The following is a 55932-nucleotide window of genomic DNA, read 5'->3' on the forward strand; positions in this document are numbered from 1 at the left end:
TTATAAATAATATCGTCGAAACCGATCACGGTGACGAAATCCATCAGGCCGACGACGACCCAAGGGATGTACTGCTTTTGCTTCGTATCTGGTTGCATGGTTGCCTCCAATGCTTGCTGTGGTGTCAGTCAGCGGCCGCATCGGCAGGCGCCTTGTTTCGCGCCATCGCTCAATCCTCCTGTGAAAAAAGTCCTTTGCCATTCTACCCGAGTTTGCAGGATGGCGAAAGCTATTTACAGAAAAAAGTTTGCAAGTTGCACGCTGCGCTCGGCAAGGGCGGAGCCTTTGCCCCCAGCGGCCCGGGCGCCGGCGCAAAAAAAACCCGGGAGCGCCCCGGGTCCAGTGCTAGCGATTCAGGATGGCCTCACCGATCGCGCGGTTGCGCGCGTGCTCCGAAGCCGGCACCAGCATCCCGCCGGTGGCCCAGACGATGTGCGTCGCGTGCGCCAGCGGGAACTGGCGGCCAAGCGCCGGCTGGGCCGCCCTAAGCGCCGCGAAGCCGGCGGTGGCGGAGGGCTCCAAGAACTGGTTTTCGGTGGCCATCATCTCGGCGGTGTAGGCCATGATCCGGTCGTCCGCGAAGGTTGCGATGCCCCACAGCAGCGTGTCGAGCACGCGCCCGGCCAGGCGCGACGGCCGGCCGACCGCCAGCCCGTCGGCCTCGGTCAGCCCGTCCAGGCCGATGTCCTCCACGGCGATACCGTCGTTCAGCCCGGTCGCCATGCCCAGCACCACCGAGGGCACGTGGGTCGGCTCGGCGAAAACGGCGTGGACGTGCGGCCCGAGAATCGTCTTGAGGCCAAACGTGGTGCCGCCCGGCGAGCCGCCGACGCCGGCCGGCAGGTAGACGAACAGCGGGTGGTCCGCGTCGACCGCGATGTGCTGGTCGCGCAGCTGCTTTTGCAGCCGGATGGCGGCGACGCCGTAGCCCAAAAACAGGTCTCGGGAGCCTTCGTCGTCGATGAAGAAGGTGGTCGGGTCCTTGGCGGCCAGCTCGCGGCCGGCGGTGATCGCCTTGGTGAAGCTGCCCGGGTACTCGACGACGGTGACGCCGGCCTGGCGCAGCCGGTCCTTTTTCCACTGCTTGGCGTCCTGGGACATGTGCACCGTGGTCTTGAAGCCGAGCTTGGCGGCGACGATGCCGATGGACAGGCCGAGGTTGCCGGTCGAGCCCACGGCGATGCCGTAGCGGCCGAACAGCGCGCGGAAGGCCGGGGCGGTCAGGCGCGCGTAGTCGTCGCCGTAGACCAGGTCGCCTTGAGTCATCGCGACGTGCTCGGCAATCTTGAGCACCTCGTAGATGCCGCCGCGCGACTTGATGGAGCCGGAGATCGGCAGCTCGTTGTCCGCCTTGAGGTACAGGGCGCCGGGCAGCTGGTAGCCCTCGCGCTGCGTGACGTGGTCTTGCATCGCCGCGATGCGCCGCAGCGGTGACTCCAGGATGCCGCCGGTTGCGGCGGTTTCGGGGAAGGCCGCGGCGAGGTACGGGGCGAAGCGGTGCAGCCGCGCCTCCGCGTCGAACAGGTCGGCCGCCGTCAGGTCGAGCGTGGTGGGCTTGCCGTAGTCGGGGTTGACCCACAGCGTCTCGCGCGCGGCGGCCAGGTCGGCCACCACCGGGGCCTTTGCAATCAGTTGGTCAAGGTTCATCGTGTTTCCTCCTGTTTCTTCCGGTAAAAAAAGTGGTGGTCGCATCGCTGCGGCCACCACTCGTCTGGCGGGGAACTTTATTTCTGTCTGCAATATCATAAAACTTTTGATTGCGGCAGGCAAGCCCAAGGTTCTAGGCGGCTAAGCCTGGAGCCCTTCGCGCCCGTGCTTGGTGACGCCGGCGACCAGGGCCAGGCCGGCGGCAATCAGCACCACGGTCAGTCCCCACTGGGCCAGGGCGCCTTGGTGCGGTAGCAGGCGGACGAAGACGCCGTAGCCGACGGCGGCGATCACGCCGACGGCAAGCGCCGCGGTGATCACCCACCACGCCGTCTGGCCGAAGGCGACGCCGTGGTTCTGCTGGCGCTTGGCCAGCCAGGGCATCGTGAAGCCCAGGATGATCATGCCGACCGGCACGGCGATGTTCAGAATCAGCATCAGCGTGAAGGTGCGGGCGTTGGCATCGGTCGGGAAGAACCCGAGCACCGCCAGCGCGAAGGTGACCAGAAACATCCAGAGGCCGACGACAAAGCCCAGCTTATCCGACTTGATGTAGGTGTAATCGGGCTTGGGGAAGCGCTCGGAGTGCCGCCGTGCGCCCATGAAGGCCCAGAACAAAAAGCAGGTGGCAAACGGGCTGACGATGCCGTTGAGGTCTAGGAGCCAGTTGAAAATGTCGTTGATGCGCGGCAGCAGCCCGCCCAGCGCCATGATGGTGCCGCAGATGGCGGTGGTCAGCCAGTACCCGTTGATCGGCAGGCCATCGGCGTTCATCTTGGTCAGCTGTTTCGGCAGGAACTTCTTGTTGGTATCAGATAGGAAGATGCGCGTCGAGGCGTCCAAAAGAATCGCCAGCTGCGCCAGGTCGTACATCAGCTGCGTGGCGGTGAAGATGTAGAGCAGCAGGTTGCCGACGCCGAACTGGTGGCCGATCAGCTGGAAGGCGTAATAGTTCCCGTTCATCTTCAGGTCGTGCGGCAGGTCGTTGGCGTTGAAGTAGACGCCCAACGAGAAGGTGCCGAACAGCGTCAGGAACATGGTCATGATCGCAATCATTTTCAACGCCTTGGGGAAGTCCTTGGCGGGGTTTTTCATGTTCTTGGTGTAAGGCGCGGCGAGCTCGGCGCCGTTCATCGCGAAGACGAACAGGCCGAACGTCGACAGGAAGGACAGGGAGAAAAAGTTCTTGGGCATGAACGCGTGCCAGTTGAACGGGTGCGTCGCGATCGGCCGGCCCTGGCTCAGGCCGACGAAGGTCATGATGACGAACAGCACCGTCATACCGAACATCGCGATGCCGCCGATGGTGGACATCACCTCCAGCGACTTGTTCTTGAACAGGTGCTCCAGCCAGATGAAGGCGACGAACACGACGGCCGACAGGATGCCGAACCAGGCGTTGCCGACGTGGCTTTGGATGTGGCCGTTGCCGAACAGCAGCCAGCCGGCACTGATGATGACGGAGTTGGCGACGTCGACGACGTAGGGCAGCTCGGTAATCCAGTAGAACCAGCCGGCGAAGTAGCCGACGGTGTCGCCGTTGGTCTGGCGCATCCAGGAGGTGATGCCGCCGCCCTCCTCGGCGAAGGTCGACCCGAGGTGGGCGACGATCAGGTTGTACGGAATGACGTAGAAGAAGGTCATCAGCACCCAGGTGAACAGGGCGACTAGCCCCTGGTTGCGGAAGTTATAAATAATGTCATCAAAGCCGATTACGGTGACGAAGTCCATCAAGCCGATGATGAACCACGGAATGTAGCGCGGTTGTTCTGTGTCTGTTTTCAATGTATCCCCCTATGAGCGGTGAGTGACAGCCGACGCCGCACCGCCCGGGGCCTTGTTTCGGAACATGGCGCGCCTCCAAGTGTAACGGTGATTATTCTATAAGAAAATTCGTGAAAACGAAAGCTGTTTGCAGAAACTTTTGGCCAAAACATGAAAATACATCGGACCAGGGGCTGAATTGCGGCGTGACAAAGGTGTAAGCCCGTTGTTCGCGCACGCGGCCCCGGTCTGGGGTAACATATAAGCACAGACAAAAAATGGAGGCAACAAACATGCAGACTCAACCAGTGGTTGCGGTGGACAACGTGACCAAGACTTACGGCAAGGCCAACGAGAAGCAGTACCAGGCGCTGAAAGGGGTGACGTTCGACGTGCAGCCCGGCGAGTTCGTCGGCATCATGGGCGCCAGCGGCTCGGGGAAGACCACGCTGCTCAACATCCTCTCGACGCTGGACCGGCCAACCTCCGGCCACGTCGCGATCAACGGCCAGGATGTGACCAAGCTGCGCGGCAACCGCCTGAGCGATTTTCGCGCCAAGCAGGTCGGCTTCATCTTCCAGGACTTCAACCTGCTGGAGAACCTGACCGCCCGCGAGAACATCGCGCTGCCGATGGCGCTGCAAAACGCCGGCGCCAAGGCGCAGCAGGCGGCCGTCGACAAGGTCGCCGCCACGCTTGGCATCGCCGGTGTCCTCGACCACTACCCGACGGAGCTGTCCGGCGGCCAAAAGCAACGCGTCGCCGCCGCCCGCGCGCTGATGCAGGAGCCCGCAATCCTGTTTGGCGACGAGCCGACCGGGGCGCTTGACTCCCAGTCCGCCCGCGACCTGCTGGACACGATGCAGCACCTGAACCAGGAGCAGGGGGTCTCGATTCTCTTGGTGACCCACGACCCGTTCTCCGCCAGCTACGCCAGCCGCATCCTGTTCATCAAGGACGGCCAGGTCGGCACCGAGCTGCGCCACGCCGGCAAGTCTCAGGAGGCCTTTTACCAGGAAATCCTGAACACGCTCGGCACGTTCCAGAAGTAGGAGGGGCCTATGTTACGCAAACTTGCACTGGGCGGCATTCGCGCCCGCTTCCGCGATTACGCGGTCCTGTTCTCCGGGCTGGTGATCGCAAGCGCCGTGTTCTACATGTTCATGACCATGGCGACCAACAAGGCCTTTTTGGCCAGCAACTCCCCGATCAGCGCCACACCGGTGATCTTCGGCTTCGGCACGGTGCTCCTAGTGATCATCACCACCGTCTACATCGTCTACGCCAACACCTTCCTGATGAGCATGCGCCAGCGCGACTACGCGATGTTCATGATGCTCGGCGCCAAGTCGGGCAAAATCGCGCAGCTGATCTTCCTTGAAACCGTTGCGGTCGGCCTGGGCGCCGCCGCGGTCGGCGTGGTGGTCGGCACGGGGCTGACCGCCGTGGCCGGCTCGATTTTCCTGGGGATGCTGCACGCGCCGGCGACGCACTTCGCCGTCCTCTGGCTGCCGGCGGTCATCGCCACCTTCGCCTTTTTCCTGGCGATGTTCGTGATCGCGGCTTTCGTCAACGCCGCGCGCCTGCTGAAGACGCCGGTGTTGAACCTGCTGCACGCGACGACCTTGCCCAACCGCATCCAGCAAAAGCGCTGGGTGCTGGCGCTTCAGGCGGTGCTCGCCGTGGTGCTTTTGGCAATCGGCTACTGGATCATGGGCAAGCTGATGAACTTCGGCGTGCCGGCCATCGGGATTGCCCTGGTCACCATCGTCTTGGGGACCTACTTCCTGTTTAACGCGCTGTTGGTCTGGGCCATCGGGCTGTTGCGGCGCAACCGCCGCTTCGCCGCCCGCGGCCTGCACACCTTCACGCTGGGGCAGCTGAGCTTCCGCCTCCGCGATTACACCAAGATTCTCGCGGTCGTCGCAATGCTGTTCGCCCTGGCGCTCGGCGCGATCACCGTCGGCCTGGGCTTCAAGGACGCGATTCCCGAGATGGCCAAGCAGCAGGGTAAGTACGACCTAGTGCTGATGGCCCCGAACGCTTCAGCCAAGCAGTCGGCCGCCAAGCTGACGGGTGTGGCCAAGAAGGTCACGTACCGGGAGCGCGTGGTCGGCAAAACGGTGTACCTGAACGCGGCCGAGCTTGACGCCAAGCGGCTTGACCTGGTGCTGTACCGCGGCCCGGGCAAGGTGGTGGAACAAGCCGTGACCGGCCAGAACTTCGCCAAGTACCAGGACGAGGGTTACAGCCAGCTGCAGGCCTTCAAGCTGCCGGGCGAGGAATCCTTCAAGGTGGTGTCGGAGGCGGCCTTCGCCAAGCTTTCCGGTTCGACCCGCACGGCGGTGGCCTACCAGCTGAAGGACATCGGTGCCAACTACGACCGCATCGACGCGCTTTTGACGGCGCAAAACAAGCGCTACAAGATCGAAAGCGCGGATCAGTCCGGCCAGAAGTTCGTCACCTACGCGCTGATCAACAGCATGTTCGGCGGGCTGGCGTTCATGGGCTTCTTCCTCGGCCTGGCCTTCCTGGCGATGCTCGCGTCGACCTTGATGTTCAAGATCCTGAGCGGCGCGAGCTTCGACGCCGCCCGCTACCTGATGCTGCAAAAGATCGGCGTGCGGCAGGGCCTTTTGCGCAAGTCCGTGCGCCAGGAGATCGGCGCGCTGTTCGCCTTCCCGGCGGGGCTTGGGATGGTTCACGTACTGTTCGGCCTCCAGATGTTCAACGGCCTGCTCCAGCACCCGTACCAGGGGCTGCTGCTCCCCTTCGGCATCTTCCTGGTGCTCTACGCCGTCTACTACGGGCTGACCGTGTGGCTGTACGAGAGCATCGTGATCAAAAAGGATTTGGCTGCCTGATTCGAAACGCCGCTGCGGTTGCCCGCGGCGGCGTTTTTTGGCTTTGGCGGTTGCCAGCCGGCGCGGGCCGCGCGATAATAGGCCAAACACGAGGAGGTGAGCGGATGGGGATTGAAACAAGACAGCTGGGTCAGTTCTTCAAAGCCGCTCGAATCGGTCAGGGGCTGACCTTGGCTGAGGCGGCCGGCGACCGCTCGGCGGCGGCGCTGTCGCGATTTGAGCGCGGCGAAACCGACCTCGGCGTGGACGCGGCGTTCACCCTGATGCGGCGGCTGGGGATTGAAAGCGCGGACCTAGCCGCGCTGATGGCACAGGATCCGGGGCAGGTGCCGGCGCTGATGCCGCTGATTTTCACCGGCGACGCCGCGGCGATTGCCAAGGCCAAGGCCGCCTACCTGGCCGCGCACGCCGGTGAAGACGACGCGTCCGTCGGCCTGATTGCGGCCTACTGCGACGCGGCGGCGCGCTGGGAGGACCCGGGCTTTGCCCTGACGGCCGCCCAGGAGCAGCAGATTGCCGATCTGATGACGGCGCCGCGCACCTGGCACCAGTTCGAGTACACGCTGGCCAGCGCGTTGATCGGCCCGGCCAGTCCGGAGCTGATCGGCCTGCTGTGGCGGCGGGCGCAGGCGGTGCCGCAGACCGGCACGACCACCTTCCACCTGACGCGGGCCGCGCTGTTTTTCGCCGGCCTGGCCACCGGGGATGTCGCGCTGATCGCCGAGATGCGGCCGGCGGTTGCGGCCGCCGTTCGGGAGCCGCGCTTTGCCCGGGTGCTGTTCGGGCCGCTGCCGCGCTGGCGCTTCGGGTTGCTGCTCGCCGACTGGCGGCAGGGGACGGGCAGATCTGCCCTTGAGGCGCAGCTGGCCGCGCTGACGGCCATTCAGTCTGATGCGATGGCCGCCTACCTGCGCCGCGTGTGGCACCGGGTGGCCCGGGCCACACCGCACCACAACTCAGCGCTGAGCGCCACCCCGGTGCTTGACGTGCGGCCGACTGCCGCCGGGGCCTGGGCCGCGCTGCGGCGTCGCCAGCTGCACCTGACCGCGCAGGCGGTCAGCGTGGGCTGGGCGGCCTCGACCACGCGCCGCTTCGAGCGCGGGCAGACGCAGCTCGGGCTGTCCCGCGTGTTCACCCTGCTGGGCAAGCTGGCGCTGCTCAGCACCAACTTCAGCATGTGGTACCCGCGCCACCAGCCACTGGTCACCGCGGCCGGAGCCCTGGTCGCCGCCCGGGAAAAAGGGGCGCCGGATGCTGAGATTCGCCAAATCGTGGCGGACTTTGCCCGCGACTACAAGGAACAGCTGCCCTGGCCGCTGTGGCGCGCCCAGCTGTCGGCCCTGGTCGGCACCGCGGACACCGCCATCGCCGCAGACGACTCGCTTCAGCCGACGCAGGCCGACCTTGCGCAGCTCTTCACCCGGCTGAGTGACACGCCGACCTACCGCGCGAGCGAGCTGTGGCTGGTGTCGATGGCGAGCAACTGGTTTTCGGCCGGGCAGTGCGTGGCACTGGCCGCCCACCTCGGCGCGGCGCTGCCCCCGGACGCCGGCTACCTGTACCGTCAGCTGGGCATCGGGGCAATGATGAACCTGATGTTCCGGGTTGCCGAGGCCGACCGCGCCCAGCTGCCGGCCCTGATGGCGGCCGATCCGCACATTGCGCTGGCCGATCAGCTGGAGTACGCTGTCATCGATTACCATTTTAATCGCCGCGTGGTGGCGTGGCTGATCGCACCGACCGCAACGACGCAGGCGGCGGTGCAGGCGTTCGCCGCCAACATGGCGGTGGTTGGCGTGTCGGGCCTGTTGCCCGAGCTCAAGGCGACTTGGACCAGCAACGGGGTGGCACTGGACTGGCTGCGGCCAAAAGGAGAGCATGATGGCGAGTGAGGATGCGCGCTTTGTTGTGATAGAAAAGCAGACGGTCGGGTGGGCGCACGTGGTGGAGGTCCTGGTCGACCGTGACACGCGGGTGCAGTACTTGGCGATGAACGTCGGCTCCGGCGGTGGCCTGACCGTACTGGTCGACGCCGACGGCAAGCCGTTGCTGTACGACGAACCGCTGGATTAGAACCGGATTTACGAACGAAGACGCAGCACCATTCTGCAAGCTAGTTGCAGGGTGGCGCTGCGTTTTTGCGTGGTCGTATTTGCGTGCCACCCTCTAAACGGGCTCCACCGAGCAACGCGGGAGCGGCTAGCTACGCACTAGCGTCGAGGCCAAGCCCGCCTCAACGCCAGCGCTAGGCTACCCGTCCCGCTAAGGGCGCTCGGCTCCGCCCTCTAAACGGGCTCCGCCGAGCAACGCGGGAGCGGCTAGCTACGCACCAACGCTGGGGCACAGCCCGCCCCAACGATGGTGCTAGGCTACCCGTCCCGCTAAGGGCGCTCGGCTCCGCCCTCTCAATTTCTTCCCTTCCGCAACCGACTTTGGCCGCATTTTGTTCACAGTTTCACCATGGTTGCTCGGTAACTTGAAGATAGTCATTCGATGACGAGACTTGAAGGCGGCCGCGGTCGCCTTCGTATTGGAGGCGACACAATGAATTTTGCCAAACGCGCGTGGCTGAACCTGATCGCGAAGAAGGGCCGGACCGCACTGCTGATCCTTGTGACAAGTGCCATTATGTTATTCGTGATGGCCGGCCTGCTGATCAAAAGCGCCGCAAACCAGGCGACCGAAAACGCCAAGGACAGCATCGGCGCGACGCTGACCCTGAGCGCCAACCGTGAGGCGGCGTTCAAGAAGATGCGCGAAAACGCGGCGTCAAGCGACGGCCAGCCGAGCCAGCCCAGCGAGAAGCCGAGCCTGAGCATGTCCCCGGTCAAGCTGAGCACGGCGGAGAAGATTGCCAAGCTCGCCGGCGTTGAGAGCTACAGCGTGGCCGTTTCGACGTCGGCCAATGCCAAGAGCTTCGACGCCATCTCGACCAGCACCGGCCAGATGACCGGGCCGATGGGCAACCGTGGCGGTGAAAGCTCAGGCGACATCACCATCAGCGGGGTCTCAAGCACCGCCGCCAACGCCAACTTCAGCGACAAGACCTACGTCATCAAGAAGGGGCGGGGGCTGACGGCCAGCGACGAAGGCACCAACAACGTGGTGATCGAAAGCGAGCTGGCGACGGAAAACGACCTCAAAGTCGGCGACACCATCACCGTCAAGAACACCGCCAAGACCAAGACCTACAAGCTCAAGGTGGTCGGCATCTACAAGGCCAAGTCCACGGCCAGCACCACCATGGGCGGCGGAATGATGGGCGGCGGCGACCCGTCCAACACCATTTTCGCCAGCTACACCTTCGCCAACACGCTCAAGGGCACCAAGTACAAGGACACGGCGGACTCCGTGGTCTTCACCGTCTCCACGCCGAGCAAGGTGGCCGGGGTCAAGAAGGCCGCGAACAAGCTGATCTCCAGCAAGTTCAGCCTGACCGCCGACGACCAGTCCTACCAGATGGTCAAAGCCTCGATGAGCTCGGTGACCAGCTTCGCCGACAAGATCGTCTGGCTGGTCGCCATCGCCGGGACCATCATCCTGGCGCTGATTGTGGTGCTGATGATCCGCGAGCGGCGATTCGAGATCGGCATCCTGCTCAGCCTGGGTGAAAAACGTGCCAAGGTGATCGCCCAGTTCTTCGTCGAGCTGTTCGTGATCCTGCTGGTCGGCGTCGGCATCGCCAGCGCCGGCGGCCAGTTCGTCGGCGACAAGCTGGCGGCCCAGGTCGTCTCAAGCGCCCAGACCACCACGACCTCGAGCACCAACCAGCCCGGTGGGATGCCGGGCGGCCAGGGTGGCCCCGGCGGCACGCAGGGCGCAAGCCGGACCGGTGCGCCGAGCGGCATGCCAGGTCAGGCCAGCCAGAAGGCCCAGACCAAGCAGGCGAAGCTCGCCACGCAGGTCACCTTCAAGAGCGTGGCCATCCTGTTTGGCCTCGGGCTCGCCATCATCCTGATTGCGATTCTGGCCGGCGCCGGTGGCATCCTGCGCCTGAACCCCAAGCGCATTCTGATCGGATAGGAGGACACTATGCTTACAACCGAAAACCTCACGTACTGGTACACCGAAAAGGACCAGTACCTGTTCAAGGACGTCAACCTCGCGTTTGAGGCCGGCCACAGCTACGCCATCGTCGGCCAGTCGGGCTCGGGCAAAACGACTATGGTGTCGCTTCTGGCGGGGCTCGACACGCCCAAGGCCGGGCGCATCCTGATCGACGGCCAGGACATCAAGAAGCACGGGCTGACCAACTACCGGCAAAGCAAGGTCGCCATCGTTTTTCAGGCCTACAACCTGTTCACCTACATGTCGGCGCTTGAGAACCTGATGACCGCCATGGCGATCACCAAGGCCAAGCACCGCGGCGACAAGACCTATGCCCGCGGGATGCTGACGAAGCTCGGCCTGACCGACGAGCAGATGACCAAAAACGTCCAGAAGCTCTCCGGCGGCCAGCAGCAGCGCGTCGCCATCGCCCGCACCATGGTCTGCGACGCCCCGCTGGTCGTGGCCGACGAGCCGACCGGCAACCTCGACGAGGACAACACGACGGACGTGATTGCGCTGTTCAACCAGATTGCCCACGACGCCGGCAAGTGCGTGATCATCGTCACCCACGAGGCGGCGGTGGCGGCGCAGTGCGACGGCGTGCTGCGCCTGGCGCACCGCACCTTCACCTGGGAGAAGCAGCCCCAAGCGGCCGTCACGGCGTGAAAAATTCGCCCGGGGAAAAATGCCGTCGAACCCGAACGGCGATAGTGGTACACTGAGACTACTAGGCCGCGTTCGGCGGCTGCTCGGAGGGAATCGTCATGATCAGTAAACTCATTTTGCTACTGGCCGTCCTGGTGCTGATCGGTGCCAGCTACTGGCTGTTCACCAAGCCCAACGCGCGCAAGGAGCTGTTCGCCCGCGACGTGTTCGTCCTGCTGGGGCTGCTTGCCATGGATCTCAGCCCCAACCCGCACAACTACAAGTGGTGGCTGGTGCTGGCGCTGAGCCTCGTCGCCCTCGGCCTGCTGGTCAAGGACTTGGTGCTGCGCAAGCAGGCGCCGCGCTTCGCCCGCTGACAATCGAACGCAAAAAAGGCTACCGCATTACCCCAATGCTTGGGGGATGCGGTAGCCTTTTGTCGTCTCTGGATTTGGGGGCGGGGTGATCGTCCGCCGCGCCGTGCGTCACGCGTTGAGAATCGTGATGTCGCCGTCGCCGCTGCGCACGGTCAGGGCCGCAGTCGGCTGCGCGCCGACCTGGCCATCCTTGTGGTGGTGCTTGTGGCGCGTGTTGGTCGCGCCGAGCGGCTGGTGGATGTGCCCGTCGCCCGTGGCCAGTTCGAAGGTGAAGCTGGCCGCTTGCGGCAGGCGAACGGTGACGTCGCCGGCGTTGGTGGTCGCGGTAAGGTCCTGCGTGAGGGCGCCGACACCGAGCGTCAGGTCGCCATCGGCGGTGGTGAAGGTGCCGCCGGTCACCCCGGTGGCGTGGATGTCGCCCGCGTTGCTCTGCGCCGTGAGGACTGGAGCCACGACGCCGGTCAAGTGGACGTCGCCGTCCGCCGTTTTGGCGCTCAGGTCGGCGGTGGTCAGCGCGTTCAGGCTCAGGTCGCCCGCGCCGCTTTGCACGCTGGCGCGCTGTGCGATGGCGGCGTCTTGAACCGTGACGTCGCCGTCGCCGCTGTGAAGGCGCAGCAGGTCGGCGCGAAGCGTCTGCAGCGACAGGTCACCGGCGGCGGTGGTGAAGGCCGCGGTGCCGGCCACGGTGACCGTGCTTGCGGTGACGTCGCCGTCGGCCGTGGTCAGGTGCAGCTGCTGCGCCATCACGCTGTGCAGGGCCAGGTCGCCGGCCGCCGACCGCGCGGTGATTCTGCCCGTTTTGACCTGAGTCAGGGCGACGTCGCCGTCGCTGGTGACGATCTCAAGCGTCGGCACGTTCAGGTCCGAGGCGCTGACGTCACCTGCGGCGGTGTTCAGCGCGAGGCTCGCCCCCTGCAGGCCCGCGACCTCGATGCCGGCGGCGCTGGCCACCTGCAGGGTGCCGGTGAAGGCGGTCGGCACGGCAACGGTGATCTGCGACCAGAAGCCGAGGCGCTGGCCGTTGATCATCATGCGAAAAAGGTGGCGCGGCCGCTTGCCGTGGCGCAGGGTCCAGACGCCGTCCTGAAGGCTGCCGCGGCCGTCGAGGGTCGGGTCGTCCTTGCTGAATTCCTCGGTGATGACCAGCTCGTAGCCGTCGGTGGGGCGAACGATGATTGGATCATCGGTGTAGTGGAGCGCGACGGTGGCGATGTCGCCCAGCGGCACACGAATCGTGTTGGTGCGGGCGGGTGCGTTGCCGTCGTGCCACGTCGTGTTCTTGGCCTCACGCGCCGCGGCCTTGGCCTGGGCCTTGATGCGGTCCGCATCCCGCCTGGCCTCGCGTGCACCCGCTTGAGCCTGTTCCTTGGCCCGGGCGGCGGCGTCCTTGGCGGCCTGTTTAATGGCGGCGATTTCCGGCCCTTGCGCGAGCTTGGCCGCCTGACTGGCGCGAACGGCGGCCGCGTGCGCCGCCTGCCGGATCGCCTCGATGTCGACGTCCGGGGCCTTGGGGGCTTGCGGGGCCGCGGGGGCGTCGGGGATATCCGGAATAACCGGGATTTCCGGAATGTCCGGGATAGCTGGAATCTCAGGAACATCGGGGAGCTCGGGGATGGCGGTGATCACCACGTCGGCCGCGTCGTCCGGCCGGGTCAGCTTACGGACGCCGAGCTCCGCCAGCAGGTCCTCAATCGACCCAAAGTCCGCGTAGGCCTGGGCCACTGCCGCCGCCTCGTCGGTGCCGCTCGCCATCAGGTCGGCGGTCGCATCGCTCAGGTTGCTGGCGATTTCCTCGCGCAGCTCGCGGCTTTCGGCCGCCACCTCGTATTGTCCAAAGACCCGCTCGAGCAGGTCGTCAATTCGTTCACGCTTCGTGGTCATCGATGAGTCCTCCATTGATCAGGGCGTCCAGCGTGGCGCGCGCCAGCTGCCAGTTCGCCCGTTCCGTTGCCAGCTGCTCCAGTCCCGCCGCCGTGATGGCGTAATACTTGCGGCGGCCGCCCTGGCTTTCATCGCCCCAGTGGCTGGCAATCGCGCCGGCTTTTTCCAACCGCTTGAAAACGGTGTAAAGCGTCGCCTCGTTAATCGTGTAGGCGCCGCCGCTCAGGGCGCGCACGTCCTTGGTGACCTGGTAGCCGTAGCTTTCGCCCTGCACCAGGACATTCAAGACGATCGCGCTGAGGTAGCCGCGCACCATGTCCTTGGATAGTTCCACACTGCACCTCCCCCGGCCGAGACCGGTTGTTGCAGGTCCCACGACCTGATGGCCTTAATATAGCACAACTACTTTCTAGAGAGTAGTACTTAATTCAAAAACTTTTCATCGCGGAACGGAACCGCCGCGCGCCGTCCCGCAGAGCAAAAAAACGCCCTCGCAGAATCTGCGAAGGCGGCGAGACGGTTCGAATCAGTTGATCTGCCAGTCGCTCGGCACGGTGAAGGTGACCGTGCGGTGCAGGCGGTAGTTGTTCTGGCCGCTCCAGGCGAACAGAAAGGCGTACCAGGTGTTGCGGTAGCGCAGGACGCGGTCGGTGGTGGTGACCGCGGCCTTGGCGCCGCGCTTGACGGCGACCGTGGCGGTCATGCCGCTGGCGGCGGTCAACACCTTGTGCTGCAGCGGGTTGGTGCGGTAGCGCACCACCGGCGCCCCGTTGAGCGTCTTGGTCTCCAGGGCCTCGGCGCTCTTGGTGCCGACCAACGGCGCCTTCTTCACGACGGTGACCTCGTGCAGGCCGAAACGCACGCTGTCGTTGGCCGCAATGCCCGCGGCGGAGAGGATCAGGAGCGCGCCGAGCACGAGCATGCCGACGCGGCGCCGCGGACTCGGCTTGGCGAGCACGGCGACGAAGAAGTAGGCGATGGCGGACATGGCCATAATGACGAGAATCATGCGCGGTCACCTCCATCCAGCGCGTCGTTTTTGAGGCGGAAGCTCAGGGCGAACCCGAGCACGGCGAAAATCAGCGAGACCACGAAGGCCGCACGGTAGCCGGCCACCGTCGCGTCGGCGGTCTGCGTCAGGTAGCGCAGCGGGGCGGTCAGGCGCAGAGCCGCGGCCGGGGCGTTGCTGCTGGTGACGGTCGAAAGCACCGAGACCAGGATCGCGGTCCCAATCGACGCGGCGACCTGGCGAATCGTGTTGTTCACCGCGGTGCCGTGGTTGATCAGGTTGGCGGGCAGGGCGTTCATGCCGGCCGTGGTGACGGGCATCGTGACCATCGTGATACCGAACATCCGCACCGTGTAGATCACGGTGACGAACAGGATCGGGGTGTCGGCGGTCAGCGTGATCAGCGGGAACGTGCCGACCAGCAGCAAGAACAGCCCGGTCTGGGCCAGGCGCTTGGCGCCGATGCGGTCAAAAATGTTCCCGGTGATCGGGCTCATGATGCCCATCATAATCGCTCCCGGCAGTAGGATCAGGCCGGAGTGGAAGGCGGACTCGCCGCGGATGGTCTGGATGTACATCGGCAGCACCATCTCGACGCCGACCATCGACATGAAGGCGACGGCGGTGAGAATCACGCTCAGCGTGAACTCGCGGCTGGTGAAGACGCGCAGCTCAAGCAAAGGTTTTTCCAGGTGCAGCTGCCGGTGCACGAACAGGGCGACGAACAGGATGCCCAGGGCAAGGGTGGCCAGCACGATCGGGTCGAACCAGCCGCGGTCCCCGACGGTCGAAAAGCCGTACAAGAGCGACCCGAAGCCAAGCGTCGACTCGACGACGCTGAGCGCGTCGATCTTGGGGTTGGTGGTCGGCAGCACCTTGCGCATCGAGTAGCAGGCGAGCAGCCAGACCAGCCCGGCGATCGGCAGGATGACGGAGAACAGGGCGCGCCAGGAGTGGTTCAGCAGCACCCAGCCGGACAGGGTCGGGCCGACCGCCGGTGCAAGGCCGATGACGATCCCGGCCAGCCCCATCGCGCTCCCGCGTTTTTCGGGCGGGAAGATCGAGTACATGACGGTCTGGAAGGTTGGTGCGGACATCCCGACGCCGACCGCCTGGGTCAGGCGCCCGGCCAAAAGCACGGGGAAGCTCGGGGCGAAGCGCGAGATCAGCGTGCCGAGAAAGAAGATGCCGATGGCGGTGAGGTAGAGGTGCTTGACGTTGAACTTGCTGAGCAGCCAGGCAGACACGGGAATCATGATCCCCATCACCAGCATGAAGCCGGTGGTCAGCCACTGCACGGCGCTGGCGTTGATGTGAAAATCGTGCATCAAAGTCGGGAAGGCGGTGGTCAGAATGGTCTGGGTCAGGAAGGTGGTGAACGTCCCGATGAGCAGCGTCGCCACCATCAGGCCGCGGTTGTAAGGCTTGCCGTTGACGTCGGTGGGTTGAGATTGTGACATGTTGAAGTAATCAGTCCTTTCATGCGGTAATCGGTGAAAAAATCCGGCGCAAGTGAGCATAAAAATTGGCCGCCAGAAGCGACCGGAGTTGTGGCATTGCGCCGCGGAATTGGTCTACAAATAACTATTGTAGTCGTTGCTTACAAAAAATGCACGCATTAAATGACGCGATGTCACATGGCTGAGGCCCGAACGCTTTCATGCCTAAGGGTTTGCGCGATGAAAATTCCAACGTCGGAATGGTTTTCTGAAAGGCCGCACGCAGCCGAATCATTGCCCGGGAAATACCGCGCGCGCAAGCGGCAGGCTGGCGAAGGCGTCGGAGTCGCCGTCGGGCAGGATGTGCTCGATCGCAATCGCGGTCACCCGCGTGGTCGCAACCAGGCCGGCCGCGTCAAGCCCCGCCGCGGTCGCCTCGGCGTGGGCAGGGGTGACCCGACCGAGGGTGATGTGCGGTTGGTAGGGGATGTCCGCGCGCAGGAAGGCGGCGAAGACCGGGTCCCGGTAGAGCCGGTCGTGCAGCTGGGTCAGCGTCCCCGCCCCGGTACCCGCGGCCAGCCAGAAGTAGCCGTTGGCCCAGTCGCCGCCGATCCGGTCGAAGGCGACCGCGAAGGCCGGCGTGGCCGCGGCGGCGCGGGCGACGGCGGCCACGATGGCGGCGTCAGGCGCCGGTGACTCGAAGGGAAACACCAGCGAGACGTGCGGGCGGATGTTGGCGGCCAGCGGGTCGTGGCGGCGTCGCACCGCCGTCACCGCGTCGATGGTGGTCAGGGTGGGAAAAATCAGGACGGAACGCTGCATGTCAGGACCTCCAGCTTCGAATTTGGCCCATTGTACGCCGCGCCGCGGGGGATTGCAATTGCCACCATCTGGTGTTATACCGTTCGTATAACAGTGATGGAGGTTCACGCAATGGAACTGACCGTGGATTTTGACAGTACGATTCCCATCTACACCCAGATTCGCAACGCGGTGATTGCGGCGATAGCCGACGGCCGGCTGGCACCGGGCGAGGCGCTGCCCTCAATTCGCGCGCTGAGCGGGGCGCTTGGCATCAACCTGCACACCGTCAACAAGGCCTACCGTCAGCTCGGTGACGAGGGCTTCGTCGAGATGCGCCGCGGGCTGGGCGCGGTGGTCGCCGCCACGATGCCCGGCGCCGACGCCCAGTACCGCCAGGCGACCCTGCCGCAGCTCACCGCCCTGATCCAGGAGGCGCGGGTGCGCCAGGTCGGGCGCGGTCAGCTGACGGCGCTGATCGATGCACTGTACGGCAAGGAGGAATCATGATGCGTGAGGCGTGGTGGGTCTTTCTCGTGATGGCCGTGATTCTGTGGGCCAGCGTGGTGTCGGCGCCCTGGCTCTCGCGGCCCAACACCCTGTTCGGCGTGGCGTTCGGCACCCGCGACCTGCGGCAGGACCCGGCGGCGCGGGCCATCCGCGGTCAGTTCGCGGTCGGGGCGACGGGGCTTGCGGTGGTCGTCTGGGGCGTGGCCGCGGCGGTGTGCGGGCTGCTGGGGACGCCGCTTGCCCTGACCTGGGCGCTGCTTGGCGGCTGCGTGGCGTACCTAGTTGCGGCCTTTGCGCTTTTGGTGCGCGGGTTCCGCCAGGCGCAGGCGCTGCGTGCCGCCGACCGCGCGCCCGAGGCCCAGCGACTGACCGTGGACCTGGCCACGCTGGCGCGCGTCCGCGTGCTGCCCTGGTGGGGGGTGTTGGCCCTGGTGCCGCTGGTCGTTGCACCATGGCTTTGGAGCCACTCGGCGGTCGCCGCGGCGGCCAACCTCGCCGTCGCGGTGGCCTGCGGGGCGAGCTACCTCGGCGCCCGCTTTGCCGGCGCCAGCGTCCGCCAGGGGCCGCACGGCACCGTGGCGGCGGCGCAGGCGCGCAACGCGCTGTTGGGCTTTTCCCTTGGCATCGGGCTGTTGACGCAGGCGTACGGCTGGGCGAGCGTGGCCCGGCCGGCGTGGGCGACGCCGCTTCTGATCGGGTACGCCGCACTGGCAGCGGCGATGCTGGCGGGGCTGATCTGGGTCTGGCTGCGCCGGGTCCAGGCGCCGGTGCAGGGCCCGGTGCGCGACGACAACGCGCACTGGGTGCTCGGGCTGTTCTACTACGCGCCGGAGGACTCGGCGGTGTTCGTGGAAAAACGGCTGGGGGTCGGCCTGACGCTGAACATGGCGCGGCCGGCGGCGTGGGCGTTTCTGCTCGGGACCCTGGCGCTCGTCGGGGTCATCGTCTGGGTGGCAACGTTAATGGAGGAATGAGCATGCGACAATTAAGAGTCTGGCTGTGGGGGAGCGCGGCGGCGTCCCTGGCGGTGACCGTGGTGCTGGCGGCGCTTGCGCCGGCCACGATTGTGATGCACTTCGGCGCGCACGGTCCGGACAGCTTTGGACCGCGCTGGGGCCTGCTTCTCGAGCCCGCGGTGGTGGCGGTGCTGGCCCTAATCTGCGACCGCGTGGCGCTGGTCTGGCGCCGGCGGGCCGGCCTTGAGGCGACTGGCATCATGCTGGTCGGGGAGTGGCGGCTGATCGCCCTGGTCGGCGGGGCCACCGTTGCGCTCGCCATCCTGCAGCTCAGCCAGTGCGGCTGGCTGTGAGGCCTGCGGGGACCAGTCAGGTGGGACGCGCCACCCATCCCACACCGTAAGCGGCGCAACGCCGCCCGGTACCGGTCGGTGCCCACACCCGCCCCGAACAGACAAAAAAATCGCAGCCCGCGGGCTGCGATTTTTTGGCGTTCATCAGTCTTGATTCTCGTCCTCGTCCGGGTCGCTTGCGACAACCTCCGGACAGACCGTGACCTCGAACCAGTTGGCGAAGCCACGGGCGAACTCGGTGACGGTGAAGGTGTAGCGGTCGATCTGGACCGAGTCGTGGAGCTTCAGGTCCGGGTAGTCCTCCATCAGGAACCCGGCGATGGTGACGATGTCGGATTCCTGGAAGGCCTTGAGGTTGGTGCGGAAGTAGCGCTCAAAGTCGTACAGCGTGGTCTTGCCGGACACCCGGAAGACGTCCGGCTGCGCGGTCTTGATGATGTACTCGTCGGACACGTCGTCGATCTCGTCCTTGACGGTTCCGAACAGCTCCTCGTAGATGTCCTTGTCGGTGACGATGCCGGAGGTGCCGCCGTACTCGTCGACGACCACCACGATCGGGGTCTGCTTTTGAATCATCTGCTGCAAAATGCTGTGGATCGGGGTGACCTCGGGCACGGTGACGATCGCGCGCAGCAGCTTGGACACGCGGATGCTCGAGTCGACCTGCGCCTGCTTAACCAGGTCGTAGATGTAGACGTAGCCCAGCACCTTGTCCTTGTCGCCGTCCGCGACCACCGGGAAGCGGGAGTAGCCCTCGGTCAGGTAGTCGCGCAGCACCTCCTTGACGGTGGCGGTGATGTCGACGACTTCGAGGCTGGTACGATCGACCATGATGTCGTGCGCGGTCTTGTCGTTCAGGTCAAAGGCGCGCTGCATATAGGTGACGTCGTTTTGGTCCATCTCACCGGTGGTGACGGCGGCCTTGCTCAGGTTCAGGATCTCGGCCTGGGTGAAGGCCTCGTTACCCTCGTCGGCCGGCTTCATGCCCATCAGGCGCACCAGACCGGTGGCGCTGTGGTTCAGCAGCCAGACGAAGGGGAAAAACAGGATGTGGAAGTAGTGCAGCGGCGTGACGACGAACATCATCGCCTTGATCGGGTAGTCGATCGCAATGTTTTTGGGCACGATCTCGGTCAGCACGACCTCAAGGTAGGTCAGGATCAAGACCCCGGCCACGGCCCCGAACACGTGCAGGCCGCCGCCCGGCAGCTGGACGTGGGTGATCTTGAGCAGGTCGACCAGCAGGAACTCGACGGTGGCCTCCCCGATCCAGCCCAGGATGATGCCGGCGACGGACACGCCGACCTGGGTGGTGGAGAGGTACTCGTTCAGGTTGTGCACCATGCGCAGGGCGCGCTTGACCTTCGCCCGGTTGCCGATGCCATTTTGGAGCATTTCCTCCAGGGCGCTCGGGCGGCTTTGCACCAGCGCGAACTCGCTGGCGACGAAGAAGGCGGCGAACAGGAAGGTGATCACCATCACCAGTAGATTAGAGGCGACTTGGCCACTAGCCATAACAGCAATTCCTCATTTCAAAAGTGTATTTGCATCAAGTATAGCACTCGGCGCGCCTTTGCGGTACGACGCCGGGTATAATGATGGTAAAGGAGATGGGATGATGGATCAAATCGAGATGCTGCGCCGCACGCTTGCGCGCTACGAGACGGACCCCGAGCGCCCGGTCAGCCGGCTGGTGAGCGCCGCGTTGCCGCAGACGCCGGCCATAGGCACCGAGCCTGCGACCTGGCGCGTGACTGGAAACGACGTGGTGGCGGCGATGGCCACGGCCTCGGGCCACATCGGGGTGATGAACTTCGCCAGCCCGACCACCCCGGGCGGCGGCGTGGAGTACGGCGCCCGCGCCCAGGAGGAAAGCATCGCCAAGTGCACCTACCTGCTGCCGGCGCTGCGCGAATTCGCCAGCACCTACTACGCCCCTAACCGGCGGGACGCCAATCGCGGCCTGTTCAGCTCGGCGTTGATCTACACGGCCCACTGCCGCCAGGCGTTCGGCCCGGCCGGGGAGGCGCTGGCCGACCACTTCGTCGACGTCGTCACCATCGCGGCGCCCAACCGCGCGCAGTACCCGCGGCTGACCGAGGCGGACACCGAGCCGGACCTGGCGTTCAAAATCCTGCAGACGCTGCGGGCCTTCAAGGCGGCGGGCGCCGATCACCTGATCCTCGGGGCGTTTGGCACCGGCGTGTTCGCCAACCCGCTGGCGCAGGTCGCCCGGCTGTTCGCGCAGGCGCTGCGTCGCCCGGAGTTCAACGGCGCGTTTGTCGACATCGAGTTTGCGGTTTACGACCCGGCCGGTGAGCGCCGCGCGGCCTTCGCCAAGGCGCTGGGCGATTAGCGGCCGCTTGGGGACAGCAAAGCCGGCACCTCTTCGGTTGGTAAGAGGTGCCGGCTTTGTCTGGTTCAGCCCTTGACGCGGCTGGTCAGAATCAGGTGGACGCCGGCGCTTGGCGTCAGGCGCGCGGAGCTGACCTGGTAGAGCTGCTCAATGGTCAGGCGGGTGCTGAACAGGTCCTTGATCGCCATGTCGGTCGCCCCGTTGTCCGGGCGGGTCGCGACGGCGGCAATCAGGTGGCCGCCCGGCCGCAGCAGCGCGGACAGCTGCTGGGTCATCAGGTGCAGGTCGTCTTTTTGCAGGTCGAAGGTGCCGACGATGACGTCGTAGGGGCCGGTCAGAAGGTCCAGGCGGTCGTCCGGCATGATCCGGTAGCGCAGGCGATCCGAGGCGGCCTCGGCCCGGGCGGCGCTGATCGCTTCGGCGTCGTGGTCGACGCCGAGCACCGCGATGGCGCCCTGGTTCACCGCGTAGCGGCAAAACCAGCCGTCGCCGGCGTGAATCGCCAGCACGCGCGCGCCGGCGAGCTTCGGCGCCTTTTGGCTCAGGGCCTGCCACAGCGGCTGGCGGACGCCGGTGCTGGTTGGCAGGGGGGCCTTCGCCTCCCGCATTTTCGGGTAGTTCGTATCCAATGCGTCACGACCTTTCGTGTTCATTATAGCGGAGCCGCGCGCCGGCGCCAAGTGTGGTAGACTGGCGATAACACGGGAGGCTGAGATGTTCACAATTACGCAAACCGCGGTGCTGACCGCGGATCAGATCAAGGCGGCCCAGACGCTGACTGAAGTCGTGCAGGCGCACGACCACCTCGCGCGGGCACCGTACCTGGATAACCAGTTCAACGTCGACCGCACCATGCCGGCCTTTTTCATGGCGTGGGCCGCAGGCGAGCTGATCGGCTACGCGACGCTGTACGCGGATGAGGCGCCGGGCGGCTGCGTCGACGTCGCCCTGTACATGCACCCGGCCTGGCGGCGGCGCGGGGTGGCCACGGCGCTGTGGCAGGCGGCCGGGGCGGTGCTTGCCGGTTACGGCTACGAGGATTACGAGTTTTTGTGCGAGCAGGCCTTCTTGGACCGCAATCCGGGCTTTCTGGCGGCGGCCGGCCTTGCGCCCAATGGCGACGCGGCCGAGTACCAGCTGTGCGCGCCGGCGGGCAGCGGCGCGCCGATGACCGGGGGCCTATCGGTGCGGCGCATGACCGCGGATGATGTGTTGGCAGTGCTACCGCTTTATGCGGCAGCGTTCCCAGAGGATGAGGCGAGCGCCGACCTGTACCTGACGCAGACGCTGGCCGGAGCCAACAGTCGCGCCTACCTGCTGCTGGACGGTGCGACGCCCCTGGGTTACGCGGCGGTCGACACCGGGGCCGGCTACCCGTACCTCTTCGGCGTGTTCATCGCGGCGGACCGGCGCGGGGCGGGCCTGGGCACCCGGTTCGTGCGCGCGCTGTTGGCGCGGCTCAGCGTTTCGGGCCCGGTGCGGCTGTCCGTCGAGGCCGACAACCCGGCGGCGTGTCGCGCCTATGCCAAGGCCGGGTTTGTGCGCGAGACCACGGTGTGGTACCTGGTGCCGACCGGTGCGGCGTGGCGGCTGCCGACCGCGGGCGCGTGAGCGCAGCGGGGCGGGCTATACCGCTACCCGAATGCGCAGGGTGAGGGGCGTCCAGGCGCTACAATCCGGCTGGACCAATCACTGTTTTCGTGCCTGTTGGTCGACGTGAGGCGAACGATTGTGATTTTTTTGTGAACACTGAATAAGAAGCTTAATAAAAACCGATTATTTGATTGCATTTTCACTCTGATACCGCTAAATTAGTAGATGAACCGGATTCCGGTTTGTGAATGACTATAATTGAATCGTGGTGAAAAGAATGACAGAAACCGTTGGTAGCTCCTTACGCCAGATCCGCAAGGGCCGTGGCGAATCGATCGTTGAAGTCGCAAAGGCAACCCACACTTCCCCGGCAAGCTTCACTAAGTGGGAGAATGATCAAACTGTTCCAAGTGAGCGTAGTATCCGCAAGCTTGCGGAATACTACCACACTGATCCTGTTAACATTCTCGCCTTGGCGTACCCGGATAAGTACGCCGAACAGCAGGCCAAGACCGTTGACTTGACCGATCACGACGTTATCCGCGTCGAGGATTTGCTGAGCGCCAAGACCGTGCTTACCTATAACGATGCCATCTTGGCAACAAGCAAAAAGGACCTCGTGGCAGCGTTCACGGCGGGCCTGATTATCGGTGGGACTGATTCTGAGGAATAGGTCCAAGCCAGTGCCGGCGCTGTCGGCACTTTTTTGATACCGTCGAGCCGCACCCAAGGAGGGACACATGACAGCAACCGAACTGAACCTCGCGCACGGCCCGAACTTCCGCGACCTGGGCGGCTACCGCACCGAAGACAACCGCGTGCTCCGCGCGCACAAGCTGATTCGAAGCGCCAGGCTCGACTGGCTGACGCCTAGCGACCTGGACGCCCTGGTCGCTTACGGGCTGCGGATTGACGTCGACTTCCGGTCCCCGGAGGAGCGCACCGCCGCCCCCGACCCGGTGCCGGCGGGTGTGACCTACGCCTTCCTGCCGGTGTTGCCCACCGACGAGACCCAGGCGTCTAAGGCGGCCGACCAGCTGCGCCGCAGCCGCTTTGCCACGGATCCACAGGGTGGCTTCAAGAACATGGTGCGGCTGTACCGCGAGATGCCGCGCCACCAAAGCGCGCAGAAGGCCTACCGCGACTTTTTCGACCTGATGCTGGCCAACGACCAGGCCGGGCAGGCGCTCCTGTTTCACTGCACCGCCGGCAAGGACCGCACCGGCATGGGCGCGGTGCTGGCGCTGACGGCGCTGGGGGTGCCGGCCGCCACGGTGCGCGCGGACTACCTGGCCTCCAACCGCTTTCTGGCGGGCAAAACGCGCGAGATGCTGGCGGCGGTGTCCGCCAAGGGCGGCACGTCGGCACTGCTGGCCTCGACCAAGGCCCTGGCTAGCGTCGATGAGGCCTACCTCGACGCGGCCATCGCCACCTTCAACGAGGACTTCGGCGGCCTCGACAACTACCTGACCAACACGCTGCACGTGACGCCGGCCCAGCGCCAAGACCTGCAGCGGCTGTACCTCGCATAGGCTGCCCGCCCAAGGGTGCGCGTATTTCCGTCTTCGCGTTAGGCAACGCCAGGCGCGCGGCGTATAATAGAAGTGATAGGCGGGTAACCGCCACTCAGACGAAGGAAGTGACTAGAATGAAACTCTATCAAGGATTGACTCAGGTTCAGGTGAACGAGCAGCTGGCCGATGACGTGCCGGGCTTCACCGTTCGCACCGATTTGGAGAAGCCGCTGAACTTTCCCACCACGCTTTTGTACCACTACATCGACGCGGTGCTGCGTCCGGGCAGTCGCCACGACGAGAACAACCTGCTCTACGTCACGGATGCCGCCTTCATCGGCGAGAACTTCGACTTCGCCAGTCTGACCGAGACGGCGGTTCTGACGGATTTCGAGTCCAAGATGAACTTCGCCCGCAAAATCGTGGCCGACTTGAACCGCCACGTCGCGGTCAACCTCGACACGACCAAGCACGAATTCCAGCTGTTATTTACCGATTAATCAGCGAGTATGAGTATTGGTATAACTTGTGTTTCGCACGGCGCGGTTGTACGCTTGAATTAGGCAGGCGCGGCGTGCGCGTGCCTCGGCAACCTTAAGGAGTGATCGTATGGATCAAGAATATAACAACCTGCTGGTGCCCATCGATGGGTCCGACGAGTCCGAGCTCGCCTTCAAGAAGGCGGTCAAGGTCGCGGTGGCCAACCACGCGCACCTCGACATTCTGAACGTGCTGGACACCAAGCAGTTCATCGGCGGCTACGGCGGCATGATTTCCGGCGACGCGATTTACCAGCTGACGCAGGATGCGGAGAAGTACCTGGAGAACCTGGCGGACCGCGCCAAGAAGGCGGGGCTTGAGGACGTCGCGATTCACGTGCGCTTCGGCAACCCCAAGACCGTCGTTGCCACGGACTTCCCGCACGACCACAAGACCGACCTGATCATCATCGGGGCCACCGGCCTCAATGCGGTCGAGCGCGTCCTGGTCGGCTCGGTGACCGAGTACGTCAACCGCACGGCGCCTTGCGACGTGCTGATTGTCAAGACCGAAGCCTGACTTGTGCCAAGAGGCTGGGCCATAAGTCGCACTTAGCCCAGAGTACAAGGCGGTCACCGTGTGTTTCCCGAACTTAGGAAACGCGCGGTGACCGCCTTGTGCGCGTGGGCGTTTACTTATGGCCCGCGACTGCGATGTCGCTTTCGGGTGTAATCCGGCCGGCCGACTTATGGCCGGCCCCTCTTTTTGCGGCCGGCCCGGCCGTGCTTGGCCAAAAGCGGGCGGTCGGCGTAATCTAGGTTGGAGGTGATCACATGACAGAACCGACTTGGTGGGGGGACCGCTCCCCGCTGTTGAAGGCCTACCACGACGATGAGTGGGGCGTGCCCAAGCACAACGACCGCGACCTGTTCGAAATTTTGTCGCTTGAGGGCCTGCAGATCGGCCTGAACTGGGAGCTGGTGCTCAAAAAGCGCGCGGCCTTCAACGCCGCGTTCCATGATTTTGACCCGCGGCAGGTGTCGCGGATGACCCAGGCGGACCTTGAGCCTCTGATGCAAGACGCCGGGCTGATCCGCAACCGGCGCAAGCTCGAGGCCATTGTGAACAACGCCGGCGTCGTGCTGGCGCTTGCCGGCAGGTACGGCAGCTTTGACCGCTACGTCTGGGGCTTCACCCAGGGCGTGCAGGTGATCCACCGGCCGAAGACCGCCGCCGACATTCCGACGCAAGACGCGCTGTCGCTTGCTGTGGCCAAGGACATGAAGAAACAAGGCATCAAGATGATCGGCCCGACCAGCGCCTACAGCTTCCTGCAGGGCGCCGGGGTGATCGACGACCACCTGGCGGGCTGGGTCCGCCTAGAATAAGGAGAATTATGCAGTCTAAACACCTGACCGGGATCCTGCTTGCGATCCTCGGGTCCTCGCTTTGGGGCGTGTCCGGCCCCGCCAGTTCCGTGCTGTTCGCCCAGGGCGTCGACGTCGCCTGGCTGATCAGCTCCAAAATGCTGATCGCCGGCGTCGTCACGCTGGGCTACGCCGCGCTCAAGGCGCCCAAGGCCCTGACGACGCCTTGGCGCACGGTCAAGGACACCGTGCAGATGATCGTGTTCATCCTGTTTGGGATGATCGCGATGCAGTTCGTGTACTTCAAGGCCGTCGCGGTGGCCAACGCGCCGACCGCCACCATCCTGCAGTACCTCTCGCCGATCGTGGTGCTGGTGGTGCTGGCGGTGCGCACGCTGATGCTGCCGCGGCGCAGCGACGTGGTGATCATCGGCTTTGCGATGCTCGGCACGCTTTTGATCGTGACCAAGGGCCGGCTGACCAGCCTGGCCATCACCCCGCAGGCGCTGTTTTGGGGGCTGTTGGCCGCGGTGGCGGCCGCGACCTACACGCTTTTGCCCGGCGAACTGCTGCAGCGCCACTCGCCGGTGGTGGTCACCGGCTGGGCACAGCTGCTCGGCGGCCTGATCATGACCGCGTGGGCGCCGGCCTGGCGCGACGTGCCGCACCTCAACGCACTTGGGTGGGGCTGCTACGCCTTCGTGGTGATCGGCGGCACCATCGTCGCCTACCTGGTCTACCTGGCGAGCCTGCAGTACATCACACCGACCGCGGCCAGCTTGCTGGACGCCTTCGAGCCGCTGGCCGCGACGGTGATCGCCGTCGCGTTCCTCGGCACCCGGCTGAGCCCGTGGGAGCTGGTCGGCGGCCTGATCATCATCGGCACGGTGGTGGCCATGGCGCTTCTGGCGCCCAAGGCCCCGGGCGAGTCCGCCGCACCGTGAGCGCACAAACAGCCCGCATTCCACTGATGGAATGCGGGCTGTTTGCATTGACGCGTTGTTGCAGGTTGAATCTGGTCATCGCAATCTGGTTGATCTCGTTTGTGTTTTAGCAATTCTGCCTAGCGGTGCCGCGGATCCGTGTGGGGGAAGTCCGCCAGCAGGTTCGGCAGCTTGGTCTGGTGCTGATCCTGGCGCAGGCCGAGGATGTAGCCGTTCTTGACGCGCAGCGTGTACGTGACCTTGGGCTGAAGCTTCAGGGGCCGACCTTGGGCGTCGACCAGGGGGTAGCCGTGTTTGATATCGGGCATTGTGACGCCTCCTTTGGTGCGTGGTGCCATTATTCGTCTACATCAATTATACACCCAAGACGCCGAGCCTGTTTTTTGGCCGTGATTGTTTACCAAAACATAGACACTGGGCCGCGGCGTCCTTCACGCTGGGCCTTGAAAATGCTACAATAGGGGCAATTACGACAATGGAGGGCCACACACATGGATCAATTTGGCGTCAGCGAGCTGGCCGACTGGCTTGAAAGCAACACCGAAGCGCTACTAACGAAGCAGGCCAAGATGCCGCTCACCCGCGTTTTTGACGCGGTCGATTACCTGGAGGTCCTGGCACACCCGGCCGCGACCTACCTGGACATGCCGCAGGGGACGTACTACCGCGAGGAGTCCGACCACAAGCTGAACCTGCTGGCGGACGACCAGCCGCTGGCTGCGCTGCAGGATCGCATCATGGTCAACCACGTCGACGGCTCCATCGTGCGCGACGAGCTGAACTTCACGTACAACCACGAACCGGTCTTCGAGCCGGACTACTCGGCCAAAAAGGACCTGAACCTGATCAAGTACGGCTTCGAGGTGATCGGCGCGGTTGCAACCTCCGGGCACAAGCAGACCGTGACCGACGCCTTGGCCAAGGACGCGGTGGTCACCCTGGTGGTGGCCGCGGCGCGCTTCGCCCAGTGGCAGGCCTAGCCGCCTAGTCCGCGGCCGGCACGAGCCAGTCAGTGTCGAACAGCTGGTGCAGCCTTGTCGACACCGGCACCCATAACTTAGCTTGCAAAATGGCGCTGATGACCGCCCAGAACTGGGGGTCGTCGCGCTGTTTTTGGTTGGTCTCGATCACCAGGGGCGCCCCGTTCTCGAGGTGGCCGGTGATGGTCGGGTAGCTGATGTGATCGAGCTGAACGGTGTAGACGTTGGTTTGCAGTTTCATCGTGGTCGTGTCCCTTCGCTGGCGGTGATCCGCCGATTCAATAAGGTCAGTGTACCCGCCGGGTGTGCGCGAATCGCGCCGGATGTGTGGGGATTGTGTGAAGGCTTTCTTAAAGAGAGGTAAAGGTGCGCAAAGCCGCGGGCTACGCTATACTGAAAGAAGCAGCGGCCGCGCGAAAACGCCCGGCCCGCGCCGCCCGCCCACGATTGCGGCGGGTGGTAACCAGATTCATGAGAGGAACGTGATACTAGTGACCGATGTTCGGCGCTTGACCGAAGAGGATGAGTCCAGCTTTTACGCGCTGGCCCGCTACGCCTTCCACAAGCCGCAAAGCGAGACGCGCGACCGCGCCTTCGCCAGCCTGTACGCCCACAGCGATGCCTGGGGCACCGGCAACCCGCTTAGCTCCGGGCTTTTGGGGACCCATTTTGTGGTCGACCTGGCCGGGGTGACCTACAAGATGAGCGGGGTCGGCTACGTGGCCAGCTACCCGGAGGCCAGCGGTCAGGGCGGCATCCGCACCATCATGGCCCAGGCCTTCGCCGACATGCGGGCCAACGGGGAGACGCTGTCCTACCTCGCGCCGTTTTCCGCCACGTTCTACCGGCGCTTCGGCTACGAGGGGGCGTTCGACCAGGTCACCCACGAGATGGCCGCCGCGGACCTGCCTAAGGTGCCGCGCCACTCCGGAGCCGTGACCGTGGTGCGGGTGCCGTTTCGCGCCGCGATCGACGCGATGGCGGCGGTGTACGGCCGCAGCAAGGAGACCACGCGCGGCGGGCTGCGCCGCGCCGACTGGTGGTGGCTGAACATGGCCGACCATTACCCGAACCGCGAGGCCGCCGTGGCGATGCTCGGCGACCACCCGACCGGCTACGTGATCTACGAGCGGGTGGGGGACCTGTTTTGGGTGCACGAGCTGTTTTACGACGACCTGGAAAGCCTGCTGGCGCTGACCCAGTTCTGCGCCGCGCACCGCACGGCCTTCGCGCGCTTTCGCTACACCACCGGCGATCCCGAGTCCCTGCACGACCTGCTGCCGGACCCAAGTGTTCTGACCTCGCAGGTGCGGCCGTACATGATGGCGCGCATCGTCGACGTTGAGGACTTCATGACCCGCTACCCGTACCAGGTCTCCGACCTGGCGCCGGTGGTGTTCGGCATCAAGGACGACAACATCCCGGAAAACGACGGGCGCTGGCGCCTGGCCATCAATGACGGGCAGGCCAGCTTCACGAGGGACACCAGCGGCGTGCCGGCGATCACGCTGACCATCCAGGAGCTGGTCAAGGTCTGCTTCGGCGTGCGGTCACTGCGGGATGCGTACAACTTCGGTCTGATCGACGGCGACCCGTTCACCGTCGCCAGCCTCGACGACGCCTTCCTGCAGCGGCAGACGCAGCTGTTCGATTACTTCTAACGAAGACGTCCCAATTGCGTTGACTCAACGGTCAACGCTTTTTTTGTCCCTACGCCCGCGCGGGGTTGCAGCGGGTCACCATTGACTCAATAATCGTTGACTCGCCAGTCAACGACCGACTATACTCACCTCGATAGCAATCCAGAAGAGGCAAGACCTCACGGGAGGAAGAAATCATGACCGAAGTAGTGGCAATCAATCATTTGCAAAAGCGGTTCGGGAAGTTCGAGGCCCTCAAGGACATCAGCCTGACCGTCAACGCGGGCGAGGTGTTCGGCTTCATTGGCCCCAACGGCGCGGGGAAGTCGACCACCATCCGCACGCTCCTAGGCATCCTGAAGGCCAGCGGCGGGTCCGCGACCATTTTTGGCCAGGACGTCTGGAAGGACGCCGTGGCGATTCACAAGCGCCTCGCGTACGTGCCTGGGGACGTCTACCTGTGGCCGAACCTGACCGGCGGCGAGGTGATCGACCTGTTCCTGAAGCTGAACGGGGAGCAACACAGCGCCCGCACCGACGAGTTGATCAAGCTGTTCGAGCTCGACGCGACCAAGAAGTGCCGGACGTACTCCAAGGGGAACCGCCAGAAGGTCGCGCTGATCGCCGCCTTCTCGAGCGACGCGGCGCTTTACGTGTTCGACGAGCCGACCTCCGGCCTTGACCCGCTGATGGAGGAGGTCTTCCAGACCCAGGTGCTGGCGCTGAAGCAGGCGGGCAAAAGCGTGCTGCTGTCCTCGCACATCCTGAGCGAGGTCGAGCGCATGTGCGACCGCATCGCGATCATCCGCGAGGGCCGCATCATCGAAACCGGCACCCTGGACGCGATGCGCCAGCTGTCGCGCAGCACCGTGCGCGTCACCACGACCGCGCCGCTCGCTATCATCGGCAAGCGTCCGGACGTGCACCAGTTCAAGGCGGAAGGCGACCACACCGCAACGTTTGCCGTCGACTCCGAGAACCTCGGGGCCGTGATGACCACGCTGACCGGGCTTGGCATCGTGGCGCTGCAGAGCACGCCGCCGACACTCGAGGACCTGTTCCTGCGCTACTACAACCAAGGCGGTGAGCACGATGGCCAATAAGTTCAAGTCCGTGGGCCTCGTGCTGGCGCTGAACCTGCGCCGCGACTGGCTAAAAATTGTGTTTTGGCTGCTCGGCCTGGGTGGGCTGATGACCGCCGCAGCCGCCAAGTTCGACGGCCTGTACTCGACCCAAAAGGCGATGGCCTCGATCTCCGAGACCCTGAGCACGCCGGCGATGGTCAGCATGTTCGGGCCCTTCACGCCCAAGCCGCCCTACACCGTGGCCGTGATCTACGGCGCGATGATGATGGTCTTCATGGGGCTGTTTTCGGCGATGATGAACGTGTACTTCGCCGTGCACGCCACCCGCGTCGAGGAGGACGCCGGGCGCACCGAGTTCGTCCTGGCCCACGCGGTCGGGCGCCAAAGCCCGCTGGCCGCGGCGATTCTGGAGCTGGCGGCGATCAACCTCGTCGCCGGCGTCCTGGAGGCGCTGGGGCTGCAGGCCGCCAACATGACCGGGGGCTCAGCGGAAGGCAACTGGCTGTTCGGGCTGGGACTGGCGGTCTTCGGCTTCATGTTCGGCTGCTTCTCGCTGTTGATCGCCCAGGTCGCAAGCTCCGGGCGCAGCGCGACGATCCTCAGCTACGTCCTGCTCGGCGGCCTGTACGTGGTGCGCATGGGCACCGACGTCCAGGACCCGGACCTCACGTGGTGGACGATTTTTGGCTGGATTGAAAAACTCGACCTGTACACCAAGAACACCTGGTGGCCGCTGCTTTTGATGCTCGGCCTGAGTGCGGTGGTGCTGGTCGTTGCGGTGGCGCTTTCCGCCGCGCGCGACACCGGCGCCGGGCTGATTCAGCCGCGGGCCGGGCGCGCCCGCGCCTCGCGCTTCCTGGCCGGGCCGCTGACCCTGCTGGCGCGGCTTGAGCGCACCAGCACCATCATCTGGCTGGTGTCCTTGTTCCTGCTCGGCGCCAGCTACGGCTCGATCTTCGGCACCATCGGCGACCTGGTCAAGACCAACCCGGCAATCGGGCAGCTGATGGGCAGCGGCGCGCTGCACGCGGCCGGGCGCACCATGGTGTTGACCTTTGCCAACAAGCTGAGCATCATTTTCGCCGTGGTCGCGACGATTCCGGCGGTGATCACGCTGCTGAAGCTCAACGGCGACGAGCGCGGCGGCTACCTCGAGCTGGTGCACGCCAAGCCCGTGTCGCGCCTGCGCCTGTACGTGAGCTTCCTGGTTCACGCGGTGCTGGCGGGGTCCGCGGCGCTTGTGCTGGGCATCCTCGGCATGGCGGTCGCCGGCTCGGCCAGCCTGACCACGACGCCGATCTCGATTGCCCGCTACCTGCGCGCGTTCGTCGGCTACTGGCCGGCCCTGCTGGTGACGCTCGGCGTCGTGGCGCTGGTGGTTGCGGTGCTGCCGCGGCTTCAGGCCTGGACTTGGGCGATTCCGATCTACGGCGTGATGTCCCTTTACCTCGGGAACATGATCGGGCTGCCGGAGTGGGCGACCAAGATCACCCCGTACGGCTGGGTCAACCACGTGCCGGCGTCGGCCATCGACTGGGGCACCTTCGCCTGGATGAACGTGCTTGGCCTCGCCTTGATGGTCGCAGGTTACGTCGGCTACAAGCGGCGCGACCTGCTGGCCAACTGAGGGCGCCGTGGGTGCGGCAAGAGACGCGGCCAAGGAAGCGCGCATCCTGACCGCGGCGATGCACGAGTTCGCGCAGGCGGGCTTTCGCGACGCCAAGACCGACGTGATCGCCAAGGAGGCGGGGGTCTCCAAGGGGCTGGTTTTCCACTACTTCCAGAGCAAGGCCAACCTGTACGTGGCGGCGGTGCGCTGGACGCTGCAGCGGATAAACGGCATCGCCGACTGGACCGTGTGGCAGGAGTCCCCGGACCTTCGAACCATGGTGCGGCGGGCGATGCGCTACAAGCTGAAGCTGCAAGTCGAGTACCCCGACGAGTTCACCCTCAGCTTGGCCGCCTACTCCGACGGCAGCCAGCTGCCCGAGGAACTGCGGCCGCAGCTGATGGCGCTTTGGCAAGACGAGATCCAAGGCGCCATCCCGCAGCTGACCGGGCCGGTGTTCGCCCGGATGAGGCTGCGGGAGGGGGTCAAGGTCGCCACGGTGCAGAACCTGGTGGTGATGATGAGCGACCTGATCTCGAACAAGGCCAAGGCGTTCATGCGCCAGCACCCGGACGCTACCGTGGCGGACCTGGAGTGGCTGGTGGACGACACGCTGGACATCCTCGATGTGCTGGAGCACGGCTTTCTGGCCGGCCCGGCCACCGAATGATAATCGAACTCTCAGGCAGTGGCCATCGGCCGCTGCCTTTTGTGTGTCGCGACACACAGAACTCTTACCGAAAAATAGCCGGCGCTTCACCGAGACGTCGGGCCCGGGCTGGTACCCTTGAGGCGTCTACCATTTGGAGACCGGAATATAGAGGGAAAGTTGGGGGTAAAATGTCTGAAGATAACAAGCAACTGCGCTGGTACAACGTCGCCTTGATCGCCTTCGTCGCGGTGTGGGGCCTGGGGAACGTGGTTAACAACTACGCGCTTCAGGGCCCGTCGGTGATCACCAGCTGGGTTTTGATCATGGCCCTGTACTTCGTGCCTTACGCGCTGATCGTGGGCCAGCTCGGGTCGGCCTTCAAGGACGAGGCCGGCGGGGTGGCCAGCTGGATCCGCAACACCAGCACCAAGCGGCTGGCCTACTACGCCGCCTGGACCTACTGGGTGGTGCACGTGCCATACCTGGCCCAAAAGCCCAGCGGCATCCTGGTGTCGTTGAGCTGGCTGTTTCAGGGCAACGGCAAGTTCGTCAACGAGGTCGACTCGCGCATCGTGTCGTTGATCGCGCTGGTGATTTTCCTAGTGTTCCTGTGGCTGGCGTCGCGTGGGTTGACCACGCTGAACCGCATCGGCTCGGTGGCCGGCACCGCGATGTTCGTGATGTCTTTGCTGTTCATCCTGCTGGCGGTGTCGGCGCCGTTCATGGCCCACGCGCCGGTTGCCACGGCGCGCCTGGACCGGCTGAAGACCTACCTGCCGAACTTCGACCTCGGCTACTTCGCCTCGATTTCGATGCTGGTCTTTGCCGTCGGCGGCGCGGAGAAGATCTCGCCGTACGTCAACCGCACCAAAAACGCGGCCAAGGAGTTCCCGCGCGGCATGCTGGTCCTGGCCCTGATGGTCGCCGTCTGCGCGCTGCTCGGCTCCTTCGCCATGGCGCTGTTGTTCGACGCAAATCACCTGCCCAAGGACCTGATGGCCAACGGCGCGTACATGGCCTTCGCCAAGCTTGGCGGCTACTACCACGTCGGCAACGTGTTCGTCGTGCTGTACGCGCTCGCCCAGGCGATGGCGCAGATCTCCGCTTTGGCCTTTTCCATCGACGCACCGCTGCGCATCCTGCTGGGTGACGCGGATCCGGAGTTCGTGCCGGCCGGGCTGGCCAAGCTCGACGGCCGCGGCACGCCGACGCGTGGCTACATGATGACCGGGATTCTGGTCGGGCTGTTAATCATGGTGCCGACGCTTGGCATCAAGAACATGAACGTGCTCTACAACTGGATGCTGAACCTGAACGCGGTGGTGATGCCGATGCGCTACCTCTGGGTGTTCCTGGCCTACATCCTGCTGAACCAGCAGCTGGCCAAGTTCCCGTCCGCCTACCGCTTCGTCAAAAGCAAGGTGCTGGGCATGGCGATCGGCGCGTGGTGCCTGCTGTTCACGGCCTTCGCCTGCATCCTGGGCATGGTGCCCAAGGTCGCCTACGCCAAGGACCCGAGCAGCTGGTGGTTCCAGCTGTCTTTGAACATCGTGACGCCGGTGATCCTGCTGGCGCTCGGCCTGATTTTGCCCGCCATCGCCCGTCGTCACCGCGGCGCGGCGAAGCAGGGGTAGGGGCCGGGCTCCGGCACGAGCAGGCCGCTACCTCCGGCTCCGGGCCGGGCGGCGGAACGCGTGGGGCTCCCCTGAGCCCAAAATGCGGTCTCAGGACCCGCCCTTGCAGTAAGCCGGCCCAACCCGCCGGCTAACTGCAATTTCACGCTGGCTCGCCCGGCCCTCCGCCTCCGGCAGTGGCCTGTTCGTGCCTCCGCCCTACACAGCGGCTGACCCGCTGTTCGAATAATTGCACGCATGTTCTGAGTGAATGCTGGGTAGAGTGTTTGCTGACGAAATGACTGATAGACGCAAGAACCCCGAGGCCAAGGTTGGCCTCGGGGTTCTTTGCGTTTGGTTGCGGTCGGTGGTCAGAGATAGGGCGCGTACTCGCGGGCCAGGCGCTCGCTCAGCGCGACGCGGTCGGCCTCAGGGGCGAACGCTGCGGCCGCCGCATTTTGGTTGAACGCCAGCAGGTCGCGGTAGGTGACGCCGAACAGCTGGCCGAACAGGTCGTACTCGCGCGTCAGCGTGGTGTCGGAGACGGTGCGGTTGTCGGTGTTGATGGTGATCTTGGCGTTGGCCTTGCGCAGCGTGCGGTAGGGGAACTCGCGCAGGCTGGTGGCGGCGCGCGTCTGCAGGTTCGACGTCAGGCACATCTCGGCGACCGCGCCGCTTTGGGCGAAGCGTAAGGCCAATTCGTCGTCGCCCGCCAGCGCCGTGGCGTGGCCGATGCGGCGGATGCCCAGATCCAGCGCGTAGGCGATGTTGGCGGCGCAGTGGCACTCCCCGGCGTGGAAGGTCAGCGGGATGCGGTGTTCCTGGGCGAAGCGAATCGAGTCTTCCACCACCGCGGGCGGGAAGTCCGCCTCGTTGCCGGCAAAGTCCGCACCGCCAACGCCGCGGCCGAGCAGCGGCGCGGTGGCCGCGAACACCTCCTGGGTGATGGCGGCCGGGCTCTGGCGCATGCCGCAGACCAGCGCCGTGGCCTGGATGTCGAACTCGGCGCAGGCATCCGCCAGCCCCGCGGTGACGGCCTCAATCGTCTCGGTGGCGGTCAGACCTTCGTCCATCGACAGCTCGGGGGCGAAGCGCACCTCGATGTAGCGCACGTTCTCCGCGGCGGCCTGGGCGACCACGTCGTGCGCGGCCAGCCGCAGCGCGGCTTCGGTCTGCAACAGCGGGCGAATCACGTCGAACGTCTTCAGGTAGTCCATCAGGTCGCGGGCGCTCGGCGGCGCGGTGACCAGGTTGCGCAGCGCGGCGTCGGTCGCCGGCAGCGGCACGTTCGCCCAGCCCGCAAGCCTGCGGATGACGGGTAGCGACAGGGAACCGTCGAGGTGGCAGTGCAGCTCGACCTTACCAAGCTGGTGCAGGATTGTTTTGTCCATGGCTTCCTCCTGAAACTCGGGTCTGAATACGCTATACTATAAGTATCTTAACACGTTAAGGGAGTGGGACAGCATGCGAATGGTTGACCTGATTACGAAAAAACGCAGCGGCGGCGAGCTGACCGAGGCGGAGCTCACCTGGATGATCCAGGCGTACCTGGACGGTGAGGTGCCGGACTACCAGATGAGCGCGTTTTTGATGGCGACGTACTTTCGCGGCATGACCGACCCCGAGCAGGCGGCCCTGGCCATGGCGATGCTGCACTCGGGCGACCGGCTGGACCTCAGCGAGATCCCGGGCGTCAAGGTGGACAAGCACTCGACCGGCGGGGTGGGGGACAAGATTTCGCTGCCGCTGGCGCCCCTGGTGGCCTGCCTCGGCGTGCCGGTGCCGATGATCTCCGGGCGCGGGCTCGGCCACACCGGCGGCACGCTGGACAAGCTCGAAAGCATCCCGGGCTTCAACGTTGCCGAGACCGAGTCTGAATTCAAGGCCCAGGTCGCAGCGATTCGCCAGGCCATCGTGGCCAGCTCCAAGGACCTCGCGCCGGCCGACCGGCGCCTGTACGCGCTGCGCGACGTCACCGGCACGGTCGAGTCGATTCCGCTGATTGCAAGCTCCATCATGAGCAAGAAGCTGGCCAGCGGCACCGATGCGCTGGTGTTCGACGTCAAGGTGGGCAACGGGGCCTTCATGAAAACGACAGCGGACGCGACCAAGCTCGCGCACGCGCTGGTGGCCATCAGCCACCAGGCCGGGGTTGACGCCGTCGCGCTTTTGACCGACATGAGCCAGCCTCTGGGTGTCACTATCGGCAACAGCCTGGAGGTCGCCGAGGCGATTGCGGTGCTGAAAAACCGCGGGCCCAAGGACGTGCGGACGCTGACCGTGACCCTGGCCGCCCACATGCTGGTGCTGGGCAAGCGGGCGGAGAGCCTCGAGGTCGCCACGGGAATGTGCGAGGACGCGCTCAAGGACGGCCGCGCGCTGCGGGCGTTCAAGCAGCTGATCCAAGCCCAGGGCGGCGACGCGGCCGTGGTCGACGACCCGCGGCGGCTGCCGCAGGCCAAGTACCGCGTGCCGGTTGTGGCTTCGACCGCCGGCGTCGTGACCGCCATCGACGCCAACGCGCTGGGCACCGCGGTGATGCAGCTCGGCGGCGGGCGCCAGACGCTCGACTCCAAGCTCGACCTCGCCGTCGGTCTGGTGCTGCACAAGAAGGTCGGCACGCCGGTGTCGGTCGGCGACACGCTGGCCACCATCCACGCCGACCAAAAAGACGTCGCCGCGGTGGCTGAAGCCGTGGCCGACGCCTACAGCATCGGTGACGCCGCGCCGGCCAAGGTGCCGCTGGTGCAGGCCGTGATCAAGGACTAGCGCGCCAAGTGCGGGCCGAGCCGCACGCGCCCGGTTGCGAGCCCGGTTGCGACGCCGAAATCAGACTTCCTGCCGATACATTTGGCCGCCAGTCGTGTATGATGGTGGCAAAAGCCACGAAGGAGTGAGCACATGCGACACCACGAGAACATCACCATCCGCCGTTTCGCCAAGCAGGACCTGACCCAGTTCGCCGACTGGGTGCGGCCGCGCATCACCGGCGCCAGCCTGAACCTGGCGGTGGTGACCGACACCCACGACCGCACCAAGCTGTCCCGCAGCTTCTACGGGCCCAACGGTTACTGGCACGTGCTGGAGCAGCACTGGCTGGCCGGGGAGCTGCCGATCGACTGGCGCGTCCACCTGGGCGATCTGGTCGACGGCTCCGAGCCGTCCTTTTTGACCCAGTGGCGCCTGCGCAATATCGTGAGCGACTACGAGGCGTCGCCGCTGCCGTACGTCATCACCAAGGGCAACCACGACGACAACGACAAGTACGCCGAGCGCAACCGGCGCTTCGCCGGCAGCCTCCATCCCTGGGTGTTCAACGAGTACGTGTTCCGCAAGATGAAGGCGCAGGTCGGCGCGCCGCTGGTCACGCGCCACGGCCTGTCCGTGTTCGACTGGGCCAACATCCGCGTGATCACGCTGAACACCTCGGACGTGCCGGTGCGCTGGGTCGGCGGCCGCAAGAACTACGACATGAAAAAGACCCTGGCGGTGACCGCCGCGCAGGTTCAGGAGCTGATCGATGCGCTGCAATCCGCGGGCTCGCGCGACGTCTTGATCATGAGCCACGCGCCGGTGATGACCCGAAGCGGCAAGCCGGGCCTGCGCTTCAACGGCCGGCAGGTCCACGAGGTGCTGCGGGCGTTCAACGATAAGCTGGCCGGCCAGGTCACCTTCGGCAGCCACCCCGACTTCGGCGGACAGGCGCAGTTCGACTTCACCGGCACGCAAGGCACCATCATCGCGAGCCTGTCGGGGCACTGGCACACCGAGGAGGATTTTGCGGTCAACGGCATTCACTACTGCCTGCTGAACACCGCGGCCTTGATGGGGCGCAACCACGGCCTGACCACGCGCTACAACCGCAAGTGGAACCGCACGATCAACACCCCGAGCGAGTACGCCGGCTACGTGGTGTCGATCGACGCCGTTCACCGGCGCCTGGGCGTGTACGGGTACGGCGCCGCAAGCGCGGCGCGCGTGTTCGGTTACTGATCAGCATAAGGAGACGCGCCGGTCTGGCGCGTCTTTTTGCATGCGGTTGGCGGCGTGTACCAATCTCTCCATGGTGGCGCAGGTCAACTAGAAAAAATAACGGAAAGCGCTTGCAAATATTCGAGGTGCATGCTATACTTTAGTCAAGGTCAGGGAAGGAAAACTCAGCCAGTCAACCAAGTTTTGCCGGCATCCACAGTTCCACAGAGTCGTTCAACACAGGATGACGCAACGAGCTCGGATACAAAGAAACACGGATCTACTGAGTGAACCACAACAAGCAACTGGAGGTGTGAGTCTAATAACAAGACTCAACGAACCAAGCGTGACCACTGCGAGTTAAAGGTGCACACGGGAAGTTAGCATAACACCAAACAACGCCAAGTAATTAGGCCGCACCATGCAATACCGCAGTCTAAGCGTACAAGTGAATACCAGGAACAGTATGAGGTGAACCATCGTCAAAGTTACAACCAATTGTCAGCCACAGGCTGAGAACCACCTGACCTAGGACGCTAGCGTGCAGTCACACGCTAGCGTCTATTTTTGTGTCCAGGGCGAAGTCGGGCGTACTTAGCGGACCGCACAGCGTAAGGATGGGCATTGGGCCGAACTTTGGCCCAGTGACCGTCCTTACGCTGTGCGAGGCCGCGTTGCCTGACGCAGCCCGACGATCCAGGGTGTAGAAGCGCGCACTTAGGCCACCGGCCACCGTAAGCCCACTGCTTGGGCCGCACTTTGGCCCGAGCAGTGGGTTTAGCTGGACGAGTGGCCGTTGCGCTTCGGAACCCGACGATACCCAGGGCGGAGTCAGGCGCACTTGGCGGACCGCACCGCCCGCCGAATCCAAGGTGAGGCAGGGCGACCGAACGCGTGCTGCCAGGGGCAATTGCCCGCAACCGGGAATGCAGGTACAATGGGCGTGATAGGGAATCGATGGAGGGAACACAATGAAATTCATTTCGTGGAACGTCAACGGCCTGCGCGCGGTGCTGAAAAAGGACTTTGAGGCGACCTTCGCGGCGCTTGATGCCGATTGGTTCTGCCTGCAGGAGACCAAGATGCAGGAAGGCCAGGTCGAGCTGGATCTGCCCGGCTACCACCAGTACTTCAACTACGCCGAGCGCAAGGGGTACTCGGGCACGGCCATCTTCACCAAGCACGAGCCGCTGGCCGTCACTTACGGCATCGGCGAGCCCGAGTTCGACACCGAGGGCCGCGTGATCACGCTGGAGTACCCGAACTTCTATTTAATCACGGTGTACACTCCAAACTCCGGCAGCGAGCTGAAGCGGCTGGACTTCCGCCAGGCCTGGGACAAGGCGTTTTTGGCCTACACCCAGGCCCTGGCGGCCAAAAAGCCGCTGGTGTACTGCGGCGACCTGAACGTCGCGCACCACGAGATCGACCTGAAAAACCCGAGCTCGAACCACCACAACGCCGGGTTCACGGACGAGGAGCGCACGGACTTCACCGCGCAGCTGGACGCCGGCTTCACCGACACCTTCCGCCACCTCTACCCGGACGCCACCGATGCGTTCTCCTGGTGGAGCTACCGCTTCAACGCCCGCAGCCGCAACGCGGGGTGGCGCATCGACTACTTCGTCGCCAGCTCGCAGTTCGTGCCGTTCGTCAAGGACGCCAGCATCCACACGGAGATTCTGGGCAGCGACCACTGCCCGGTCGAGCTTGTGACCGAAGACCTGTTATAGGAGGACCCATGGATTTTATCGCGATGGATTTTGAGACGGCGAACCGCCAGCGTGCCAGCGCCTGCTCGCTGGCGCTGGTGGTGGTGCGCAACAGCCGGATCACCGACAGCTTCTACACGCTGATCGACCCCGAGGCCGACTTCGAGCCGATGAACGTGCAGATTCACCACATCCGCCCGAGCGCGGTGGTGGGCCAGCCGAATTTTGCCGCGGTGTGGCCGCACATTCAGCAGTTTTTCACCCCCAATCAGCTGGTGGTGGCGCACAACGCGCCCTTCGACGTGTCGGTGATGCGCCGCAGCCTCGAGCGCTACGGCCTGGCCGTGCCGCGCTACCAGGTGATCGACACCGCGCAGACCTCACGCCGCCTGATGCCGAACCTGCCGGATCGCAAGCTGGACACGGTCAGCGCTGCCTTGAGCATTCCGCTGACCAATCACCACAACGCGCTGGCCGACAGTTACGCGTGCGCGCGCATTCTGCTGGCGCAGGCCGACCGCTTCGGGGCGCAGGCGCTCGCGCCGCTGTGCAAGCTGACGGCGGCCTGAGCATGACCAAGAGAGGACTTGATGAGTTGGACGCTGACATCCGCATTCTGAAAAACGAGCCGCTGAGCCGCTACACCTTCACCAAAACGGGCGGGCCGGCCGACCTGCTGGCGTTTCCGACCAGCGTGGCCCAGGTCCAGCAGCTGGTGGCGATGGCTAACGCACAGGCGCTGCCGCTGACCGTCATCGGCAACGCGTCGAACCTGATCGTGCAGGACGGCGGCATCCGCGGTCTCACCATCATTTTGACCGCGATGGCTGAGGTGACGGTGAGTGGCGAGGCCGTCACCGCGCAGGCCGGCGCCCGGCTGATCGACACCACCGAGGTGGCCTACCGCGCCGGGCTGACCGGCTTCGAGTTCGCCTGCGGGATTCCCGGTTCCATCGGCGGCGCCGTGTTCATGAACGCCGGGGCGTACGGCGGCGAGGTCGCAGACGTCCTGCAGGCGGTCACGGTGCTGACGCAAGCCGGCGAAATCGCCACGCGCACCAACGCGGACATGGCCTTCAGCTACCGCCACAGCCTGGTGCAGGAGAACGGCGACATCGTGCTCGGTGCGACCTTCGCCCTCAAAAAGGGTGACCCGGTGGCCATTCGCACGACGATGGACGAGCTGAACGCGCGCCGCGCCGCCAAGCAGCCGCTGGAGTACCCGTCTTGCGGCTCCGTGTTCAAGCGGCCGCCCGACCACTACGTCGGCCCGATGATCCAGCAGGCGGGCCTGCAGGGGCACATCATCGGCGGGGCGCAGATTTCCAAGAAGCACGCCGGCTTCATCGTCAACATCGACCACGCCACGGCCACGGACTACCTGAACATGATCCACTACGTTCAGGCCAACATCTTCGAGCAGTTCGGGCTGCACCTCGAGCCCGAGGTGCGCATCATCGGCGCGGCGCGGTAGGCTGCGTCGTACCAGTGATCGGCGGACACCGCGGATGGCCGAGCTGTTGACACAATCATCGGAATAGGTACGACCGGACGTCGGTTCCTGTGGGAGCCGGCGTCTTTTTTGCGCGTGTCGAGGTTGTTTTGCGCCCGGCCGCGCAGGTTGGGATTGGCGAACGCAGCCGCGGCAGGTGGGGTCAAACCGGCGATCGAGGTGCGCCCCGCTGTCTTGTCATTAAATTGTCATCATTTTTTTTGCGAATCGGCGTTGCTTTTTGGAGGTCAGTCGGTATAATGGGCTAGAATATTAAACTCAAAGTTTAGTTTTACCAAACAAGGAGGTGTCGCATGGACATCGGTCAGAGGATCCGCGACCTGCGAATCCAAAAGAACCTGACACAAGAGGAGCTGGGGGAGCGTACCGACCTGACGAAGGGGTACATCTCGCAGCTTGAGCACGATCAGGGCTCGCCTTCGATGGAGACATTCTTCGACATCCTGAACGTGCTGGGGCAGACACCGGCCGAGTTTTTCACCGAGAATCACGAGGACCAGCTGGTGTACACCGTAGAGGACCAAGTCGAGTACGAGGATGACGAGCGCGGGTTCAACCTGCGCTGGCTGGTGCCGGAGAGCAACGAGAACGAGATGGAGCCGGTGCGCATCAGCTTCGAACCGGGTGGCACCTTCAAGACCTTCGAGCCGTCGCCGGCCGAGACCTTCGTGTACGTGACCAAGGGGCGCGTCACGCTGGAGTTGGGCACCAGGCGCTACACCGCCAAGCGCGGCGAGACCATCTACTTTCACGCGACCAAGCAACACCGCATCGTCAACGCCGCCAAGACCGCCAGCGAAATCCTGCTGGTCGCCACGGCGTCGTACCTGTAAATCCAGTTAGAGGAGTGGGGAGATTGAGCAACAACACCATCATTGAACTCAAGCACGTCAACAAGACTTACGGCGACACCGTCGTGCTCAAGGACGTGAACATCGAAATCGAGCGCGGGAAGTTCTACACGCTGCTGGGGCCTTCCGGCAGCGGCAAGACCACCATTCTGCGCGCCATCAACGGCTTTTTGGACGTGACGTCCGGCGACGTCCTGTTCGAGGGCAAGCGCGTCAACGATATTCCGGCCAACGAGCGCCGCGTCAACACCGTGTTCCAGGACTACGCGCTGTTCCCGCACATGAACGTGTTCGAAAACGTCGCGTACGGCCTGCGCATCCAAAAGCTGCCCAAGGCCGAGATCAAGACCCGCGTGAAGGACGCGCTGCACATGGTGCGGCTGGACGACCTGGCCGACCGCGAGATCTCGGAGCTGTCCGGCGGGCAGCAGCAGCGCATCGCCATCGCCCGCGCCATCGTGCTCGAGCCCTCCGTGCTGCTGCTCGATGAGCCACTGTCGGCGCTTGACGCCAAGCTGCGAAAGGACATGCAGTACGAGCTGCGCGAGCTGCAGCAGCGCCTGGGCATCACCTTCCTGTTCGTCACCCACGACCAGGAGGAGGCGCTGGCGCTGTCCGACGAGATCTTCGTCATGAACGACGGTGAGGTGCAGCAAAGCGGCACCCCGGTGGACATCTACGACGAGCCGATCAACCACTTCGTCGCCGACTTCATCGGCGAAAGCAACATCGTGTCCGGCTACATGATTGAGGACTACCTGGTGGAGTTCAACGGCAAGCAGTTCGAGTGCGCCGACGCGGGGATGCGGCCGCACGAGCAGGTTGAGGTCGTGCTTCGGCCCGAAGACCTCGACTTGACCGCGGTGGACAAGGGCAAGGTCACCGTCACGGTTGACACCCAGCTGTTCCGCGGCGACTACTACGAAATCGTGGCCTACGACGGGGCGCAAAACGAGTGGCTGGTGCACTCCACCAACCCGGCCAAGGACGGCGAGACGGTGGGGCTGACCTTCGACCCCGAGGACATCCACGTCATGCGTCTGAACGAATCCGAGGAGGACTTCGACGCGCGGCTTGAAAGCTACGAAGGTGAATAGGGGGGAGTCAGTTGAAGAAAAGTACCACCAACGCGGCCTTTTACGTGCCGTACGGGTTGTGGCTGGCCCTGTTCGTCGTGGCGCCGGTCCTGCTCATCATCTACCAAAGCTTCTTTGACATCAGCGGGCACTTCACGCTGGGCAACTACGCGACGTACTTTCAGTCCGGGACCTACATCCTGATGACCATCAACTCGGTGGTGTACGCGTTCATCATCACGGCGGTGACGCTTCTGATTTCTTATCCGACCGCGTACCTGCTGCACTACGCCAAGCACAAGCAGCTGTGGCTGCTCTTGATCATCCTGCCCACTTGGATCAACCTGCTGCTCAAGGCCTACGCCTTCATCGGCATCTTCTCCCAGGATGGCGGGGTCAACGGGTTTCTCGGCATGTTCGGCATCGCGCCCAAGCAGTTTTTGTTCACCGACTTCTCGTTCATCCTGGTCGCAAGCTACATCGAGATTCCGTTCATGATCCTGCCGATTTTCAACGGCATCGAGGAGCTCGACCAGGGCTACGTGAACGCGTCCCGTGACCTCGGGGCCAAGGGCTGGCAGACCTTCACGCGGGTGATCCTGCCCCTGACCATGAACGGCGTGAAGGCCGGCGTCCAGGCAGTGTTCATCCCGAGCCTCAGCCTGTTCATGCTGACGCGCCTGATCGGCGGGAACCGCGTGATCACGCTGGGCACGGCGATTGAGGAGCACTTCCTGGTCACCATGAACTGGGGAATGGGCTCGACCATCGGCGTCGTGCTGATCATCGCGATGTTCCTGATCATGTTCCTGACCGGGGAACGCAAGCGGAAGGGAGGCCGGGCCTGATGAAAAAATGGAAGTGGTCCAACCTCTACCTGATCTTCGTCTTCATCCTGCTGTACGTGCCGATTTTCTACCTCGTCGGCTACTCCTTTTCCGCCGGCGACTCCATGAGTAACTTCCACGGCTTCACCTGGCAGCACTACCTCGACCTGTTCGCCGACACGCGGATGATCCAGATCGTGGTCGACACGCTGCTGCTCGCGCTGCTGTCCAGCCTGATCGCCACGATCATCGGCACGATGGGGGCGCTGGCGATCCACCGCACCAGCCGGCCGGTGATCAAAAACACCGTGCTGAGCATGAACAACATCCTGATGGTGTCGCCCGACGTCATCATCGGCGCGAGCTTCCTGATCTTTTTCACTGCGCTGAAGATTCCGTTGGGCTTCCTGTCCGTCTTAATGAGCCACATCGCGTTCTCGATTCCCATCGTGGTGCTGATGGTGCTGCCCAAGCTCAAGGAAATGCGCCAGTCGATGCTCGACGCGGCGCGCGATCTTGGCTCCACAACGACGCAGGTGCTGACGCACATCATCATGCCGTTCATCACGCCGGGCATCCTGTCCGGGTTCTTCATGGCCTTCACCTACTCGCTGGATGACTTCGCCGTCACGTTCTTCGTCACCGGCAACGGCTTCCAGACGCTGGCCGTCGAGATTTACGCCCGCGCGCGCCAGGGCATCAGCCTGGAGATCAACGCGCTGTCCGGCGTGATGTTCATCTTCGCGCTGCTTTTGGTGATCGGCTACTACTTCATCCAGCAGGGCGCCCAGACGCGCAAGGCTAAGCACAAGGGAGGCGAGACGCTGTGAAAAAACTCATGAGCATGATCGTGGCGATCCTCGCCGTTGTCGCCGGGCTGGCCCTGTGGTCGGCCAACCTGAAGAAGACGCAAGGCGCCACCGGTGAGAACACGCTGAACTTCGCCAACTGGGGCGATTACATCGACCCGGCCCTGATCAAGAAGTTCGAGAAGCAGACCGGCTACCACGTCAACCAGGAGACCTTTGACTCCAACGAGGCGATGTACACCAAGATCCAGCAGGGCGGCACGTCCTACGATCTGACCGTGCCGTCCGAGTACATGGTCGAGAAGATGATCAAGGCCAAGATGCTGATTCCGCTGGACAAAAGCAAGCTGACCGGCCTGAAGAACTTCGGCAGTCTGTACATGAACCGCTCCTTTGACCCAGGCAACAAGTACTCGCTGCCGTACTTCTGGGGGACGCTCGGCATCATCTACAACGACCAGTACGTCAAGCGCTCCGAGGTCGAGCACTGGGAGGACCTTTGGAACAAGAAGTGGCGCGGCGACATCATGCTGATCGACTCCGCGCGCGACATCCTCGGCTTCTCCCTCGTCTCGATGGGCAAGTCGATGAACACCACCAACCCGACGACGCTGCAGCTGGCCAAGACCAAGCTCGACGCGCTGTCGCCGAACGTCAAGGCGGTGGTTGCCGACGAGATCAAGATGTACATGGCCGAGGGCGAGGCGCCGCTGGCCGTCGACTGGTCCGGTGAGGCCGCCGACATGATGTGGGACAACTCGCACCTGCATTACGTGGTGCCGACCGAGGGCTCCAACCTCTGGTTCGATAACTTCGTGATCCCGAAGACCGCCAAGCACTTGAAGGCCGTCTACGCCTTCCTGAACTTCATGAACGACCCGAAGAACGCGGCCCAAAACGCGGATTACGTCGGCTACTCGACGCCCAACGACGCGGCGCTGCGCCGCCTGCCGAAGAAGGTCCAAAACGACAAGCAGTTCTACCCGGATCAGGACGTGATTCGCCGCTCCGAGGTCTACAAGGACCTGGCGCCGAAAACCGTGGGGCTGTACAATGACCTGTTCCTCGAGTTCAAGATGTTCAGAAAATAGCTGATGGGACGCCAAAGCGCCACCCACTGCCGGCAGTGTTGCCGGAGTGGGTGGCGCTTTTTGGCAATCTCGGCCCGGGATTTTATTCCCAACCGCAGAGGGTCAGTCCCTTTGCCTTTGCGTTGGCCTGGGTGGTATGCATGATGGTGCCGGCGCGGCTCAACCCGCGGCATCCATCCGAGTAGTGGTATTTCGTTCCCGTCGCCGTGTAGTACACCGTCGCGTTGGGGTTTGCGTGCGGATCGGTGTTGACGACCGCTGCCCTGGAACTTGAAGCAGCCCGGGAGCTTGAGGCGGCAATTGCCTTCTTGCGGCTCGCGGCACTGGCCGCTGCCGCGCGCTTGGCGGCGGCTACTTTGGTACTGGACGCTCGCGCCGCTGCTGCCTTGACGCTGGAGCTTTCGGCTGCCTTCTTAGCGGCGACGGCCTTCTTTGAGGTTTCGGCCGCCTTTTTAGCTTTGGCTGACTCCCTTGCCGCAACGGCTTTCTTTGAGGCTTCGGCTGCCTTTTTGGCCCTGGCCTTCTTGGCCGCGAGGGCTTTCTTTGAGGCTTTGGCTGCCTTTTTGGCCTTGGCCTTCTTGGCCGCGACGGCCTTCTTTGAGGCTTTGGCTGCCTTTTTGGCCTTGGCTTTCTTGGCCGCGACGGCCTTCTTTGAGGCTTCGGCTGCCTTTTTGGCCTTGGCCTTCTTGGCCGCGACAGCCTTCCTTGAGTCATTGGCAGCTTTTTTATCTTCGGCCGCCTTTTTGGCCTGAAGGGCTTCCCGCGCCTCTTCTGCCTTGAATTCAGGTGTGGTGCTCATCAAGCCGCCGCCGGTAAACATGATGATGAGGCCGGCGATCCAGACCCACTTGGTTCGCTTGCTCCCATTGTGTTTCCAGTGGCGCCTAAAGACTTGAACGACTCCTATAATGAATAGAATAAACCCAACGAGCATCAATGCAGTTGCAACGTTTGCCATGATTTTCTCCCCCAAAAACGATGATGGCGTGCCACAAAAATGTGTTCTTTTGCGGCCACTGCCTAGAGTATATCATGCGCTTCATGTGTTTATAGAAATATATTTATAGTTGATTAAGTTTATTATGTGAGACTTTTGAAGGCGCAAGCCGAGCGGTCACGTTGCCGTTTGGGCGGAAGAAATTCCAGGTCCCGGCGCAATGAAGCTGGGGGAGGTCGAATCTCCTTGCAAATCCCGGCGACAGCCGTATTCTGGGGTTAACGAAACGACGAGGTGGACAATATGGAAGCAAACAGCGGCTGGTGGCTCGTGGCCTTTGCGGGCGTGTTGGTGCTGGTGATGATTGCAAGTGGCGTGCGGGAGCGGCTCGCGCTGCGCGACCGGCTGCTCGGCAGCTGGGGGCGCCTACCTGAGGTGCAGCGCCGGGACAGCCCGGCCAGCCTCGAGGAGGCGTTCAAGTACGCGCGGCAGCTGCACCCGACGGACAGCGTGGTCGACGACCTGACGTGGCAGGACCTGAACATGCAGGCGGTCTTCAAGCAGCTTAACCTGACGGAGTCCAGCGTCGGCGCCGAGGCGCTGTACGCGCGGCTTCGCGCCTACGACTTCGGCCAGGCGAAAGACCTCGAGGACCTGATCGCCTTTTTCACTGACGACGCGGTGGCGCGGTTGCGCTGCCGCACCGCGTTCGCGCGGCTGGGCAAAAGCGACCACAACCAGACCCAGGCCTACCTGCTGGAGGGCGCCAAGCACGAGCTGCACCAGACCTGGCGTTACGTGGTGCTCGGCTGCCTGCCGCTGGTCGGCGTGGCGCTGGCCTTCGTGCTGCCCATGATCGGCGTGACGCTGGTGGTCGCCAGCCTGATCTTCAACCTGGTGTACTACCAGCTGCGGCGCGAGCGGCTGACCGTCGAGCTCAACGCGATGCGCTACCTGGTTCAGACGGTGGCGATGGCGCAGCGGGTGGTCAAAATCGCGACGCCGCGCCAGGCCGCCCTGCGTGCCGCACTCGCGCCGCTTGCGCCGATCACGCGGACGGCCTTCGTGTTTCGCATCAAGACCGGCACCGCGGGTGAGGTGATTGCCGATTACCTGAGCATCGCGTTCATGCTGCCGTTCATCTCCTACAACTTCGTGCTGGAGCGGCTGCACCGCGACCGCGACGCCGCGCAGACGCTCTGGACGCTTCTGGGGGACCTGGAGGTGGCCATCGCCATCGCCAACTTCCGGGTGGCCGCGCCGGTGTGCTGCACGCCGCGCTTTGAAGCCGGCGGGGTGGTCGCGCACGGCCTGGTCCACCCGCTTTTGGCCAAGGCGGTCGCCAACGACCTGGCCTGGGACCGCACGGCGCTGATCACCGGCAGCAATGCCTCGGGCAAGTCGACCTACGTCAAAAGCGTGGCGATCAACTGCCTTTTGGCTCAGACCATCAACACGGCGACGGCGACGGACTTCACGCTGGCGCCGGGCCACGTGATCACGGCGATGGCGATCCAAGACGACCTGAGCGCCGGCGACTCGTACTTCATCGCCGAGATCAAGGCCATCCAGCGGCTGCTCGCGCGGGTGGCCAAGGGCCAGCGCGTGTACGGCTTCGTCGACGAGATCCTGAAGGGCACCAACACGGTCGAGCGCATCGCCGCGTCCGCCAGCATCATCCGCTGGCTGGAGGCGACCAGCGCCCTTACCATGGTGGCGACGCACGACAGTGAGCTGACCGCCATCCTCGGGACCGGGGTTTTGAACTGGCACTTCCAGGAGGTGGTCGACGGCGGCGGGGTGCACTTCGACTACCGGCTGCACCAGGGCCCGGCGACGACGCACAACGCGATCGCCCTGCTGGTCCACCTGAAGTATCCGGCGGCGATCACGACCACGGCGCAGGATCTGGCCGGGCAGTTCGAGGCGACGCACCGCTGGCCGGCGCTTGCGGGGCAGGCCGCCAAGCAGGACTGACGGCCGCCAGCCGCGGCCGTTTTTAGGTAAAAGCCCGCGGGCATGGTATACTTGAGCCAGAGTACAATTAGGGGAGGGCGACGCGGTTGGCGGAAGGCTCGGCTTTTGCGGTGGTGCTGCTCGGCAGCGATGATAATGTTTACGGCGTGGCGCGCTCGTTCCACGAGCGCTACGGGGTGGTGTCGCAGGTGTATGCCCGCGAGCAGTTCGCGCCGACGCGCTACTCCAAGATTGTGGACGTCCACCTGGTGCCGGATCTGTACCAGGATGAGGTGTTCACCGCCACGATGGCGGCGATCGCCTGCCCGGTGCCGACCATCCTGCTGCCGTGCGGGGACGCCTACGCGAGCCTCGTCGCCACGCACCGCGACCAGCTGCGCGAGCAATTTCTGTGTCCCAGCATCGACGCGGCGCTTCTGGCCCAGCTGGCCGACAAGGAGCGCTTCTATGCGCTGTGCGAGGCTCACGGCATCGCGTTTCCGGCCACCAAGATCATCACCAAGGCGATGGCGGCTAGCGGCGTGGCCGTGAGCTCGCCCTATGATTTTCCCGTCATGCTCAAGCCGGCCGACAGCCTGACGTGGCACACGCTGTCCTTCGAGGGGCTCAAGAAGGCCTACCTGATCCACTCGCAGGTCGAGCTCAACGCGACGATTCAAAAGGCCTACGCCAACGGCTACGTCGGCAACCTGATCCTGCAGGACTTCATCCCCGGCGACGACTCGCAGACGCGCGTGCTGAACGCCTACGTCGACGGCGAGCACCGGGTGAAAATGATGTGCCTCGGCCATCCGCTGTTGGAGGACCCGACGCCCAACGTGATCGGCAGCTACGTGGCAATCCTGCCAGCGCACGACGACGCGCTTTACGCCCAGTTCGCCGCCTTCCTCGAGGCCATCGGCTACGAGGGGTTTGCCAACATCGACCTGAAGTACGACGTGCGCGACCGCCAGTTCAAGATTCTGGACCTCAACCTGCGGCCGGGCCGTTCCGCGTATTACGTCACGCTCAACGGCTACAACCTGGCGCAGTGGCCGGTCGCCGAGTTCATCACCCGCGACCTGGCGGGGCAGGCGCCGGTGTTCGCCAACCCCGAGGCGGCCGCGCGCAAGGTGTGGCTCGGGGCGCCGAAGAAGGTCCTGGCCACCTACGCCACCGACAACCCGGCCAAGGGCGAGGCCCTGCGCCTGATTGCCGCGGGGCAGGTCGGCAGCACCGTGTTTTACGACGCGGACATGACGGCGCGGCGGTGGTTGTTGATGACCTACATGTTCCACAATTATTACGGGCGCTTCCGCCAGTATTTTGCTGAAAATAAGGGCGGCGCGTAGTATCCTGTTACCAAGAGCAAAGGAGCGATAGCATGGCCACAGAAGAAGACTTCGAAGTTGAATCGATGCACTACAACCGCCTGCTTTTGGCGGTGGACGACGACGACGACGACTCATCGCGCAAGGCGTTCAACTACGCCTGCACCCTGGCGAAAATCTACAGCATCCCGCTGGGCATTGTGTCGATCCTCGAGACCGGCGACCTGAATATCTATCAGTCGCTGTCCCCGGACCTGCTCAGCCAGCGCCGCTCGGAGATCGCCGCCCACCTGAACACCTACGTGGAAAAAGCGACGGCGTTCGGCGCCCAAGACGTCCAGCCCCTGATTGGGGAGGGCAAGCCTGGCCGCGTGATCCTCGACGAGATTGTCCCGGCCTTCAAGCCGGACCTGATCATCCTGGGATCCCACAACCGGCGCGGCCACGTGCACATCGGCCACGTCGCCGGTGACATCGTGCGCGAGGCGGAGACTTCCGTCATCGTCGTGCGCTAATCAAGGCGGCGCGCTTGCGCCGCTTTTTTGCTGCAAGAGACCAGGGCGGAGCAAGGCGCACTTCGCGAGACACATAACGTGGGAGTGGCACTTGAAGCGTTCTTTGCTTCGAGTGCCGGTCCAAGTTATGTGCGCCCGCGTTGCCATGCGCAGCCCGACGAAAACCAAGGCGGAGCAAGGCGCACTTCGCCGGTCGGCTAGCGTAAGGCTAGCGGCTGGGGCGTACTTGGCCCCGAGCGCTGGTCTTAGCTGGACGAACCGGTGTTGCCATGCGCAGCCCGACGAGGACTAGGGCTAGGTTTGAGGAGATCAGAAAGTGGAGGAGTTACATGGATTACGGCAAGGTTGAAATCGGCACGGTGATCAAGCGGATCAGCCGCTTCACGGTGATCGTGGCGCTGAACGGGCAGGAGGTGGCCGCCCACCTGAGCAACACCGGGCGCAACAAGGAGCTGCTGGTGCCGGGCCACGCGATCAGCATTCGCAAGGCGGCCAACCCCGAGCGCAAGACCCCGTACGACATCATCGCCGTGCAGCGCGACAACCGCTGGATCAACATCGACAGCCTGGCGCCCAACCGGGTGGTGAACGCGGCGCTGCGCGACGGCACGCTGCACCTGCCCGGCTGCCCCGGGCCCTACGTCGTGCACCCGGAGACCACGTACCGCGACTCTAGGCTCGACTTCGCCGGCACGGACGCGGCGGGGCAGGACTGGTTCGCCGAGACCAAGGGCGTGACCCTGGCGAACGGCACACGCGCGGCCTTTCCCGACGCGCCGACCACCCGCGGCCTCAAGCATGTGCACACGCTGACGGCGGCCCAAGAAGCCGGTTACCGGGCCTACCTGGTGTTCGTGATTCAGTTGGACGGCATCAAAGACATGACCATCTACCGCGACCGCTTCCCCGAACTCGCGCCGGCGATTCAGGTCGCCCAGGCCGCCGGGGTGCAGGTGGTGGCGGTGACGTGCAAGAGCGGGCCGAACTTTTTGACCCTGGATACCGTGGTGCCGTTCGAATCGACGCTGCCGTTCACCGAGGTGCCCGTGGTATAATGACCGCAAACGTTGACGGGAGAAACCAATGACACCCTACCAAAAATTCATTGCGAACACTAAGCTGCGCCGCGCGGCCGTGATGGCCAGCATCATCGTCGTGCTGTGGCTGGCCCGAAGCATCATGAGCACCATTTTGCTCACCTTCATCTTCGCCTTCCTGGTGACGCGGGTGATCAACCTGGTGCGCCGCCGGCTGCACGTCCGCGCGGTCCTGGTGGTCGCCCCGCTGTACCTGATCGTGCTGGCGGGGATGATGTACGCCCTGATCCATTACGTGCCGGTGATTGCCAACCAGACCGTGCACCTGTACAACCAGGTCCAGACCTTCTATAACAGCAAGGCGTTCGCCAACAACCAGGCGATGCAGTGGGTGCTCAACGCAATCAACTCGATGAACCTCAAGACCCAGCTGCAGGCTGGCATCAACACGATCCTCGAGTACGCCGGCAGCATCACCGCCATGGGCGTCACGCTGCTTTTGTCTTTGATTCTCAGCTTCTTTTTCACCGTTGAGATCGACGAGCTCAAGGCGTTCGGCGCGCGCTTCGTGACGTCGCCGTTCGGCTGGTACTTCGCCGACCTGAAGTACTTCGCCGACAAGTTCATCAACACGTTCGGCGTGGTGATCGAGGCGCAGATCTTCATCGCCATCGTCAACACCGTGATCACGACCATCACCCTGATTGCGCTGAAAATGCCCAACGTGCCCAGCCTCGCGATCATGGTCTTCCTGCTGTCGATGATCCCGGTCGCCGGCGCCATCATCTCCGTGGTGCCGCTGGCCATCATCGCCTTCACCGTCGACGGGCTGCAGGGGGTCATCACCATCATCGTGATGATTCTGGTGATCCACATGCTCGAGGCCTACGTGCTCAACCCGAAGTTCATGTCCACGCGCACCAAGCTGCCCGTGTTCTTCACCTTCGTGGTGCTGCTGGTCGGCGAGCGGCTGTTCGGCACCTGGGGGCTGATCGTCGGCATCCCGATTTTCACCTTCATCCTGGACATCCTGGGCGTCAAGCGCATCCCTGAAGAGGCGGCGCCCAAGCCCCCGGCCAAGAAATAGACGTCAAAATGGCCCCACCGCGGCGATTGCTGCGGTGGGGCCATTAGTGTCTGGTGGGTCAGCCCTCGGCGACCTGCTCGCACACGGTGTCGAAGGCGGCGACCGCCTGGTGGTAGTCGGCCAGCCGGGTGCCGAAGCGGGCGGAGAACGCCTCGGGGCCGCCGGCGATGAACGGCCACTCGAAGGCCTGCACCTTCTCGTAGGCGGCGGTGAAGTCGGCGTAAAGCGCCGGCTGGCCCTCCAGCTGCAAGATCAGCTGCAGGACGCGAAAGTCGGTGTGGGCCAGCTCGTATTGCACCGCGATCTGGCGGGCGAACGGGTGGCCCTGGCGAATGTGGTCGAAGTGGTGCGCGACGGTCCACTGCTGGTTGTTGAGCGCGCTGGTGCGATCAAGTTTCATCGTGACGCCTTCTTTCCTAGGATAACGCTATCATAACGCGAATCCGAAGAAAAAGCCGCTGGGACGACTCGCGGCTAGCGGTGGAAAATTTTGTACACGCCGCGGGCGATCAGCGCGAAGCCGCCGCCCAGCAGCAGAATGTCCATCACCCCGTGCAGCCAGGAGAGGCCGGTGCTTTGGTTGACCGCGGTCTGCAGTGCGGCGCTGTTGACGTAGACCAAGAAGTAGACGATGCTTGCCGCCCAGAGACCGGCGATGGTGAGCCATAACTTTTTCATGCGATTGCTCCTTTGGCGGGTGGGTCCCGCAACTGTCGTAAGTGTAGCAAACTCGGCGGGGTTCGGCCAGCGCAATTGGGTAGCGCCGCTTTCTGAAATAGTGTATGATATAAGGGAATTACGCAGTCAGGAATGACAAAAATTAAAAGCGAGGTAATCTCTAGATGGCAAAATTAGTGCTTATCCGTCACGGTCAAAGTGAATGGAACCTGTCCAACCAGTTCACCGGCTGGGTCGACGTTAACTTAAGCGAAAAGGGTGTTGAGGAAGCGAAGACGGCTGGTCGCAAGATCAAGGAAGCCGGCCTCGAATTCGATCAGGCTTACACCTCTGTTTTGACCCGTGCGATCAAGACGCTGCACTTTGCACTGGAAGAATCCGGTCAGCTCTGGATTCCAGAAACCAAGACCTGGCGCCTGAACGAGCGTCACTACGGCGCGCTGCAGGGCCAAAACAAGGCCGAAGCCGCTGAAAAGTGGGGCGACGAACAGGTTCACATCTGGCGTCGTTCCTACGACGTGCTGCCTCCGCTTCTGAGCGCCGACGACGAAGGTTCCGCCGCTCAGGACCGTCGCTACGCCAACCTGGACCCTCGCATCGTGCCGGGTGGCGAGAACCTCAAGGTCACCCTTGAGCGTGTCATTCCGTTCTGGGAAGACCACATCGCACCGGATCTGTTGGCCGGCAAGAACGTGATCATCGCCGCACACGGTAACTCCCTGCGCGCCCTGACCAAGTACATCGAAAACATCTCCGATGAAGACATCATCAACTTGGAGATGGCCACCGGCGAACCTGTCGTTTACACCTTCAACGACAAGCTTGAAGTGACCGACAAGACCAAGCTGGGCAAGTAATTGCCCACCGCCCCCGTGCAGCGCAGCTGTGCGGGGGCGTTTTGTATTCCAGAGCGCAGCGTGGCGCAGTTTATCGGGGCGCTTGGGTCGGGCCTGGTTTGTCCGCTGCTTAAGATTGCCTTGCGCCGCCGCAAATTGCGGCGCGATGTAGTAGAATGTAGAGACAGAACAGGAGTGATGACGTGAAAAGCAAATGGGTCAAACTGGCCGTTGCCCTGATGGTGGCAACTATCGCGCTCGCCGGGTGCTTCGGCGGCAAGAAGGCGGCGGAGACGAAGCCAAGTGCGTACCAAACGGCGCTGAAGGCGGGCGTGAAGGCGGTACGGACCGACGAGTTCGAGCAGGCCGCAACGCACTTCAAGGACGCGGTGGCGGCCAAGGCCACCAAGGCGGCCAAGACGGATCTGGCGCAGACCAAGGCGTACCTGACGGCGCAAAAGCAGCAGCGGGCCGGTCGCCCGGTGCGCGCGCTCAAGACCGTCCAGAAGGCGCAAAAGCGCAAGCACGGCGCCGCGGTTTTGGCCAGCAAGCTCAAGGCGTTCGCCAAGCGGCTGACGCGCGAGGCCAAGAAGTACAAGCGGGCCGCCGCGCTGCTCAAGGAGGCCCAAGCCCAGGCCGACGCCGGCGAAACCGCGCAGGCCAAGGCAACTCTGGCCCCGCTTGCGCCGCTGGACTGGACCCAGACCTACCTCAAGCGGCTCAAGGCGCACTACGATGAGCTGACCCAGACGCTCGCCGCGGCCGCCGCAAGCGCCACGTCCGCCACCGCCGAATCGGAGACGTCAAGCTCGAGCAGCGCGGACACAGCCAGCAGTGCGGACAAGGCCAGCACGTCAAGCACCGCGCCGGATCCCACCGCGGCCGACCAGCCCAAGGTCAGCTGGAATCAGGCGGCCGGCACCAAGGACGACGGTGACAAGGCCACGGACGCCAGCGCGTCCAGCAGCAGCGACGACGCCAAGGCCACAACCGAAAGCGGCAACGACCTGAGCGCGGCCTCGGTGCGCAGCGTGATCCTGACGTACTTCGGCACCCAGCTGTCTGCGGATGCCGTCAATGCCGTGCCGGACGACGGCATCCTGCAGGCCTACAAGGACACGCTGGCGGTCGGCGGCGACGTCGGCTACACCGTGTCGCTGCTCGAGGAGCGCTACCCGGACGTGGTGCTGACCACCGCGAAGTCCACCACCACAGCCGACGACACCGCCGCAAGCGGGGACTAGCCCCAGCCGTGACGGGTTGGCAACAGACAAGCGCGCACCATCGCATTCAGCGGTGGTGCGCGCTTTTTCGTTGGGTCATTCAGTCCGTCGCCAGCCCCGCGCGCTTTTGAAGCCGGGCGATGGCCAGCGCCACGCCGGTCATCGCCACGGCGCAGGCACCGTAGACCAGCCAGGCGGCGGTGGGGGACACCACGTTGGCGATGCCGAGGAAAACGGCGGTGCCGGCTGGGGCGCCGAGCATCACCAGCGTCTGCAGGGCGCTTGAGACGGTGGCCAGGTGGGCGGCGTCGACGCGAGCCAGCACGATGGCGGACAGGCGCGGGTTGATTTT

The 55932-nt window shown here is 64.1% G+C and carries 58 protein-coding genes (2 of these 58 only partly in view); 41 read left to right on the forward strand and 17 right to left on the reverse strand.

What is annotated here, in order from left to right; translation table 11 throughout:
- The 3 genes from LE416_RS11500 to LE416_RS11510 all read right to left on the reverse strand — a co-directional run.
- Positions 1–98 carry the 5' end (the start) of an APC family permease gene (locus tag LE416_RS11500; protein WP_225048999.1) on the reverse strand. 1552 nt of this gene lie to the left of the window's left edge, so the window shows 98 of its 1650 coding nt (coding positions 1–98); the start codon lies at positions 96–98; its stop codon lies off the left edge, out of view.
- A 247-nt stretch (positions 99–345) separates the two neighbouring features.
- The gene (locus LE416_RS11505; protein ID WP_225049001.1) at positions 346–1647 is read right to left on the reverse strand and encodes a D-serine ammonia-lyase; all 1302 of its coding nucleotides are present in this window, start codon (positions 1645–1647) and stop codon (positions 346–348) included.
- 141 nt (positions 1648–1788) lie between these two features.
- Entirely contained in the window at positions 1789–3432 is a 1644-nt protein-coding gene (locus tag LE416_RS11510) for an APC family permease (RefSeq protein WP_225049004.1), read from the reverse strand.
- Positions 3433–3704: 272 nt separating this feature from the next.
- On the opposite strand from LE416_RS11510, the gene LE416_RS11515 reads away from it, so the two are divergent.
- The 7 genes from LE416_RS11515 (at position 3705) to LE416_RS11545 (ending at position 11347) form a co-directional block, all read left to right on the forward strand.
- Positions 3705–4463 (forward strand): ABC transporter ATP-binding protein, encoded by a 759-nt coding sequence (locus LE416_RS11515; RefSeq protein ID WP_225049006.1) that lies wholly within the window; start codon positions 3705–3707, stop codon positions 4461–4463.
- Positions 4464–4472: 9 nt separating this feature from the next.
- Positions 4473–6275: an FtsX-like permease family protein gene (locus LE416_RS11520; RefSeq protein ID WP_225049008.1), complete on the forward strand. Its 1803-nt coding sequence runs from the start codon at positions 4473–4475 to the stop codon at positions 6273–6275.
- 104 nt (positions 6276–6379) lie between these two features.
- Complete coding sequence (locus tag LE416_RS11525; RefSeq protein ID WP_225049015.1) at positions 6380–8167, forward strand: helix-turn-helix domain-containing protein; 1788 nt, start codon at positions 6380–6382, stop codon at positions 8165–8167.
- Positions 8154–8348: a DUF6440 family protein gene (locus LE416_RS11530; RefSeq protein WP_225049016.1), complete on the forward strand. Its 195-nt coding sequence runs from the start codon at positions 8154–8156 to the stop codon at positions 8346–8348. The genes LE416_RS11525 and LE416_RS11530 overlap by 14 nt, the downstream gene beginning before the upstream one ends.
- A gap of 471 nt (positions 8349–8819) precedes the next feature.
- On the forward strand, positions 8820–10298 hold the full coding sequence (locus LE416_RS11535; RefSeq protein WP_225049018.1) for an ABC transporter permease: 1479 nt from the start codon (positions 8820–8822) through the stop codon (positions 10296–10298).
- A 9-nt stretch (positions 10299–10307) separates the two neighbouring features.
- Positions 10308–10991, forward strand: a complete 684-nt coding sequence (locus LE416_RS11540; protein WP_225049019.1) for an ABC transporter ATP-binding protein — start codon at positions 10308–10310, stop codon at positions 10989–10991.
- Positions 10992–11089: 98 nt separating this feature from the next.
- Positions 11090–11347 carry a hypothetical protein gene (locus LE416_RS11545; RefSeq protein WP_225049020.1) on the forward strand — a complete coding sequence of 86 codons (258 nt, stop codon included), beginning with the start codon at positions 11090–11092 and terminating at the stop codon, positions 11345–11347.
- Positions 11348–11455: 108 nt separating this feature from the next.
- Here LE416_RS11545 and LE416_RS11550 read toward each other — a convergent pair whose 3' ends face one another.
- The 5 genes from LE416_RS11550 to LE416_RS11570 all read right to left on the reverse strand — a co-directional run bounded on the left by LE416_RS11550 (position 11456) and on the right by LE416_RS11570 (position 16498).
- Positions 11456–13228 (reverse strand): DUF4097 family beta strand repeat-containing protein, encoded by a 1773-nt coding sequence (locus LE416_RS11550; protein ID WP_225049024.1) that lies wholly within the window; start codon positions 13226–13228, stop codon positions 11456–11458.
- Complete coding sequence (locus LE416_RS11555; RefSeq protein WP_225049026.1) at positions 13212–13562, reverse strand: PadR family transcriptional regulator; 351 nt, start codon at positions 13560–13562, stop codon at positions 13212–13214. The genes LE416_RS11550 and LE416_RS11555 overlap by 17 nt, the downstream gene beginning before the upstream one ends.
- 192 nt (positions 13563–13754) lie before the next feature.
- On the reverse strand, positions 13755–14237 hold the full coding sequence (locus LE416_RS11560) for a DUF4811 domain-containing protein (RefSeq protein ID WP_225049028.1): 483 nt from the start codon (positions 14235–14237) through the stop codon (positions 13755–13757).
- Positions 14234–15697 (reverse strand): MDR family MFS transporter, encoded by a 1464-nt coding sequence (locus LE416_RS11565; RefSeq protein ID WP_225049030.1) that lies wholly within the window; start codon positions 15695–15697, stop codon positions 14234–14236. The genes LE416_RS11560 and LE416_RS11565 overlap by 4 nt, the downstream gene beginning before the upstream one ends.
- Before the next feature lie 270 nt (positions 15698–15967).
- A complete protein-coding gene (locus tag LE416_RS11570) occupies positions 15968–16498 on the reverse strand; it encodes a 2'-5' RNA ligase family protein (RefSeq protein ID WP_225049031.1) in 531 nt (176 codons plus the stop codon).
- A 111-nt stretch (positions 16499–16609) separates the two neighbouring features.
- Between LE416_RS11570 and LE416_RS11575 the strand changes: the two genes are divergently transcribed.
- From LE416_RS11575 to LE416_RS11585, 3 genes are read left to right on the forward strand one after another with little or no spacing between them, the layout of a single operon-like run.
- Positions 16610–16987, forward strand: coding sequence for a GntR family transcriptional regulator (locus tag LE416_RS11575; RefSeq protein WP_225049034.1), 378 nt, complete (start codon positions 16610–16612; stop codon positions 16985–16987).
- Positions 16984–17961 (forward strand): DUF5808 domain-containing protein, encoded by a 978-nt coding sequence (locus LE416_RS11580; RefSeq protein WP_225049036.1) that lies wholly within the window; start codon positions 16984–16986, stop codon positions 17959–17961. The genes LE416_RS11575 and LE416_RS11580 overlap by 4 nt, the downstream gene beginning before the upstream one ends.
- A 2-nt stretch (positions 17962–17963) precedes the next feature.
- Positions 17964–18296, forward strand: a complete 333-nt coding sequence (locus tag LE416_RS11585; protein WP_225049038.1) for a DUF1648 domain-containing protein — start codon at positions 17964–17966, stop codon at positions 18294–18296.
- A 144-nt stretch (positions 18297–18440) separates the two neighbouring features.
- Here LE416_RS11585 and LE416_RS11590 read toward each other — a convergent pair whose 3' ends face one another.
- The gene (locus LE416_RS11590; RefSeq protein ID WP_225049040.1) at positions 18441–19811 is read right to left on the reverse strand and encodes a hemolysin family protein; all 1371 of its coding nucleotides are present in this window, start codon (positions 19809–19811) and stop codon (positions 18441–18443) included.
- 103 nt (positions 19812–19914) lie between these two features.
- Here LE416_RS11590 and LE416_RS11595 point away from each other — a divergent pair, with 103 nt between their 5' ends.
- A complete protein-coding gene (locus LE416_RS11595) occupies positions 19915–20652 on the forward strand; it encodes a TIGR02452 family protein (protein ID WP_338034780.1) in 738 nt (245 codons plus the stop codon).
- A gap of 65 nt (positions 20653–20717) precedes the next feature.
- Here LE416_RS11595 and LE416_RS11600 read toward each other — a convergent pair whose 3' ends face one another.
- Positions 20718–21281, reverse strand: coding sequence for a class I SAM-dependent methyltransferase (locus LE416_RS11600; protein ID WP_225049048.1), 564 nt, complete (start codon positions 21279–21281; stop codon positions 20718–20720).
- An 85-nt stretch (positions 21282–21366) separates the two neighbouring features.
- Here LE416_RS11600 and LE416_RS11605 point away from each other — a divergent pair, with 85 nt between their 5' ends.
- The 7 genes from LE416_RS11605 (at position 21367) to LE416_RS11635 (ending at position 26550) form a co-directional block, all read left to right on the forward strand.
- Positions 21367–22263 carry a GNAT family N-acetyltransferase gene (locus LE416_RS11605; RefSeq protein WP_225049049.1) on the forward strand — a complete coding sequence of 299 codons (897 nt, stop codon included), beginning with the start codon at positions 21367–21369 and terminating at the stop codon, positions 22261–22263.
- 259 nt (positions 22264–22522) lie between these two features.
- Complete coding sequence (locus tag LE416_RS11610; RefSeq protein WP_225049050.1) at positions 22523–22918, forward strand: helix-turn-helix domain-containing protein; 396 nt, start codon at positions 22523–22525, stop codon at positions 22916–22918.
- 67 nt (positions 22919–22985) lie between these two features.
- Positions 22986–23777, forward strand: coding sequence for a tyrosine-protein phosphatase (locus LE416_RS11615; protein ID WP_225049051.1), 792 nt, complete (start codon positions 22986–22988; stop codon positions 23775–23777).
- A gap of 116 nt (positions 23778–23893) precedes the next feature.
- Positions 23894–24259, forward strand: a complete 366-nt coding sequence (locus LE416_RS11620) for a hypothetical protein (RefSeq protein WP_225049056.1) — start codon at positions 23894–23896, stop codon at positions 24257–24259.
- Positions 24260–24368: 109 nt separating this feature from the next.
- The gene (locus LE416_RS11625; RefSeq protein ID WP_225049059.1) at positions 24369–24818 is read left to right on the forward strand and encodes a universal stress protein; all 450 of its coding nucleotides are present in this window, start codon (positions 24369–24371) and stop codon (positions 24816–24818) included.
- Between the two features lie 254 nt (positions 24819–25072).
- Positions 25073–25627, forward strand: a complete 555-nt coding sequence (locus tag LE416_RS11630; RefSeq protein ID WP_225049064.1) for a DNA-3-methyladenine glycosylase I — start codon at positions 25073–25075, stop codon at positions 25625–25627.
- A gap of 8 nt (positions 25628–25635) precedes the next feature.
- On the forward strand, positions 25636–26550 hold the full coding sequence (locus LE416_RS11635; RefSeq protein WP_225049066.1) for a DMT family transporter: 915 nt from the start codon (positions 25636–25638) through the stop codon (positions 26548–26550).
- 119 nt (positions 26551–26669) lie between these two features.
- Here LE416_RS11635 and LE416_RS11640 read toward each other — a convergent pair whose 3' ends face one another.
- Positions 26670–26858 (reverse strand): hypothetical protein, encoded by a 189-nt coding sequence (locus tag LE416_RS11640; RefSeq protein ID WP_225049067.1) that lies wholly within the window; start codon positions 26856–26858, stop codon positions 26670–26672.
- Positions 26859–27041: 183 nt separating this feature from the next.
- Here LE416_RS11640 and LE416_RS11645 point away from each other — a divergent pair, with 183 nt between their 5' ends.
- A complete protein-coding gene (locus tag LE416_RS11645) occupies positions 27042–27530 on the forward strand; it encodes a hypothetical protein (protein ID WP_225049068.1) in 489 nt (162 codons plus the stop codon).
- A gap of 4 nt (positions 27531–27534) precedes the next feature.
- On the opposite strand, the gene LE416_RS11650 is transcribed toward LE416_RS11645, so the two are convergent.
- Positions 27535–27771 carry a hypothetical protein gene (locus tag LE416_RS11650; protein ID WP_225049071.1) on the reverse strand — a complete coding sequence of 79 codons (237 nt, stop codon included), beginning with the start codon at positions 27769–27771 and terminating at the stop codon, positions 27535–27537.
- Positions 27772–28012: 241 nt separating this feature from the next.
- Between LE416_RS11650 and LE416_RS11655 the strand changes: the two genes are divergently transcribed.
- The 5 genes from LE416_RS11655 to LE416_RS11675 all read left to right on the forward strand — a co-directional run bounded on the left by LE416_RS11655 (position 28013) and on the right by LE416_RS11675 (position 34150).
- Entirely contained in the window at positions 28013–29191 is a 1179-nt protein-coding gene (locus LE416_RS11655; protein ID WP_225049072.1) for a GNAT family N-acetyltransferase, read from the forward strand.
- Between the two features lie 176 nt (positions 29192–29367).
- Positions 29368–30273 (forward strand): ABC transporter ATP-binding protein, encoded by a 906-nt coding sequence (locus tag LE416_RS11660; protein ID WP_241865056.1) that lies wholly within the window; start codon positions 29368–29370, stop codon positions 30271–30273.
- Entirely contained in the window at positions 30263–31882 is a 1620-nt protein-coding gene (locus LE416_RS11665; RefSeq protein WP_225049073.1) for an ABC transporter permease, read from the forward strand. Before LE416_RS11660 ends, LE416_RS11665 begins: the two co-directional genes overlap by 11 nt.
- Positions 31883–31889: 7 nt before the next feature.
- Positions 31890–32534: a TetR/AcrR family transcriptional regulator gene (locus tag LE416_RS11670; RefSeq protein WP_225049075.1), complete on the forward strand. Its 645-nt coding sequence runs from the start codon at positions 31890–31892 to the stop codon at positions 32532–32534.
- A gap of 170 nt (positions 32535–32704) precedes the next feature.
- The gene (locus tag LE416_RS11675) at positions 32705–34150 is read left to right on the forward strand and encodes an APC family permease (protein ID WP_225049076.1); all 1446 of its coding nucleotides are present in this window, start codon (positions 32705–32707) and stop codon (positions 34148–34150) included.
- A gap of 350 nt (positions 34151–34500) precedes the next feature.
- On the opposite strand, the gene add is transcribed toward LE416_RS11675, so the two are convergent.
- A complete protein-coding gene (add, locus tag LE416_RS11680) occupies positions 34501–35520 on the reverse strand; it encodes an adenosine deaminase (RefSeq protein ID WP_225049077.1) in 1020 nt (339 codons plus the stop codon).
- A 73-nt stretch (positions 35521–35593) separates the two neighbouring features.
- Here add and LE416_RS11685 point away from each other — a divergent pair, with 73 nt between their 5' ends.
- The 10 genes from LE416_RS11685 to LE416_RS11730 all read left to right on the forward strand — a co-directional run bounded on the left by LE416_RS11685 (position 35594) and on the right by LE416_RS11730 (position 45980).
- Positions 35594–36898 carry a pyrimidine-nucleoside phosphorylase gene (locus LE416_RS11685; protein ID WP_225049078.1) on the forward strand — a complete coding sequence of 435 codons (1305 nt, stop codon included), beginning with the start codon at positions 35594–35596 and terminating at the stop codon, positions 36896–36898.
- A 132-nt stretch (positions 36899–37030) separates the two neighbouring features.
- On the forward strand, positions 37031–38122 hold the full coding sequence (locus LE416_RS11690; protein WP_225049082.1) for a metallophosphoesterase family protein: 1092 nt from the start codon (positions 37031–37033) through the stop codon (positions 38120–38122).
- Positions 38123–39072: 950 nt separating this feature from the next.
- A complete protein-coding gene (locus tag LE416_RS11695; RefSeq protein WP_225049084.1) occupies positions 39073–39834 on the forward strand; it encodes an exodeoxyribonuclease III in 762 nt (253 codons plus the stop codon).
- Positions 39835–39842: 8 nt separating this feature from the next.
- Entirely contained in the window at positions 39843–40382 is a 540-nt protein-coding gene (locus LE416_RS11700; RefSeq protein ID WP_225049087.1) for a 3'-5' exonuclease, read from the forward strand.
- A 2-nt stretch (positions 40383–40384) separates the two neighbouring features.
- Positions 40385–41287 carry a UDP-N-acetylmuramate dehydrogenase gene (murB, locus tag LE416_RS11705; RefSeq protein ID WP_241865057.1) on the forward strand — a complete coding sequence of 301 codons (903 nt, stop codon included), beginning with the start codon at positions 40385–40387 and terminating at the stop codon, positions 41285–41287.
- A 332-nt stretch (positions 41288–41619) separates the two neighbouring features.
- Entirely contained in the window at positions 41620–42159 is a 540-nt protein-coding gene (locus LE416_RS11710) for a helix-turn-helix domain-containing protein (RefSeq protein WP_225049090.1), read from the forward strand.
- Between the two features lie 23 nt (positions 42160–42182).
- Entirely contained in the window at positions 42183–43274 is a 1092-nt protein-coding gene (locus tag LE416_RS11715; RefSeq protein ID WP_225049093.1) for an ABC transporter ATP-binding protein, read from the forward strand.
- An 11-nt stretch (positions 43275–43285) separates the two neighbouring features.
- Entirely contained in the window at positions 43286–44101 is an 816-nt protein-coding gene (locus tag LE416_RS11720; protein WP_225049095.1) for an ABC transporter permease, read from the forward strand.
- Complete coding sequence (locus tag LE416_RS11725) at positions 44098–44910, forward strand: ABC transporter permease (RefSeq protein ID WP_225049201.1); 813 nt, start codon at positions 44098–44100, stop codon at positions 44908–44910. Before LE416_RS11720 ends, LE416_RS11725 begins: the two co-directional genes overlap by 4 nt.
- A complete protein-coding gene (locus LE416_RS11730; RefSeq protein ID WP_225049097.1) occupies positions 44907–45980 on the forward strand; it encodes an ABC transporter substrate-binding protein in 1074 nt (357 codons plus the stop codon). Before LE416_RS11725 ends, LE416_RS11730 begins: the two co-directional genes overlap by 4 nt.
- An 82-nt stretch (positions 45981–46062) precedes the next feature.
- Here LE416_RS11730 and LE416_RS11735 read toward each other — a convergent pair whose 3' ends face one another.
- Positions 46063–46938, reverse strand: a complete 876-nt coding sequence (locus LE416_RS11735) for a hypothetical protein (protein ID WP_225049099.1) — start codon at positions 46936–46938, stop codon at positions 46063–46065.
- A 282-nt stretch (positions 46939–47220) separates the two neighbouring features.
- On the opposite strand from LE416_RS11735, the gene LE416_RS11740 reads away from it, so the two are divergent.
- The 5 genes from LE416_RS11740 to LE416_RS11760 all read left to right on the forward strand — a co-directional run bounded on the left by LE416_RS11740 (position 47221) and on the right by LE416_RS11760 (position 52843).
- The gene (locus LE416_RS11740; RefSeq protein WP_225049102.1) at positions 47221–48894 is read left to right on the forward strand and encodes a MutS-related protein; all 1674 of its coding nucleotides are present in this window, start codon (positions 47221–47223) and stop codon (positions 48892–48894) included.
- A gap of 86 nt (positions 48895–48980) precedes the next feature.
- Positions 48981–50225, forward strand: coding sequence for a carboxylate--amine ligase (locus LE416_RS11745; protein ID WP_225049104.1), 1245 nt, complete (start codon positions 48981–48983; stop codon positions 50223–50225).
- Positions 50226–50257: 32 nt separating this feature from the next.
- Positions 50258–50719 (forward strand): universal stress protein, encoded by a 462-nt coding sequence (locus LE416_RS11750; RefSeq protein WP_225049105.1) that lies wholly within the window; start codon positions 50258–50260, stop codon positions 50717–50719.
- 329 nt (positions 50720–51048) lie between these two features.
- Positions 51049–51774: a DNA/RNA nuclease SfsA gene (sfsA, locus tag LE416_RS11755; RefSeq protein WP_225049106.1), complete on the forward strand. Its 726-nt coding sequence runs from the start codon at positions 51049–51051 to the stop codon at positions 51772–51774.
- 28 nt (positions 51775–51802) lie between these two features.
- Complete coding sequence (locus tag LE416_RS11760; protein WP_225049107.1) at positions 51803–52843, forward strand: AI-2E family transporter; 1041 nt, start codon at positions 51803–51805, stop codon at positions 52841–52843.
- A gap of 58 nt (positions 52844–52901) precedes the next feature.
- Here the strand turns inward: LE416_RS11760 and LE416_RS11765 are convergent, their stop codons facing one another.
- Both LE416_RS11765 and LE416_RS11770 read right to left on the reverse strand, forming a co-directional pair.
- Positions 52902–53243 (reverse strand): hypothetical protein, encoded by a 342-nt coding sequence (locus tag LE416_RS11765; RefSeq protein WP_225049109.1) that lies wholly within the window; start codon positions 53241–53243, stop codon positions 52902–52904.
- 74 nt (positions 53244–53317) lie between these two features.
- Positions 53318–53521: a hypothetical protein gene (locus LE416_RS11770; RefSeq protein WP_225049112.1), complete on the reverse strand. Its 204-nt coding sequence runs from the start codon at positions 53519–53521 to the stop codon at positions 53318–53320.
- 164 nt (positions 53522–53685) lie between these two features.
- Between LE416_RS11770 and LE416_RS11775 the strand changes: the two genes are divergently transcribed.
- Both LE416_RS11775 and LE416_RS11780 read left to right on the forward strand, forming a co-directional pair.
- Positions 53686–54378 carry a 2,3-diphosphoglycerate-dependent phosphoglycerate mutase gene (locus tag LE416_RS11775; RefSeq protein WP_225049114.1) on the forward strand — a complete coding sequence of 231 codons (693 nt, stop codon included), beginning with the start codon at positions 53686–53688 and terminating at the stop codon, positions 54376–54378.
- 182 nt (positions 54379–54560) lie between these two features.
- A complete protein-coding gene (locus tag LE416_RS11780) occupies positions 54561–55601 on the forward strand; it encodes a hypothetical protein (RefSeq protein ID WP_225049116.1) in 1041 nt (346 codons plus the stop codon).
- Between the two features lie 79 nt (positions 55602–55680).
- On the opposite strand, the gene LE416_RS11785 is transcribed toward LE416_RS11780, so the two are convergent.
- On the reverse strand, positions 55681–55932 hold the final stretch of the coding sequence (locus LE416_RS11785; RefSeq protein WP_225049118.1) for an MFS transporter. Its footprint extends 1026 nt past the window's final position; only the last 252 of its 1278 coding nucleotides appear in the window; the start codon falls outside the window, past its right edge — the gene reads right to left on this strand; its stop codon occupies positions 55681–55683.

This window comes from Lacticaseibacillus kribbianus, assembly GCF_020180945.1.
Taxonomy (GTDB): Bacteria; Bacillota; Bacilli; order Lactobacillales; family Lactobacillaceae; genus Lacticaseibacillus; species Lacticaseibacillus kribbianus.

Bases quoted from the DNA above. Each gene is read 5' to 3' on its own strand.
- LE416_RS11505 (WP_225049001.1), bottom strand. From the start codon at position 1,647: ATGAACCTTGACCAACTGATTGCAAAGGCCCCGGTGGTGGCCGACCTG.
- LE416_RS11515 (WP_225049006.1), top strand. From the start codon at position 3,705: ATGCAGACTCAACCAGTGGTTGCGGTGGACAACGTGACCAAGACTTAC.
- LE416_RS11520 (WP_225049008.1), top strand. From the start codon at position 4,473: ATGTTACGCAAACTTGCACTGGGCGGCATTCGCGCCCGCTTCCGCGAT.
- LE416_RS11525 (WP_225049015.1), top strand. From the start codon at position 6,380: ATGGGGATTGAAACAAGACAGCTGGGTCAGTTCTTCAAAGCCGCTCGA.
- LE416_RS11530 (WP_225049016.1), top strand. From the start codon at position 8,154: ATGATGGCGAGTGAGGATGCGCGCTTTGTTGTGATAGAAAAGCAGACG.
- LE416_RS11535 (WP_225049018.1), top strand. From the start codon at position 8,820: ATGAATTTTGCCAAACGCGCGTGGCTGAACCTGATCGCGAAGAAGGGC.
- LE416_RS11540 (WP_225049019.1), top strand. From the start codon at position 10,308: ATGCTTACAACCGAAAACCTCACGTACTGGTACACCGAAAAGGACCAG.
- LE416_RS11545 (WP_225049020.1), top strand. From the start codon at position 11,090: ATGATCAGTAAACTCATTTTGCTACTGGCCGTCCTGGTGCTGATCGGT.
- LE416_RS11550 (WP_225049024.1), bottom strand. From the start codon at position 13,228: ATGACCACGAAGCGTGAACGAATTGACGACCTGCTCGAGCGGGTCTTT.
- LE416_RS11560 (WP_225049028.1), bottom strand. From the start codon at position 14,237: ATGATTCTCGTCATTATGGCCATGTCCGCCATCGCCTACTTCTTCGTC.
- LE416_RS11565 (WP_225049030.1), bottom strand. From the start codon at position 15,697: ATGTCACAATCTCAACCCACCGACGTCAACGGCAAGCCTTACAACCGC.
- LE416_RS11570 (WP_225049031.1), bottom strand. From the start codon at position 16,498: ATGCAGCGTTCCGTCCTGATTTTTCCCACCCTGACCACCATCGACGCG.
- LE416_RS11575 (WP_225049034.1), top strand. From the start codon at position 16,610: ATGGAACTGACCGTGGATTTTGACAGTACGATTCCCATCTACACCCAG.
- LE416_RS11580 (WP_225049036.1), top strand. From the start codon at position 16,984: ATGATGCGTGAGGCGTGGTGGGTCTTTCTCGTGATGGCCGTGATTCTG.
- LE416_RS11585 (WP_225049038.1), top strand. From the start codon at position 17,964: ATGCGACAATTAAGAGTCTGGCTGTGGGGGAGCGCGGCGGCGTCCCTG.
- LE416_RS11590 (WP_225049040.1), bottom strand. From the start codon at position 19,811: ATGGCTAGTGGCCAAGTCGCCTCTAATCTACTGGTGATGGTGATCACC.
- LE416_RS11595 (WP_338034780.1), top strand. From the start codon at position 19,915: ATGGATCAAATCGAGATGCTGCGCCGCACGCTTGCGCGCTACGAGACG.
- LE416_RS11605 (WP_225049049.1), top strand. From the start codon at position 21,367: ATGTTCACAATTACGCAAACCGCGGTGCTGACCGCGGATCAGATCAAG.
- LE416_RS11610 (WP_225049050.1), top strand. From the start codon at position 22,523: ATGACAGAAACCGTTGGTAGCTCCTTACGCCAGATCCGCAAGGGCCGT.
- LE416_RS11615 (WP_225049051.1), top strand. From the start codon at position 22,986: ATGACAGCAACCGAACTGAACCTCGCGCACGGCCCGAACTTCCGCGAC.
- LE416_RS11620 (WP_225049056.1), top strand. From the start codon at position 23,894: ATGAAACTCTATCAAGGATTGACTCAGGTTCAGGTGAACGAGCAGCTG.
- LE416_RS11625 (WP_225049059.1), top strand. From the start codon at position 24,369: ATGGATCAAGAATATAACAACCTGCTGGTGCCCATCGATGGGTCCGAC.
- LE416_RS11630 (WP_225049064.1), top strand. From the start codon at position 25,073: ATGACAGAACCGACTTGGTGGGGGGACCGCTCCCCGCTGTTGAAGGCC.
- LE416_RS11635 (WP_225049066.1), top strand. From the start codon at position 25,636: ATGCAGTCTAAACACCTGACCGGGATCCTGCTTGCGATCCTCGGGTCC.
- LE416_RS11640 (WP_225049067.1), bottom strand. From the start codon at position 26,858: ATGCCCGATATCAAACACGGCTACCCCCTGGTCGACGCCCAAGGTCGG.
- LE416_RS11645 (WP_225049068.1), top strand. From the start codon at position 27,042: ATGGATCAATTTGGCGTCAGCGAGCTGGCCGACTGGCTTGAAAGCAAC.
- LE416_RS11650 (WP_225049071.1), bottom strand. From the start codon at position 27,771: ATGAAACTGCAAACCAACGTCTACACCGTTCAGCTCGATCACATCAGC.
- LE416_RS11660 (WP_241865056.1), top strand. From the start codon at position 29,368: ATGACCGAAGTAGTGGCAATCAATCATTTGCAAAAGCGGTTCGGGAAG.
- LE416_RS11665 (WP_225049073.1), top strand. From the start codon at position 30,263: ATGGCCAATAAGTTCAAGTCCGTGGGCCTCGTGCTGGCGCTGAACCTG.
- LE416_RS11675 (WP_225049076.1), top strand. From the start codon at position 32,705: ATGTCTGAAGATAACAAGCAACTGCGCTGGTACAACGTCGCCTTGATC.
- add (WP_225049077.1), bottom strand. From the start codon at position 35,520: ATGGACAAAACAATCCTGCACCAGCTTGGTAAGGTCGAGCTGCACTGC.
- LE416_RS11685 (WP_225049078.1), top strand. From the start codon at position 35,594: ATGCGAATGGTTGACCTGATTACGAAAAAACGCAGCGGCGGCGAGCTG.
- LE416_RS11690 (WP_225049082.1), top strand. From the start codon at position 37,031: ATGCGACACCACGAGAACATCACCATCCGCCGTTTCGCCAAGCAGGAC.
- LE416_RS11695 (WP_225049084.1), top strand. From the start codon at position 39,073: ATGAAATTCATTTCGTGGAACGTCAACGGCCTGCGCGCGGTGCTGAAA.
- LE416_RS11700 (WP_225049087.1), top strand. From the start codon at position 39,843: ATGGATTTTATCGCGATGGATTTTGAGACGGCGAACCGCCAGCGTGCC.
- murB (WP_241865057.1), top strand. From the start codon at position 40,385: ATGACCAAGAGAGGACTTGATGAGTTGGACGCTGACATCCGCATTCTG.
- LE416_RS11710 (WP_225049090.1), top strand. From the start codon at position 41,620: ATGGACATCGGTCAGAGGATCCGCGACCTGCGAATCCAAAAGAACCTG.
- LE416_RS11735 (WP_225049099.1), bottom strand. From the start codon at position 46,938: ATGGCAAACGTTGCAACTGCATTGATGCTCGTTGGGTTTATTCTATTC.
- LE416_RS11740 (WP_225049102.1), top strand. From the start codon at position 47,221: ATGGAAGCAAACAGCGGCTGGTGGCTCGTGGCCTTTGCGGGCGTGTTG.
- LE416_RS11750 (WP_225049105.1), top strand. From the start codon at position 50,258: ATGGCCACAGAAGAAGACTTCGAAGTTGAATCGATGCACTACAACCGC.
- sfsA (WP_225049106.1), top strand. From the start codon at position 51,049: ATGGATTACGGCAAGGTTGAAATCGGCACGGTGATCAAGCGGATCAGC.
- LE416_RS11760 (WP_225049107.1), top strand. From the start codon at position 51,803: ATGACACCCTACCAAAAATTCATTGCGAACACTAAGCTGCGCCGCGCG.
- LE416_RS11765 (WP_225049109.1), bottom strand. From the start codon at position 53,243: ATGAAACTTGATCGCACCAGCGCGCTCAACAACCAGCAGTGGACCGTC.
- LE416_RS11770 (WP_225049112.1), bottom strand. From the start codon at position 53,521: ATGAAAAAGTTATGGCTCACCATCGCCGGTCTCTGGGCGGCAAGCATC.
- LE416_RS11775 (WP_225049114.1), top strand. From the start codon at position 53,686: ATGGCAAAATTAGTGCTTATCCGTCACGGTCAAAGTGAATGGAACCTG.